Genomic DNA, 45,311 nt, shown 5'->3' with positions numbered 1-45,311 from the left:
GGTTTCGAGCAAGACAACAGATGGTTAGAGTTTCGCTCAAGTTTGTGTGCGTCGAAACAATTGTCAGAAAAGATGAGGTTCTTTTTAATTTGTATATTGTATCCTTTGATATTTATTGACAACCATGTAAATTTAAAGCTAAACTTTAAATATGCATAGTTACTTTTCCCGTATAAAAAAAAATAAGATAATAAATCATTTGGAAGTTTTTCCTTGTGTTGTGTTGCTGGGGGCTCGTCAGGTGGGAAAATCAACCTTGGCGAAACATATTTTGCAGGATTTGGATTCTATTTATCTTGATTTGGAAGATCCCAGGGATTTTGCAAAACTTCAGGAACCTCTGGCATTTTTGGAAGCTAACAGTGATAAGTTGATTTGTATAGATGAGGTACAGAGGAAGCCTGAAATCTTTCAGGTATTCAGAACGTATCTTGACCAGAGCAATAAACCGGGACAATTGCTATTACTTGGTTCGGCATCAAGAGACTTGATTAAACAAAGCTCAGAATCCCTTGCAGGAAGAATATCCTATATTGAAATCAGCCCCTTTACTGCCAGTGAAGTTAAAGATTTAACGAAACTATGGGTTCAGGGTGGTTATCCGGTAAGTTATCAGCTTGATGAAGACAATAGTTTTGACTGGAGAATAAACTATACCCGCACTTTTCTGGAAAGGGATATCCCTCAGCTCGGAATAAATATTCCGGCAGAAACACTGAGGCGTTTCTGGGTCATGCTGGCACACCTGAATGGTGAATTGCTGAATGCTTCCAAGCTGGCATCATCAATGGGGGTCAGTGTGCCGACAATAAAAAACTACATTGATATTCTGGAAGGCACATTTATCATCAGACAATTAAGGGCTTATCACAGCAATACAGGAAAAAGATTAATTAAATCTCCGAAGGTTTATATCAGGGACTCCGGATTGGTGCATAGTTTGTTAGGAATAGAGAGCTACAATGACTTATTAGGTCATCCTGCTTTGGGAAACTCATATGAAACATGTGTTATCAGCAGTATATTAGAAGTGTTTGACAGATATGAGGCGTGTTTTTATCGCTCTGCCGCAGGAGCTGAAGTTGATTTGATTCTGCAAAAAGGGAATAAGAAAATTGCCATAGAAATTAAGTCTTCACAATCTCCCTCGCTAAGCAAAGGTTTTTTTGAAAGCCTGAAGGATATCAAGCCTGATAGAGCATTTGTTATTGCTCAGGTTGATGAGCCTTATCCTATAAAAGATGATGTTTGGGTTTATGATTTAGTTAGTTTTTTGAAACTGAAGTTTTAAATCAGGAACAAACTTAATAACTTTTTGATAAAATACCACCAAACTTAATAAACTTAATTTAAATGCCAAAAGCCACATCATTTGAAAAATCAGTTCAGGAGTTGGATTCCATTGTTGAAAAAATGGAGTCCGGAGAGTTAAATTTGGAGCAGTCATTGGAATTATTTGAGAGAGGCGTGAAGTTAACTCGTGAATGCCGAAAGATTCTCGACGATGCTGAGAAGAAGATTGAAATACTGCTTGAAAGCACTAAAGATTTAGATTCCTGAATTCAAACTCTTATATGAATAAGTCTCAATTTGAAGCCAAAACATTGTTCTTTCAGCAACGGATAAATATTTTCCTGAAAGAATATTTACAGAAAAACTACTCTGAAGACACTCGTTTATTACAAGCATTGTCGTACTCACTTTTATCCGGAGGAAAAAGAATCAGACCATTACTAAGCTATGCCACTGCTGATGCTTTGGGTGTGGATTTTGCCAAAGCCGATTACGTCGCAGCCAGTGTGGAAATGATTCACGCATATTCGTTAATTCATGATGATTTGCCGGCAATGGACGATGATGACTTGCGGCGCGGAAAGCCGACATGCCATGTTAAGTTTGACGAAGCGACAGCCATACTCGCGGGTGATGCCTTACAGGCAATGGCTTTTGAGGTGCTAACAGAACTTGATGCAAGCCCACAGCAAATTGTTCAAATGGTAAGAAAGTTGAGCCAATCTTGCGGTGCTTCAGGAATGGCCGGCGGGCAATCTCTGGATCTGGAGTCCGAAAATAAAACCCTGAACCGTGAACAAATGGAACAAATTCATCAATTAAAAACCGGCGCACTCATATCCGCATCCGTCGAAATGGTTGGGTTTCTATACACCCATTCAAACACATCAAAAATATTGGAGTTATATGATGTTTTACGAGGATATGGTTCGGGGTTCGGCATGGCTTTTCAAATCATTGACGATGTATTAGACATTATTGGTGATGAAAATGAAATTGGCAAACCCGTCGGTTCTGATGAGTCCAACAACAAATCTACTTATCCCTCTCTTATTGGACTAGACGCATCGAAACAAGAAGCAGTAAGATTTTCGCAATTTGCAGTTTCGCAACTCTCCAAACTACCAAAAGGTGACAGTAGTTATCTGAAGTATTTAGCTGAATATCTGGTTTCACGTCAGAAGTGATAAATGCAATTAGTAATTAATAATGAACAATTATTGGTTTTGTTTTGAGCTTCGGATGATTGAGTACAAGATTCTTAATATTTCCTCACAATCTTTTGCTAGAGGCTCATATTGAGAAGTGTTCATGTATCCAGTATCTTTTAAAAGTCTGAGTCAGTAGTGAGTCTCTCTTGCTTCTTTGTATGAAATTGTGAGTTTTGATATGAAGTCTTTTTTGAAATTCCACCGATTGCTTCTTCAACATTAGCACCTATGGACGTTCCTGAACGGAGTATTTGTTTAGATAAAGTGTACTCTTTTTGGTTTGAAACCATGTATTTATAAAGTTTAACAATTCGAATGCTAAAATTGTAGGTTTTCTCTAGGATAATGTTATTGTTACTCATGATGAAAAATTTCCTATTTTAGCGGCTGAAAGAATTAATGACTTTTCTGTAGTTGATTTTGCATTAAATTGTTTCAATTGTTAATCATTTATTATTAATTACTCATTACTAATTACTAATTCCACACTTGACTTCGGTTATAATATTCGGTCTGGTAATAATTATTTCTTAAAATGAGTTCTTACACATTGTTGGATAGAGTAAACACTCCGAGTGACTTGAGACAGCTTCCTGAGTCACAGTTAAAGCAATTTTCTGATGAGTTGAGGGAGTTTTTAATTGATTCTGTATCAAATTCCGGTGGTCATTTTGGTTCCGGTTTGGGAACAGTTGAATTAACTGTTGCGTTGCATTATGTGTTTGATACTCCTCACGACCGAATTGTTTGGGACGTTGGACATCAGGCTTATCCGCACAAAATATTGACCGGCCGTAAAGATCGAATTGAAACCATCAAGAAAAAAGACGGTCTTGCCCCTTTTCCAAAGCGCTTTGAAAGTGAGTATGACACGTTTGGCGTTGGTCATTCGTCCACTTCGATTGGCGCAGCTTTAGGAATGGCTTTAGCATCCAAACAACAAGGGGTTGACCGTAAAACCGTAGCAGTAATCGGTGATGGTGCAATGACTGCCGGGATGGCGTTTGAAGCATTAAATCATGGCGGTGATTTAGAGCCTGATATGTTGGTTGTTTTGAACGAAAATGAAATGTCAATTTCTCCTAATGTTGGCGCTTTTGCCAGAATGTTGATAAAAATTGTCAGTGGACGTTTTTATAACAAGATGAGGGAGAAATCCAAACGCATCATGAAAAGGGATTCATGGCTGTGGAAATTCATGTCACGCTGGGAAGAACACACTAAAGGAATGTTGATTCCATCGACACTATTTGAAGAACTCGGATTTTTGTATTTCGGACCTATTGATGGTCATGATGTCAATCAACTGGTAAAAACCTTGAGTATCATCAAAGAAACCAAAGGCCCCAAATTTCTGCATATCATCACTAAAAAAGGCAAGGGCTATAAACCCGCTGAAAGCGATCCAATCAAATACCATGCTGTTTCTCCATTTGATCGTAACATTGGTGTACAACCGGCTAACAAGCCGAGCTTGCCATCATACACACAGGTTTTTGGACAATGGCTTTGTGACATGGCACGCGATGATAATCGTCTGGTCGGAATTACTCCGGCGATGCGTGAAGGCTCGGGCTTGGTTGAGTTCTCTAAATTATTTCCCAAAAGGTATTATGATGTCGGAATTGCCGAGCAACATGCTGTTACTTTAGCCGCAGGAATGGCTTGTGAAGGCGTTGTTCCTGTGGTTGCTATCTATTCCAGTTTCCTGCAAAGAGCTTATGACCAATTAATACATGACGTAGCGATTCAAAACCTTGGGGTTTTATTTGCTATTGATCGTGGTGGCGTGGTCGGACCTGATGGTGCCACTCATGCCGGAAACATGGATTTGAGTTTTTTACGTTGTGTTCCAAACATGACAATTATGGCACCGTCTGATGAAAACGAATGCCGCCAAATGCTTTATACCGGTTTCACATTGGGAACACCGGCAGCAGTGCGTTACCCTCGTGGCTCAGGAATTGGAGTTGCAATTCAGCCCAAAATGGAGAAATTGCCAATTGGAAAAGGGACTATTGTCAGAAAAGGTTCCAAAATTGCAATTTTGGCATTTGGTACAACTTTGGAAGCTGCCAATGTAGCTGCTGAAACATTAGATGCAACCGTAGTCAATATGCGGTTTGTAAAACCACTGGATGAAGAGTTAATTACTGAAATTCAAGCAAAACACAGTTTAATCGTGACGGTTGAAGACAATGTTATCAAAGGTGGAGCCGGAAGTGGCGTGAACGAATACCTCAACAGCATTCAGTCGAAAGCAAAAGTATTGAACCTCGGCTTACCTGATTTCTATCAGGATCATGGTAGCAGAGATGATCTTTTACAAGAAGCCGGAATTGATGCCCAGGGAATTCTGCGACAAGTCAAATCATTCAGCAACTTTAAGAAAAACACATTTTCTGAATCGAAAATTGTAGAGTTTAAAAAGTAGTTTTATCGAGCTTGTTTATAGACTCGAATAATGTACCGTGTCATTGGATGTGCCGGATGAAAATCAACCAGATATTGAACATACTGAGTTGATTTTTGCTTTTGTTGGTTATCAATGTAATAGTTGACCAATGAGATAATGGCATCAACTAACCCTTCCGGTTTAGCGTTTTTGCGAATCATACGATTTATCAGATAAACGGCATCATTAATAAATCCATAACCGGCAAAAATTCCGGCTAAATTCACCAGTAATTCATCACTCAAGGCAATCCGACCCTGAGTTGTACTCATATAAACTGAATAATGATCGTGGATTACATTCCCGGATGCTTGCCTGGAAAGCAGGTCATTAAAAAAATCTTCAGCAGCTTCGTGATAGAGTTTATCGAAAGGAATGAATTGCCCGTACTCAAAACGAATGCGATAAAGACGATGATCGTCAGGATCATTCTTTATACATTTTGTCATTAGTTTTACAGCGCGTTTATACTTGCCTTTTTCAACAAGAAATGCCGCTTTTTCTTCGTAATTCATTCAAGATTTTGAAGTTGTTTCGATAGCTACTCTTGAACGCAGTTTAATACACTCCAGTTACAAAATACAGAACAACAATCACAAATTTTACAATATATTACATAAAACCTTGCTGAGCCATTGAAAGAGTTTGGTTTTTCCCAATGATAAAATGATCCAAAACTCTGACATCAATTAATTTCAATGACTCTTTCAGTTTTTCTGTGATTTGTTGGTCAGAATCACTTGGTGTTAAATCTCCGGAAGGGTGATTGTGTGCAAAAATTATTGCTGCTGCATTTTTCTTTAAGCAAATTTGAGCCACCACTCGAGGATAAACCTGAGTTTGATTAATTGTGCCTTTAAATAAAACTTCAAACTCGATAAGCCGGTGCTTATTATCCAGCAATATACAAGCAAAAACTTCATTTTCTGTTTGTGGAAACTGACTAAGGAGATAGGTTTCAACGAGCTCAGGATTAGTGAACGACGCACTCTCTTCAACTTTGCATTGGAAATGTCGTTTCATTATCTCTAATGTGGCTTTTAATTGACAATATTTGGCAATTCCCAGACCTTTAATTTTTGCAAATGACTCAAAATCAGCCTCAATAATTCGACCAATATCACCAAATTCTGATAATAAATCTCGAGCTAAATCCAATGCTGTTTTCCCTTCAATTCCTGTTCTTAAAAAAATCGCCAGTAATTCCGCATTGCTCAAATGCGAAGCTCCGTATTTAATCAATCTTTCACGAGGTCTTTCTGTTTCCGGCCAGTTACGAATACTCATTGAATCTCTTCCAAAAACGCGTATTCTATTAATAACAATCATGTTATGTCATTGGCTGTTTTCCTAAAGTCTTGTAAGAATTTTCCTATCAGATGTGGTTAATGTTATGAGGATAAGTTAAAATTCTGAATGTTTTTTTATGAGTGTTTTAGTGAAGAAAATTGAACTCAAAGTATTAAATAAGGACTTCAATAAAGAATTCGGTCTCCCTCAATATGCAACAGATGGCTCTGCGGGATTGGATTTGCGCGCTTGTATAGAAGAACCTCTAAAGGTCGCATCAAGAGAAACTGTATTGATTCCTACAGGACTAGCAATCCATATCAAAGATAATAATATGGCAGCCACAATATTGCCACGTTCCGGCTTGGGTCATAAGCATGGATTGGTTTTAGGCAATCTGGTCGGCTTAATCGACTCAGACTATCAAGGACAATTGTTTGTCTCCTGCTGGAATCGTTCCGATAAAGATTATACAATCAATCGCGGAGACCGAATTGCTCAAATGGTTTTTGTACCAATTATACAAGCTCAGTTTGAGGTAGTTGAAGAATTTAATGATTCCGAAAGAGGCGAAGGTGGATTTGGTCACTCAGGTGTTGCATAAATAGAAAGAATAATAAAAATGATCAGCAAGAAAACATCATTCAAGAAACTACCACTCGATTTAAATATCACACTTATCTGGGGTTTATTGCTTGTTGTTTCGATAATTGCAATCATTGTATTTGGTAAAACCGTTTTAGATATTAATGAAGAGTCCTCATTAAAAAAACAAATGAGCGATCACTCCAGTGCCATTGCATCTCAAGTCAAAACCAATTATCAAGCGACGACACAAAAAGTTAATAATACAATTTCATCAGTACTTGCTGAGCAATCCGAAGAAAATGATGATTTAATCATTCAGTCGATTAAAGAAAAGCTCCCAAATGCTTTACGAGTTCTGATTAACAATCAAAATCTTGTCGATATTACCCCTGAAGCATTTCCGGGTATTAATTATGCAACATTGGATATGTTGAAAATTGCCAAAAAGGACAATAAAAATCCGGTTGCGGAAATTCATCTTTATGGACAAAAAGACCAATATTTGAATTTTATTCACATTTTGGACAATCAATCAGACCGTTACCTGATAATCAGTCTTCCTGTCGATGAGATTTTAAGAAGTCTCCCTCAACTCAATGTTACGAATGGTTATATTGTCCTCAAGCAAACATCCAGTCAATTCGTCACTGTCAGGTTGAAATCATGGGGAAATCTTTCCAATGCGGAGAATCAAGTCTCAAATTCATACAAGGTTGAGAATAGCTATTTCAGCATTGACAGTTCATTTCCTGAACCAAGTTATTTACTCAAAGGAATGACAATGATGTCAGCTATTATTGGCATGTTGTCGTCAATTTTGCTCCTTGTCGCAGTCGTTCTGAATATTCTGAAGAAGCTGAAAGAATTGAAACAGAAACAATCTCAACCACAACCCGTCTATATTCCTAAGGCCAGAAACGAAATTACAGATTCAGGCAGTGGCGAAAACAATTCGGATTCTACAAAATCTATTAATAAACCGGAAAATATCCCTGCAATACCAGATATGAAAGAAACCAATCAAATTGATAAAAGTATATTCAGAGCTTATGACATCCGAGGCATCGTTGATGAAGTTTTAACGACAGATGCTGTCAGACTCATCGGTCAGGCTATCGGAACTGAGAACCTGAATCGTGGAAAAAACAGCATTGTTGTTGCTCGTGATGGTCGTTTATCCGGTAAAAAATTACTAGAAGCCCTGGTTGAAGGTTTGTTAAAAAGTGGTTGTAATGTAATCAATATTGGAGCTGTACCAACAGGTGTCCTTTACTTTGCCACTCATCATTTGGAAGTGGGTTCCGGTGTGATGCTGACAGGAAGTCACAATCCGCCAAATTATAACGGTTTGAAAATAATGCTCAACGGTGAAACTTTATCCGGTGAGTTGATTATGGATTTGTATTATTCAATTATTAATAATGATTTAGCGACTGGTGATGCCAGTGAACAAAAGATGGATATTGCTGATGATTATGTTGATTACATCTCTTCTGACATTCAGCTTGATGATGAATTGAAAGTGGTCGTTGATTGTGGAAACGGAATTGGCGGTGAGGTTGGCCCGCAAGTTCTTGAAGAAATTGGTTGCGAAGTCATTCCATTACATTGCGAAATTGATGGTAGCTTCCCGAATCACCATCCTGATCCAAGCGTCCCAGAAAACTTACAAGATTTGATTACAGCGGTCAAATCCACCGATGCTGACATCGGGATTGCATTTGACGGTGATGCCGATCGACTGGGTGTGGTGACAAAATCCGGTGAAATTATTTATCCGGATCGATTGCTCATGCTTTTCGCCAAAGATGTACTTATTCGTCAGCCGGGTGCAAGCATCATCTTCGATGTGAAATGCACCGGACATTTGCCCAAAGAAATTGTTAAAAATGGTGGTTTACCAATTATTTGGAAAACCGGGCACTCCTTTATCAAAGCAAAAATCAAAGAAACCAATGCCGCATTAGCCGGTGAAATGAGCGGGCATTTCTTCTTCAATGAACGCTGGTATGGTTTCGATGACGGTATTTATGCTGCTGCTAGGCTGCTTGAAATCCTCGATCAGGAAGGTCGTCCGGCTCAGGACGTTTTTGATGAGTTACCAAATAGTGTCAGCACTCCGGAACTCAAATGTCATACCCAAGAAGGCGAAAACTATGCCTTTATGGAAAAGTTCCAGAAATCTGCCAGCTTTCCGGATGCCCATCTCACTACAATTGACGGAATTCGTGCCGATTTTGCCGATGGTTGGGGTTTGGTCAGATGTTCCAACACCACACCGTGTTTGGTCCTACGCTTCGATGCCGATAATGAAGAGGCTTTGAACCGTATCAAAGAAGAATTCAGAGAGCAAATATTGAAAGTGGATAATTCTTTGAAGTTGCCTTTTTGATAAGTGAGAAATATAAAAACAACTGAGGAAAAAATTTTCATAGAAACCTTTCGACAAATAGGTGTCCCTATAGAAATATTAGCCTTTCCTGATGAGGTTGATAGAACTAATAAAGCAGTAGATATTCATGCTAAATATAAGAATCAAAATGTTTGGGTAGAAATAACACAGGTTGAAAGTTTTTCAAATCAAATAGCTCAATCTCATAAATTAAAATTTTTATGGGATGGGCTAGAGAAAGAGCTTAAAGAAATATTGCCATCAAGCCCTAAACTAAATTTGTTAATCAATATTGATGCAGATACTTATGTAAAAAAATCTAAACAAGAACAAATAAAAGCTCAGTTAAAGAACTGGATAATTGAAAGTGCAAAACTTATAGTCAAAAAATGCCAAAATGGTGATAAAATTCCAATATCAATAGTCGGCTCCAAAAAAGACATACCGTTTAAATATTCATTGCATTTATACAGGAATGTACCTCCATCAAGTAACAACTTCTCAGTAATGTTCTCCACTCCTTCTGATATGAAGGAAGAAAGAGTAAAAAGATTAACTCAGGCATTAAATAATAAACTTCCAAAATTATCAAAATCAAAAACTAATTTAAATGATATAACTGTCTTGATTCTATATATAGATGATATACAGCTCTCCGAAAATTACACAGTTTTAGATTCGCTAAAACAATGTATTTCAACTGTTGACAAAAAACTTGTTCCCAATGAGATTTTTATCGTTGATGCATCGATGAGTCCTTACATTGTTACTCCATTTTTTAACTTTTTTAAAAGTGTTTATAAATAATAAAGGCAACTCAATGAGCTGCCTTTATTATTAATGATTATCTGAGTGCTTATTTCTTGTTGTTATTAACCGATAAATCCAATGCTAAGTCTTTTGCTGTTTTTACGCTGAGCATTTCAATCAGTGCCATGGCGGCATCACCACCACCTTCGGAGCCATTGCTACTCATTTGAATTTCAGGAACCCACTTCTGGCTTTCTACAGCTTTGGCAAAATAGCCCATGACTCTTTGATAGGTTTCGAGTTTTTGTTGGAGGGCTCCATCGGCTTCCATTACCAATTTCTTATATTCGGCATCACCTTCACCACGAAGAATTTGTTCTTGCTTGTATTCAGCGGCTGCCAGTTTTTTCTGTTCAGCTTCCAGTTTTAATTGTCTGGCGACTTCAACTTGTCGTTCGGCGGCAATCACAGCGATTTCTTTTTCTCTTTGTGCATCAACAATCGCCTGAGCTTTTACCACTTCTTTTTCATATTTAGCAGTCATCACATTAGCTTTACCTTGTTCTTCTGAAGTAATAGCATCTTGTTTCGCTCTTTCGGCATTCGCCTTAGCTGTGATAATTGCCATGGTTGCTTCCCTTTTGGTGGCAATTTGTTGCAATGTTTTTGGCTCAAAGTCCCAATCGGTGATTTGAAAACCGGTAACGCTGATTTCGTACTTTTCCATGTCACTGGCAACATGTATCGGTAGTCCGTTTTCACCATAACTAATAACCGGAATATTCTTAGTCACAGTTTTTCCGGTACCTTCATCAACCGTGGTGATTTTTTCCAGTTTAGTTTGAAACTTACCTTTGGAAATCTGTTGATTCGCCCATTGGGTGAAAATACTTCTTTTTTCAGCATAAGCCTCTTCTGAGCTCATTAAACCAGCCGTCAGATTCATACCTTCTTCTGTGATTGATTTTATGAGTTTTTGAGCAACACCTCGGTTAGAACGAAAATCCTTGTGCAAGTGCAACATGGTTTCTTCATCCGATGGTAAGGTGAACCGTGCTTTTCCATAGACTGTTCCTGTACCACCGTCCTGATAACGAACCGAAATACCTTGCTGGTCAATGGATGAATCAGCTTCTGCGATGGTTTTGTCATAATCAAACGTTATAACATCATTATAAACCTCTGTCGTTCCGAACCAGATTGGATAAATACCCGGTGAGAATTTCACATAAAGTTTACCTGTTGGATATTGGACAACCGTTCGGTGTCCGGCATTGTTGATTCCAAATGCCATAAAAAGCATAGCTATAGCTCCAAAGATAACTGCTAAAACAACAAAAACCTTGATTTTACTGCTTCCCATTTTATTTCCCCTGTTTAATTCTGAGCTACTATTCTAACCAGTATAAAGTTTTAGTAAATGGTATTTTTGGAATATAAAACAAAAAAGGCAACTCAATGAGCTGCCTTTTTTAAATTCACAATGTGAAATTTTATGACTGAGCTAATTGTCTTAGCACATATTGCAGAATACCGCCGTGTTGCATGTATTCAACTTCTTTTGGAGTATCAATTCTGACTATCACTTCAAAATGTGTCTTTTTGCCGTCATTGGTTTTTGCAGTAACCTGAGCGACTTTAGAAGCTCCGTTTTCCAAACCTGTGATTGAATATGTTTCATGACCGGTTAAACCTAATGAGTCGGCACTTTCACCATCTTTAAATTGCAATGGTAAAACGCCCATTCCAACAAGGTTGGAGCGATGAATTCTTTCAAAACTTTCAACAATAACTGCTTTAACACCAAGTAAGTTTGTTCCTTTCGCCGCCCAATCTCTTGACGAACCTGTTCCGTATTCTTTACCGGCAACAACAACCAAAGGAGTTCCCTCTTCAGCATAAATACGGGAAGCATCGTAAATCGACATTTCTTTATCAGTTGGCTGATGACGTGTCCATCCACCTTCAGTACCTGGAGCCAATTGATTGCGAAGTCTGATGTTGGCAAATGTACCACGCATCATCACTTCGTGATTACCACGACGAGAACCATAAGAGTTAAAATCTTTGCGTTCTACACCTTTCTCATTAAGGTATTTACCGGCCGGTGAGTCAACCGCTATCGCTCCTGCCGGAGAAATATGGTCTGTTGTCACACTATCACCCAATTTTGCTAAACATCTTGCACCGGAAATATCTTCAATGCTACCTGCTTGCAGTGTCATACCATCAAAGTATGGAGGGTTTTTAATGTATGTGGAATCATCTTGCCATTCGAAGATTTCTGACTCTGAGGTTTTAACTGCTTTCCAGTTATCATCACCCTCAAACACGCCGGCATAACCCTTGTTGAACATATCAGCATTGATGTTCTCAGCAATCGCTTGCGCCACATCATGAGTGCTTGGCCAGATGTCTTTCAGATAAACAGGATTGCCATCTTTGTCATTTCCAAGTGAATCATTATACAAATCAAAATCAACCGTTCCTGCCAACGCATAAGCGACAACCAAAGGAGGAGATGCAAGGAAATTCATTTTAATATCGGCATGAATACGACCTTCAAAATTACGATTACCTGATAAAACCGATGTAGCCACCAGACCATTATCTTGTATGGCTTTAGAAATTGCCGGATCTAAAGGACCTGAGTTTCCGATACATGTTGTACAACCGTAACCAACGACGAAGAAATTCAATTTTTCCAAATCGTCCAGAACTCCTGCACTTTCCAAATATTGTGTCACCACACGTGAGCCCGGTGCTAATGATGTTTTAACCCAAGGTTTTACTTTCAAACCTTTTTCAGCAGCATTTTTCGCTAACAAACCGGCTCCAATCATGACTGCCGGATTGGATGTATTGGTACAAGAAGTAATTGCAGCAACTGTAATATCACCATCTTTAAGATCAAAACTACCATGTTCTGTCGTCACTGCTACCGATTTTTTCTCTCTGCCCTTTTCCATATCGGCAAAAAGGGTTTGGAATTTCGCTTTGGACTCTGAAAGAGCAATTCGATCCTGAGGGCGTTTTGGTCCGGAAATACTCGGTACAACCGTACTCATATCCAATTCCAAAGTGGATGAGTATTCTGCATCAACAGAGTCCGCTGTATGCCACATTCCTTGAGCCTTTGCATAAGCTTCGACTAATTCAACTTCTTCATCAGATCTCCCTGATAGTCTCAGGTATTTAACTGCTTCCGCATCTACCGGGAAAATTCCGCACGTTGCACCATATTCCGGAGCCATATTAGCAATGGTTGCCCGATCTGCCAAAGGTAAGTTTTGCAAACCATCACCGTAAAACTCTACGAACTTCCCAACCACTCCGTGTTTTCTCAGCATTTCCACTATTGTCAGAACCAAATCCGTTGCTGTTGTACCTTCTGGTAATTTTCCGGTCAGTTTGAATCCGACAACTTGAGGAATCAACATAGAAATAGCCTGACCCAACATCGCTGCTTCGGCTTCAATTCCTCCAACTCCCCAGCCCAGAACTCCAATTCCGTTAATCATAGTTGTGTGAGAATCAGTTCCCACAACTGTATCCGGATAGGCTTGTAAAACACCGTCTTTTTCAACTCCAAATGTGACACGAGCAAGTTTTTCCAAATTCACCTGATGCACAATTCCATTGCCGGGAGGAACAACCTTGAAAGTATCAAAGGCTTTTTGACCCCATTTCAAAAACGCATAGCGCTCCATGTTTCTTTGATATTCAATATCTTCATTGGCAGATTGTGCCGATTGGTTTCCGTACTTATCCACTTGTACCGAGTGATCAATAACTAACTCAGCCGGCGATAGAGGATTAATTTTTTGAACATCACCACCCAAATTCTTCATCGCATCGCGCATCGCTGCCAAATCAACAACTGCCGGAACACCTGTAAAATCCTGTAAAACCACTCTTGATGGCGTGAAAGCGATTTCTGTCGAAGGCTGTGCTTTTGCATCCCAGTTACATAGTGCCTCAATGTCTTCTTTGGTGACATCGACACCATTTTCATGCCTTAATAAATTCTCAAGTAAAATTTTCAGACTGTAAGGTAAACGATTGATATTGTGCTTTTTGCCTAATTCGACCAGGCTGTGGATTTGATAGTTTTTGCCATTACTTGAAACTGTAGTGGCAGTATTGAATGAATTGCTCATGAAATAACCCCTTTGATTGTTGTGTTTGGACGGCTGATTATCACTCCGTCGAAAAAATCGTGCGTATTATCCTATTTTTCGATCTTAAAGTCATTAGCCAAAAGTATTATATTGAAGATATATTGGGCCGAGGATTGTTCTATTTATTAAAACTTTGTTATTTTTCTTTGAAATACTTCAAATTTGCAAACGAAACTGTATATAATTAAGTTGAGAATTAATCAATTACCTTTATGGGAGGAATTTTTTGTGCGTATATTTGTTTTATTTATTTTATTTTTAAGTGTCGGGGCTTTTGCTCAAGAGACGAAGACTGGTGGTGAGTCTATTGATTTATTACCTCGTGGTGGTTGTACTATCATTCCGGATGATGGATATGATGGTAGTATAGCATCAATGGCTTGCATTACAATAGCAGGACCTGGTGGAGTTATTACCGATTTAAATGCTGAGATTACCATGGAGCATACTTGGATTGGAGATTTAACCTATAAAGTAGTTGCTCCTGACAACACAACATTAACTCTAATGAGCAGACCCGGATTTGCAGAGCCAGCTGATGATGGTTCTGATTGTTGTGGTGACTCTTCAGATCTCCAACTTGCTGATACATTAACTTTCCGTGATGGTGGTGCAACTTCTGCAGAACTTATGGGTAGCACTATTATTGGCACACAGTTTGTGTGTGGGGATGACGGTTTATGCGAATATGCACCTGCACCTGATACAGGTCCTGGCACGAGCTTTGCAGACTTTGTTGGTCTTCAAGCTGCTGGTAACTGGCAGGTTTGCGTTGGTGATGGTGGCTTAGGTGACTCGGGAAATTTATGCAGTGCAAATTTAAACTTCACAATTGCCATTGGTGCTATTGCAACATCGACACCATCAGATGGATCTACTTTAAATTTTGGAATGGGTGCAGCTTATAACCTAACAATTGGTAATGATGCTGGAGCTGATACAGATTTGGCAAATATTAGTTGTTCATTTGCCGGTGGCGATGCGGCTGAGTTTTCTGTGACTTCTGGCAATCCGGCCGGTCCTGTTGCACCTGGAGGATCAACTGTTGTCTCATTGGCTGCCAATACACCTCCTGACAATGGTAGCTTTTCAAGCACTTTAACTTGTACTTTCGAAAATGATAACACAACAGGCTCATTCTCATGGCCTGTGACAGTTGCCGGTGCTTATGTTCCTCCTGTGATTCCATCAACTAATTTCTATGGCTTGATGTTATTACTATTGGCAACATTATCAGCTGCTGTAGTTGTATATAGAAAAAAGTTTATTTAAATTAAGTTTTTAAGTAACAAAAAAAGCCTGTTGCTTTTGCAACAGGCTTTTTTTATAGGGTTTTAAAACTTTACCTTGTCTTACCTTAAACAGGTCAATCACAACGAATGTCGTTATATTGATTCTTATTTAATTCAGAAATATTTATAGAACTCTTTTGTCCTGATAACCATTGCACTTCAACAACATCGTTATCTTTAGGGTTATAAAATTGTACCCTAGGGTCGATAGATGAAGCATAGCTTCCATCGGTATGAATTGATTTGTATATGACTTCATTATTGCTTTTGTTATAAATTAGTTTAGCACCATAATCGAATCGATTATTACAAATCAGTTCGATTCCTATCCAAGAATCAGGATTCGAACTATTCTTAAGAATCGTTGGCTCACCATTATTGTTATTAATCAATATGTCAACATCCCCATCATTATCTATATCCGCTGAAACTAATCCTCTTCCAACATTGTTATTGAGTTGTGTTGCCCATTGCTGGTAGATAAATTCATTCTTTCCTTGCAACCAAATTTGAACAGGCTCGCCAGATAAACGATTATCGTTTGTGCTATCTGCGTCTACAAGTATTGAACCATTAGTAGTTATAATGTCCAAAATATTATCACTATTTAAATCAGCGAAGACTGTTCCAAACCCTGTCAGACTCCGAACGTGCTTTGTTAACTGAAAGTTCGCAGTTTTATCAAAAAAATACCCCTTCTCATTAAGATATAGTGTGTTTGTCTCCCCTGTAAAGTGAGTGATATAAATATCTGGAAAAGAGTCATTATTTAAGTCACCGATTGCAATCCCCATGCTCGCCTCACTTTCTCCCATTAAGTTGACAGCCACTCCTCTGGACATTCCAACTTCTTTAAACTTACCATCACTGTACAAATAAAGTTGATTCGTTTGCCCATCGTTTGCGATATATATATCTTGTGAGCCATTATTATCAAAATCTGCAGCTACAACTCCTAATGCCGGCATATTTAGAATATTCATTGTTTCTAAACTTATAGATGAGAAAATTTGTCCATGATTGTTTTTATAGAATAAGTCTTTAAGAAACTTATATGCCTTTGGTGAGCAATAGTCTTGCATGCCATTTGATAACAAACACTTTTGCCCATTCCTATCATCGACGTAATTGATAACCCATACATCCAGATAACCATCCTTGTCATAATCAAACCAGGTTGCACCTGTAAAAAACTGTTTTCCTGCTGGTGACTTTATTTTATCACTCAGTTTAAAACCTTGCCCCTTATTATTTTCCCAAAGCTGTAAGATATCTTCACCACCAACCAACAAATCCTGCCAGCCATCATTATTGAAATCAGCAACTGAGGCAAATACCAAGTCAGTAATACCTGAAAGACCTAAGCTCTGGGTTACATCAACAAATTTAAATCCATTGTTAGAGTACAACTTCGACTCGTTCGATTTTCTTCCATACTGAGCAAAAAAGATGTCCATATCACCGTCATTATCATAATCGATAACGGCTAACCCCGAACCTAACGGTTCATAGATTGAATACTCATCTGAAAATCCTGAATCATGTTTAAAGTTGATTCCAATATCTCTATTATTTATTTGTTGTAACAAGGATTGATTCTTGGCTTGTGTATTAGTTTGATTATTCTGATCAGTACCTGGATTGTTCTGAGAACATGATGCCAGCAAAATACTGAGATAAAGAATATTATGCTTTAATTTCATTGAAGTAAGTTAAAGTCGAGTTTCTGATTATTTTTTAAATTATTTAAAAGTTTAATAAAACTATTAACCATTTCGGATGATTTCTCCGAGTCAATAGCAGCAACAAATTTATCGATAATTTCATCTGATTTAATCTGCGGAGAAAACTTAGCTTTTACAAGTAATGCTAATCCGACATTTTGTATGTCACTAGATTCGGTAGCTAATAAAACATCGGCTAGTTTCTGATAATTGGTGATATGAACTTCAGGGTTATTTAAAATTATTTTTGCATAGAAAACATAATCTTTTTTATCGGCTGATAATATCCATTCATCCAACAATTCAGATAAGCCTGTGTATTGTGTCTGAGTCAGTAACACTTTGACTAAACTCGACTTTATGGCAAAATCTTGTGGCTCTCTTCGAATCAACTCAGACATCAGCTGAAAATAGTGCTCATAATCATTTAAATAATACTCAACACTTGCATAATTCCTAAGGATTTTAGAATGATTTGGATTGATTTGATATGCCATTGAGAAGTACTCTCTAGCTTTTAAGTAACTTTTTAGCTGTAATTGTATATTTCCTAAGTTTATCAATGGCTTAATGTTTTGCTTATCTAGCTCATGAGCTTTGAGGAATTGAGCCTGAGCATTATCGAAATCACTTTTACGATAATACATACTTCCCAGATTGAGATAGTTATCGGATAGTTCAGGTTCTAGTAAAACAACCTTTTTCATCACTTGAATCGCAGAATCATTATCATTTCTAGCATTAAACAATTTAAATTGATTCTTCAAATGAGATAGCGGATTTCCTAATTCCAACTTGGTTTTAGAAAAGCGATTTTGAAATTCGAAGTTTTCTTGTGAATGGCTTTCTGTCAGCTTCTCTGCCATTTCTTTACGATCACACATTCTGTAAGCAGAAGCTAGTGGCGTATTGACTTGAGTCAATTCAGGCATTATTTTCAAAACATACTTGAAATTTTCGATAGAAGATTCGCAATCTCCGCTAATTAAACTTGTCTGACCTTTGTAATAAGTGGCAGCAGCATTATTGGGAGAGAGTTTATCTATAGCATTGAGAGTATTGTTTGCTCCTTCAATATTTCCCTGCTCAATAAATATTTGAGCCCTCAGTAAATAAAATTGCACTTTATCTGTATTACTGGCTGTTGCCACTCCATCCAGTATCAGTTTATGAGCTGCTGAATAATTTCCCTCTTCAAACTCAATTTTTGCAAGGTGATAGTGAATATCGACATCAGCATCAGTTTTGAGCAAATGAATGAGAATTTCTTTGGCTTTTTGCTGCTCAAAATGGGTCAACAGTATATAGGATATTTGTTTTAAATCTTCTTTCTTGCTTTTTCCAAGAGAGTCAGTCAATTTTTGATAAATTTTTCTTGAATGAGAGTCCCAAGAAGAAGTTTTTACCTGTTTGAGCTTATCAGAAAGCTCAGAACTCATTTGTGTTTGTTTGCAGGAAATAAGGCATAAAAATACTATCAGAGTTAAGGTCAGTTTATGCTTCATAGATTTGTATTTTTTTCCAGCCACAAATTATGAATCTTACAAAACAGTTCCGCGGTTTTTTCAGTATCGTACATCGCTGAGTGAGCTCGTTGCTCATCCCATTCAATTTTAGCCGCCTTAATTGCTCGAGCTAAAACAGTTTGACCATAGGCTAACGCGGATAATGTTACAGTATCCAAACAACTAAACGGATGGAAAGGATTTCTCTTAATTCCTGTTCGCTCAACTGCCGCATTGACAAAACTCAGATCAAAATGGGCATTGTGACCAACTAAAATAGCCCGGTTACATTCAGTTTCTTTAATCTCTTTCCTAATCGGGGTAAATATTTTACCCAATGCCGAAGTTTCATTTTGCGAAAGTCTTAATGGATGATCCAAATCAATACCTGTGACTTCTAATGATTTCGGATCAATTTTTGAACCCTCAAAAGGAGTAACATAGGCCGTATTAACCTCATCATAATACAACCGCCCCTCATCGTCTTGTTTAATGATGACAGCCGCTATTTCTAGTAATGCGTGAACTTTAGGATCAAATCCCCCGGTTTCGACATCGACAACGACCGGAAGAAAACCTCTAAATCTGTTTTTAATTGATTTCATGACGCAATTTTAGCCGATTTTTAATCAAAAAACAGGAATGAAATGAAATCCCTAAAGCAAATGTAAGGAATTATTAAATGTTGCAAATTTATAAGAATAATATGATACAATTCGCACGTTTCTATAATTAAATTTTTGGAGTAAGAAATGAAAAGAGCATTTTTTGGAGCAGGATTAGCATTATTGGCAAATGCTTCTTTTGCAGAAAACAATTTTGATGATCGTTGGTATGTCACGCCTGGTGTTAACTATGTAATCCCAGATAGCGACAAAAACGCCAGTTCAGCATTGGCAGCCGGCATTGGTCTTGGTAAATTTTTAACAGATAAAATCTCACTGGATTTTGAATTAGACAGAACAACTTTAGACTTGTCTAATGAAGATGAACTTGAGCAAAATACTTTTGGTTTCATGGGTAGATACCATTTTAATGAAAACTCAGGTTTCAGACCTTACGTTGGTTTGGGACTGGGCTGGATGACTAGCAAAATGACTGGTTACGATAAAGATCGTAATGGAATTGGCAGCGTTGCACTTGGTATTAACAAAGCATTGTCTGACAATTTCAAGCTCAGAACTGAAGCGAAATACAGATATGAAAAATCAGATAAGAACATTACCGGTGAAGACAGCTACGGCGATATCGTTTTAGGAGCGGGTATCACCTATTTAATGGGAGAGTCAAACGCTCCTTCAACAAAAACCCAATTAGTTGAGCAACAACCTCAGGTTGACAGCGATGGTGATGGCGTTAGTGATGCAAATGACAAATGTCCAAATACTCCTGCAGGAACTGAAGTTGACGCAAACGGTTGTGGAAAAGTTGATGGCGATGACGATAATGACGGCGTTGCAAACTCAATGGATGCATGTCCAAACTCAAAACCGGGTGCTGTCGTAGGTAAAGATGGTTGTGAAGTTCAAGTAGTTATTGAGTTACAAGGTGTTCATTTCGATACTGACAAAGCCACTTTGAAACCGGAATCAGTTGCTATCTTAAACGCTGCTGTGAAAACATTAGGCGAGCACGGTACAATCATGGTTGAAGTTGCCGGTCATACTGACTCAACTGCAAGCGAAGCCTACAACCAAGACTTGTCAGAAAGACGTGCAAAAGTTGTGTTTGACTACCTTGTTAATCATGGTGTTAGTGCAGACCGCATGACTTGGAAAGGTTATGGTGAATTGCAACCAATCGCAACAAACGATACAGAAGAAGGTAAAGCCAGAAACAGAAGAACAGAACTCAATGTTAAATAATTGATTCTGACTTTGTATCTACGAGAAAGCCTGCACCATGCAGGCTTTTTCATTTGCTAATTATGAACCCTTTCACTCAAGAAGTTATTTCTATCATTCGCTCGATTCCAAAGGGAAAAGTGATGAGTTATAAGCAAATAGCTATTTATGCCGGCAACCATCGCGCCGCTCGACAAGTATCCCGAATTCTGCATTCATGCACTCAAAAATATAACCTTCCCTGGCATCGAGTAGTGAATTCACAGGGAAAAATTTCACTACAAGGTGATGCCTACTTTCTACAACTGGAATTACTTCAATCCGAAGGCATCGAATTTGGAGTTGGAGACCGGATTGATTTGCAGAGGTTTGGAGTTACTTTTACAAAGTAACAGTTTTGTCTTGTTACTTTGTTGCCACCCAACAAAGTAACCAAAAAAGGGTGCCCCAAACTCTCAGCCGTTGGCTTCCCTCAATATTTCCGAAAATTTGGCGTTTGCAAAAACTCACATTGCAAGCAATGTTCAAACACTTGCAAACTTATTTCCAAATTTACGAAAATTTTTCGATGAGAGTTAAGGGGAATTATCAAACCATTAAAAAATGAGGTAGTTTACAACCGTTGATTTACTACTACGTCGCCTATTTTGTAATTTATTGTTGTTGGGCGTTATTACTCTATTTTCAAATTTAACTTATATTTCTGTCCATTCAATTCAAACTCAACCAAGTCCTTATTTTGATTTAGAATTTTCCTCAACCCATAATCAAATTCTTTATGATGGTTTGGACATAAAATCAAAATATTTTCAGGTGTCTCTCTACCTTTCTCTCTTTTAGGCTTTATATGCGCTGCTTCAATATAAAACTCTCCATTTGCTTTTTTTATATTCTTACCGCAAATCTGACATTTGAAATCTCTCAGAATTTTTATCTGTGCAATTGTCTTATTATCTCTCTTATAAGTTTTTTGTTTTATCGTTATAGTTTCTGCATCATCTTCTTTATTATCAAGATTTTTAAGGTCAGTGATAATTTGATTTTTATCAGTTTTGAATATTTCAACTAATTCATCTTGTTGAACTAAATCAATATCAATTGAATTCTCGTTAAATTCTGTACCAGTTGCATAAACAAATATGTCTTTAAGCTTTTTATATTCATTCTGTTGAACACCGCTAATGCTTATTTCATATAATTCATCTCTAATAATTCTTTCAACAATGTCTATGTTGTAATAGGAATAACCAATTTGCCCAACAAGTCTCTTACCTTGAGATTCTTTATATTTTGCAGCGTCTAAAGGAATAGGGAATAACATTGAAAGATTTTTATCTGCCATTAAGTTAAATCTGGTTTCGTTATTTTCAAAACCATTCCAACTTACTGTCTTTTTTTCTGTAAGAACTTTAACATTACAATAAACACCAACAATTTCACCTTGTCCAGTATCTGTATTTCTAGAGTAAAAAAGAACAATTCCACCATCAATGAAATTCTTAGGAGCAGCCGTCCACTGAACATATCCATAAATATCCTTTGGTGTATCAACGTTCTTTTTGTCAAAATTGAAGTTTAAGGATTCATGTCCAGGAAATTCTGCCGCATAACTATGGCTCGCCTTTGGATTTAAATACAATTCCCTCCAACCTGTCGGGTTATAACTTAAATTCGCAATTATTACAGTTTTATTCATAGTGATGAGTTTTTTGTTAATGTGATACTACATCCTCAAAACACACAATTGTGCATAGCAAGAATTACAAACATACATATATTACCAATTGACTAGTGATATATGCTCTTTTGCCCTAACCTGACTTTTGAATTGAAACTGGAAAGCGTGGTTGGGATAGTTTTATTCTAGTTTAGAATTGAAAAAAACTCTATAGAAAATTTTCTAATTTTTTAATCATTCAGTTCCGCTGGAGTAGAAGTCATGGATTTTGATGTTACTAACACACCCCTGCCCCTCTCTAGAGGGGAAATGGAAGAGAGTTTTAATTTAATATCACGAAATATTTCATTGATGCTTAAATAAATTCAGCATGACGAATTTTTGAGATTATCTCTTCGCTCCTGCCACGAACCCTCCGGGTCGCTTCGCGTGGCAAAACGGCTATCCTTGCCGTTTGGTCTTACGACTTCGTGGACTTCGTCCACTTCGCTCAGTATGACGGTGTTCTTTTTAAACTCCTTACATTTCGCTGAGGAACGGAATAAAATTTGATATTAGCGAAACAAGTGTTTGAGCGTAGCGAGTTTTTGTTGAGCATCAAATTTTATGAGTACTGAAGGAAACCGTAGGTCGGAATGTCGGGGCGTGCTTTCTTTTACTCATATCATCCGTGATATTCGCCTTACAGGTTTGCATGAAAATTCTTTCCAGAAGAATTTTTGGTTACTTTGCTTTACACGAGTAAAGAAAAGTAACATAAAACTCCGAACGAAAAGCAGGCGAATTAATGAGGTTATATCATTGATTATTTAGACATTGAAGCGGAAATGCAAAACATCACCCTCTTTCACGAGATATTCCTTTCCTTCCAGTCTCAATTTCCCGGCTTCTTTACACCCGGCTTCGCCTTTGTATTGAATGAAATCGTCATAAGCCATGGTTTCTGCACGGATGAAGCCTTTTTCAAAATCGGTGTGAATCACTCCGGCACATTGGGGTGCTGTTGAGCCGTTTTTATAAGTCCAGGCTCGGACTTCTTTGACTCCGGCGGTGAAGTAGGTTTGTAGTCCCAGAAGCTCATATCCGGCACGAATCACTCGGTCGAGTCCGGCTTCTTCCAAGCCCATTTCTTCCATAAACATTTCCTTGTCTTCGTCTTCTAAAACGGCAATTTCAGATTCAATAACGGCACAAACAGGAACAACTGATGCGTTCTCTTTCTCTGCCATTTCACGCAGTTGATTGAGGAAAGGATTGTTTTCAAAACCATCTTCGGCAACATTGGCAATAAACATGACCGGCTTGGCTGTGATAAAACTGAATTCTTTAATAACGGCTTTTTCTTCTTTTGCCAGTTCCAATGCACGAATTGGCAAACCGTCTGAAAGTTGAGCCACAATTTTTTCCAGAACTTTGGCTCTGGCGATAGCATCTTTGTTGCCTGACTTGCTTTGTTTTTGAGCTTTGAGCAGGCCGCGTTCAGCAGATTCCAAATCAGCAAGAGCCAGTTCGGTATTGATGGTTTCAACATCACTGAGCGGATTGATTTTTCCATCGACATGAACCACGTCGGCATCTTCAAAACAGCGAACCACATGAGCAATGGCATCGGTTTCACGGATATTCGATAAAAACTGGTTTCCTAAACCTTCGCCTTTAGATGCTCCTGCAACCAGTCCTGCAATATCAACAAATTCCATAACTGTTGGTAGAACACGTTCCGGTTTAACAATTTCTGCCAGTTTCTGCAATCTTGGGTCAGGAACTTCAACCACACCGACATTGGGTTCAATGGTGCAAAAAGGATAGTTTGCCGCGTCAATTCCTGCTTTTGTCAAAGCATTAAAAAGCGTTGATTTCCCGACATTCGGAAGCCCGACAATTCCACATTTAAAGCCCATAGTCTTTTACCGTTCTAAAAAAAGCTGGATTTTATCAAATTGTTGCAATAAAAGATATGTGAAATTATTATTCCTTGCGTATATTCTTCGGCTCATTGGATTGCAGAAATGCGATTTCTTCATCAGTTAGTTCAACTTTATCAAATCCGGTAATCATAGGTTTAACATGTACCACAAATCCATGACCCGTTGTCAGCAAGTAAACATGAATAATCACAAATGCAACAATAGCGAAAGCGGCTGCGGTGTGAATGATAGCAACAAACATCAACATTGATGTGGAGCTCATCACTTCCTCACCCCAAAATCCATAAGTGAGATAGATTAATCCACTCATCCAAATCGCCGGAAATAGAAATATTTTTAATGCCAAATATGATAATGCCTGTAGTGGATTATGTTTACGAAGATAGGTTTTTTTATACGGATGCGCTTCATTTTTAAAAATTCCGTAAGCATAATATCGCGCAACGCGGAACAACCCTTTTTTAGTCGGCAGATATTGTTTCCAGTCTCCAGTTGTAAACAACCAAAAAACAGCAAACATCCAGATAACCAACAACGCAAGAGCAGCAAATGTATGAAGTTTTACCGCCAAATCAAAACTGATTACTTGGTAAAATCCGTGAATTCTAAAACCTGAAAAAATCAAAGTCATTATCAAAACCATTTGTGACCAATGCCAGAATCGTTCAAAACGGCTGAATATTTTTACTGCATAATTTGACATTAGACTTCCTCCTTAGATTTCGATTTTGTAAACATACGAATCAAGCCGTGAACAAGCACTCCACCCAATGTTCCGGCGACTAAAAACAGACCCAAAATATCAAGCCATTGGAATTTTGTATGTCCCGGAATATAAACAGCCGTCAATCCAGCAAGCCTGCTTTGTTGAGAATGACAATCTTTACATTCTAACGCCTTTTCTTCCGGTGCAACCATGTGGTTGATTGGCCAGTAGGAATAGGTTTCAATGAAATCATATTCACCACTGTATGGAATATCATACTCACTCATTCCATGTTCAATTGCTTTTGCGAAGTCGTAATTTCCCCAAAACGAATCCGGATCGTCACCCCAAAGATGCATATACACCAAGGTGTTATTTCCTTTATCATAGGGCTGAATGGTTTGCATACGTTTGAATGGTGTGATTCTTGAATCTTTACCTCCGGGTGTTCCTTCAACGTTATTGATTTCAACAGGTTTTGTCGGATCAAACTTGGTATCAATTGTGGTGTAATGTGATCTTCCGTTAAACCAATAATACTCCGGAATGATATTTTCGCCGTAAGTGAAATCTCCTTTGATGGATTTATAGGTATAACGATGCTCGCCATTTCCTTGAGTGTATTTGGACTCTTTGAATCCCACTCCATCTTTAGTTTTCCCTGCCGTTCTCCAATCCCAACCAATCTTAGTTGCTACTCCACCACGAGCAAACTCAGGGATATGACAGGTCTCACAAGCGACTTTTTCAGTGTGGTCATTGAGCTTCAAACCAATAAGCGATGTGGAATGATGCGGTTTATCACTATGACAAGATGCACAACTGGCAGTCGGATTTTCTTCACCGGGTTTACCCGGATGTCTTTCATCCACAGGAACCATTTGATAGCGGCTTCCTGACCATTGGTGTTTTTCTCCCACATGACAGTCAGTACAAGCGAAATTGTTGCCATTGGCATCCATGTGGACATCGAGATTTTTATCGGGATGAACCAAAGCCGATGATAAATCACCATGTTTGACGTTATCACCGCCACCTCCGTAGAAGTGACAAGTTCCACAATTGCTTCTTTGTGGATTCACTACACTTTTCGCTGATAAAGCAAAATCAATTGGATTTTTACCTTCAAACAACTCTTCACAGGCTTCATTACCTGTTGTCGGCGGAGTTTTATAATACTGTCCGGATGATTCATGGCAAACTAAACAATCAATATTGTTTTGGTTAGAAAAATCAAAATTACTGTCTGTCATGTTATATCCGGCATGACATTGTGCACACATACCCTCATTTCCACGAGCATTGGTACAGAAATTATTGACAAGAACACTCTTACCTAATTGCTGTCCAGTGTCCGGGTCAGTGTATTTCCACGTCCAATGTTTATTTTGCATAAAAGCATGTCCGGCTTCATTATGACATTCCAAACACGCTTTCGTGACCGCAGGTCCGTCTTCAAATGGACCCTGCAATGCTTTAAACTTTGAGTGATCAGTCATTGAAGATGATACAGCCTTAACAAGCTGCTTGTCTTTAACTTTGTGGATTGTTGTATATTCATCAATTCCAACTTTAGTGACGGTCTGACTATCAGAACCAGTCGCCTGACTAACAACTGAGAAAAAAACGAACCCGATGAAAGTGATTCTTTTTATAACTGAACGAGCTGCCTGCATTCTAACTGACCGATTTTTCATATATTTCTCTGTAAATTTAATGCACGAATAACCACAATAAATCTACCATATAAATTTTAAATGTATATTAGAATTTGCTAATATACAAAACTGAATTCAAAAAACTTGTCACTTATCAAGTTTTCTAAAGAGATGAAATAACCCGGCAGAAATTTATTAATTTATCTATCTTGACAACAATCAATTGAAAATTTGATAAACTGCCTTAATATGACATTCCAATTGATTTGAGAAAAAACATGTACAACAAAACTGAGAAAAAATTAAAAAAACTCAAAAAAGAACTAAAAGCGCGATTAGCAGAAATCAAAGAAACTCTGACTGGCACTCGCAGTAAAGACTGGGAAGAAGCCGCTGTTGAAGCTGAAAATGATGAAGTTCTTGAGGGAATCTATAAAGAAACTTCCAATGAATTAGCCCAAGTCAAGTTTGCATTAAAACGAATCAAACAAGACGAATATGGCGAATGCGCCGAATGCGGAGCAGAGATCAATAAAAAACGATTGAAAATTATGCCTTATACCACACTGTGCATTCAATGTGCTCAACAACTGGAAATGCAACACCGTCGTTAAATAGAAACCCATGAAGAAAATTACTGTCCTTGGTTCCGGTTTTGCAGCTTTAACGGCTGTCAGAAGTTTAAGAAAAAAAGATAATAGCTGTGAAATCACATTGGTATCAGCCAGCGACAGCTTTGTCTATCTACCAAGTTTGATTTGGTTTCCAAATGGTAAAAGAAATGCGCATGACATTACAGTCCCACTTGCTAATTTTTTCAAAAAATACAATGTCCTCCATCATAAAGGGCATGTCACAGGACTTGAGAACGGCGGGCGTACCGTAATGACTACCGCTGGAAAAGTTGAAAACGACGGTTTGATCATTGCAACCGGTGGTCGATTTATCAAAAAACTACCGGGAATCGAAAATATAATCACGCCTTGTGAAGGAATTGCCATCGGAGAAAAAATCAAAGAAAAACTGGATGCATTGAAATCAGGCACAATTGCTATAGGTTTTGCTTCCAATCCCAAAGAACCATCGGCCATGCGTGGTGGTCCGATGTTTGAGTTTTTATTCGGCATTGATCAGTTGCTTCGAAAACAAAAACGTCGCGAACAATTCAAAATCATTTTCTTCTGCCCTGCTCCGAAACCCGGAATTCGCATGGGTGAAAAAGCAGTTGAGGGTTTATTGAAACGCATGAAGAAATGCAATATTGAGACTCACTTGGGACATAAGATGGTCGGATTTGAAGCCAATAAAGTGAAAACCGAAGGTGGTGAATTTGATGCGGATTTAATTTTATTTATGCCGGGAATGACGGGAAACATGTGGTTTAAAGACTCACCTCTTCCACTTTCAGAGGGCGGACTGATTCGTGCCAATAGCAATTGTAAAGTCGAAGAAATGTCTGCGGTTTATGTTGCCGGAGACAGTGGCAGTTTCAGCGGCCCTGACTGGATGCCTAAACAAGCACACATGGCAGATTTACAAGCGCAAGCCGCTTCAGAAAATTTACTCAACGAGCTTCAGAAAAAACCCGCGAATGCCACTTTCAAACCGGAACTGATGTGTATTGTTGATAGTAATGACAAAGGCGTTCTGACAGTCCGAACACCGAAAAGAAATTTCGCCACACCTCCTTTGCGTATATTCCATTGGGCAAAAGTTTTATTTGAATGGTGGTATTTGAGAAAGCTTCGGTAGTACTATTTCACCTTAATTTCTGATACCAATTCAACCAAAGTTTCATTGCGCCACTGGCACCGCTGAGAGATGTTGGTGAATTGTTGTCTTTGCCAACCCAAAAAACAGCCAAATATTCTTCGTCAAAACCAGCATACCAACTGTTTCGTCCGTCATTTGTTGTTCCTGTTTTTCCATAAACTTCTGTAAACCCGAACTCTTTTGAAACTTTTGATGCTGTTCCCCGGATTGTTACTTCATGCAGAGCTTCTCGAATTTCAAGCAAAGATTGTCTGCCCACATTTTGCTTTGCTGATTGTTTCTGTGTACCAATTTTAGTTTTCTTCAAGTCAATGATGGATTTGATAAAGATGGTGTTTTTCTGTTCAGTATTTGATGAAAACAACAAATACAAATTAAGCACCTCCAGCGGAGTTAATTCAGTCGCTCCCAAAAATATTGACGGATGGTTGCTATGATTGATATTCAGACCGATTCGCTTTAAAAATCGGATAAATTGATTGAGCCCAATTTTTAACCCTAAATTCACTGTTGCCTGATTTCTGGAAAAGACCAAAGCATCAAGTGCTTTAATTTTGCCTAAACTTTTATGATCCCAGTTTTTCGGATTCCAAATTTCACCGGATTGAGTTTTTAGCGAGACCGGTTTGTCGTTGATTTTATCCGATAAATCGAATCCTTTGAGCTCTTCTAATGCAGCGAGATAAACAAAAGGTTTAATGAGCGAACCAATCTGACGCTTGGACAGTAAAGCCCGATTGTAATCTCCAAAAATTTCCTTTGAACCTTTAATCGCCAGAATTTCCCCATTCTGCGAATTGGCAATAACGGATGCCGATTGTAAGTTATCACCTAAGGAATTTGTATGCCAACGCAAAGTATTGACTAACTGTTCATGAGTATAAGGATTCAGCGTTGTGAATATTTTTAAACCTTTCTGCTTGAGTTCTTTATCGGAAATATGTCGGTCAATTTGGTTTTCAACCAAGTCAATCGCATCCCGGTATTTTTGATTTTTAAAAGAATTGTTAATCCTCAATTCAATCCTTGACTGTTTGGCATGTTGCCATTGAGTTTGGCTAATCACTCCGGTTTCATACCATGAGTTCAATACGGTATTTCTACGTTTCAATGCTCTTTCGTGGTTATTGATCGGGTTGTACCAGGATGGTCCTTTTACCAACCCAATCAGCAATGCTTGCTCAGCAATATTTAATTGCTTGGGTTTCTTGGAAAAATAATACTGAGATGCTTGCAAAACTCCATGAATCGAGACTTTTCCTGCCTGTCCCCAATAGATTTCGTTGAAATAATTCTCCAAAATTTCTCCTTTGCTCAATTTCCTTTCCAACAATATCGACGAAAAGGCTTCATTGGCTTTTCTAAACCAGCTTTTCTTGCCGTAGTTCCAACGACTTTTAATCAATTGTTGTGTGATGGTACTGCCACCTTGAACCACTTTGCCGGCAAACAGATTCTTGACCATTGCTCGCAGAATCCCTAAAAAATCAACACCAATGTGCTGATTAAAACTTCTATCCTCAACCGCTTGTAAACCCATAACCATGGTATTCGGAACATGTTCAATCGGAATCGGCTCGCGATTTTTAAAGTCGGCATTGTAGAACTGTCCGATTACCAGCGGCTCCAACCGGGCAAATTGATGATTTAAGTTTTGAATCTTGTTGTTTACAACTTCAAATTTAATAACCTTTGGTGATTCCGGTTCATCGAAATAATAAAAGCCTTTAGAGTGAATTTCATAACTGTTTGATTGGACTGAATATTCACCAATGAACTGTGGTTTGTCTCTTTTCAGATACCCTAAAACATCTAGTTCAAAGTCCAATTCTTTGACATTGATTTTCTTGCCTTCATAAAACTCAAACTCTCTGGCATAAATTGAAGTCGGGATATTCCAGCTATATTGCACGAATGTGGAATTGATCAGAGACTGAAGATAAAAATACCAGGGAACTCCTAAACCTATTGAGAATCCAAATCCAAACCAGAAAAGAAACCTCAACAATCCAAAATCAGATTTTTTTCTATTATTTATTTTTTTTGTCACTTAAATATGAAAATGAACGTATTTATCACAAACGGTCGGATATACTAACATGATATCTGACTTAGATTAAAATTTACTTTTATATCCGGAGAACACAAATGAAATTTCTTAAAGTATGTTTATTAACAGCAACTGCATCTTCTGCTTTTGCTGATACAACATTAACATATTCTACAACTGATGGTGATGTAACAATGAGAATGCAGTTCGCCAATGGCATGATGCGTGCTGACTCTTTCGGCAGAGAAGCTGATTCCTACATGGTTTACAATTCTAACAACACCACTTTCACAATGATTATGAAAGATAACCAACAATACTTTGTATTGGATAAAGAACAGCTAGAGTCGCTCGGTGACATGAGTGCAATGATGGATAAAATGCTGGAGAAACAAATGGCTCAAATTCCTGAGTCTCAAAGAGCAATGATGCGAGGCATGATGGAGCAAGCTTTAAAAGCTCAAATGCCGAAGAAAAAACCGAAAGCAGAATATAGCCTGACCGGAGAAAGTGACTCGGTCAATGGTTTCGATTGTGAAGTTGTTGTCAAAAAAGGTGCCGGTGGTAAATCTGATTTCTGTGTTGCTGATTATTCTGAAGTTGGGATGAGCAGTAGTGAATATGCAGTAATATCATCTTTTCAAAAAACAATTGAAGCGATGGCAGAGCAATTTGGTGAAGATAACAGCATGGATTTTTCTGGTTTGGGAGATTTTATTCCGGTTCGTTACAACCAAAGCTCCGAATCAGGCGTCTTGAGTGATGTCAATCATGACAGTATATCTCCTGAAAATTTCAGCATCCCTCAAGGCTATAAAAAGGTCGAAATGCCATTTTAAAAAATTTAATTCTCAGAAAAGAAAAAGGCTGCGTGTGCGCGCAGCCTTTTTTGTTTGAAACTGATGAAATTGGATAGGGAATGGGGACATCAATTTCTAAACAATTGAGTTCATTATAAGTTTCATACTCCTAAATACCGTGACAGCTGTCACATTTTTGAAATATCTAAAACTAAGGCTATTTCTTAAACTTTACAATGTTTATTTTATACTATTGAAGTTTCTTAAAACTTACTAAAATCCATGAATAGACAATTGAAATTTAGAATCACAAGTTTAATTCATATTTTTTAATTACAGCCCTTGTTTTTTATTTTATATCAACCATAATCACCCCTAGAAGTTGATTAAGGTAATCGCGGTATTGATTTCAATATCGAGGAAAGTCCGGGCTCCACAGGATGCAGTGCCAGATAACGTCTGGGAGGCGTGAGCCTACGGCCAGTGCAACAGAGAGCAGACCGCCAGTTTAGACTGGTAAGGGTGAAAGGGTGTGGTAAGAGCGCACCGCATGACCGGTAACGGTTCATGGCATGGTAAACCCCACTGGGAGCAAGACCAAATAGGAAAACATTTGTGTGATCCGCACAGTTTTCGGGTAGGTTGCTTGAGACATGCAGCGATGTATGATCCAGATGAATGATTACCCTATCATTAAGATATGACAGAACCCGGCTTATCAATCAACTTCTACTTTCAATTGAAAACAATGAGCAGATAAAGCTCAAAATAATATTTCCAATGAATCAAACTGACGTACAAATCTGGTGGCAAAACCTGAAATTGAAGTTTCCTGAAAAAAAACTGGAAAATCTCAATAATGCGTTTGATTTAATTAAAGAGAAATCAACAGATTTAAATCTCAATGGCAACATTTCAAAAAACCATCTGAGATTTCTTATTGAGGTTTTAAACAATCTCCAGGCTGATGATGAAGTCATCACAGCGGCTTTGTTGTTTCATCTGGTAAGAAACGGTGAAGATTTAAGCGATGAAATTCGTTCCGCTTTTTCTGATAAAGTTCTTTTCATTCTCGACGAAATCACCAAAGTCACTCAATTTGAGTGGATGAATGATGCTGAGGCACTGAGAAATAATGGTGAGGCTCTCAGACGTTTACTCTTTGCCATGATAAAAGATGTCCGCTTGGTTTTAATTCTATTAGCTGACCAACTTGTTATTCTTCGAGCAGCTGTCCATTTTCCCGAAGCGGAACAAAAAAGGCTCGCTCAACTTTCACAAACTCTTCACGCTCCTTTAGCCAACCGTTTAGGTATTTGGCAGGTTAAGTGGGAAATTGAAGATTTGGCGTTTCGTTATTTAAAACCTGAAGAATACAAAGAAATTGCTAAATTATTATCCGAAAGGCGAAGTGACAGAGAAGAGTTTATTAGTCACTCTATCCAACAACTTGAGTCCAAACTCGATGAGATGGGCGTTAAAGCTGAAATTGCCGGAAGACCCAAACATATTTTCAGCATTTATAAAAAAATGCAGAAGAAAAACCTGACATTTGATGGCTTGTTTGATATTCGAGCTATTAGAGTATTGGTTGACAACCTTTCCGACTGTTATGCTGTGCTAGGAATTGTTCATTCACTTTGGAAACATATTCCCAAAGAGTTTGACGACTACATTGCTATGCCTAAAGGAAATAATTATCAATCTCTGCATACTGTTGTAATTGGCAAAGGTGGAAAAACCATGGAAGTCCAGATTCGGACTTATCAAATGCACGAACATGCTGAACTTGGAGTTGCAGCTCATTGGCGTTATAAAGACGGCTCCAAACAGGATGTCAGTTTTGATAATAAAGTGAACTGGATGCGACAATTATTATCATCCGACGATGCTGATAATGATGATTTATTGGCTCAATTTGAAAGCGAAACCGAAGAAGAACGAATTTATGTTTTTACCCCTGCCGGAGATGTAATAGACATGTCAGCAGGTTCAACCGTCGTGGATTTTGCCTATCAGGTGCATACCGAAGTGGGTCACCGCACTCGCGGAGCCAAAGTCAATGGCAACATTGTTCCTCTGACTACCACTCTGGAAACCGGCGATCGCATTGAAATTTTAACCTCCAAAATTGCCAAACCAAGCAGAGATTGGTTGAGTGAACAAGCCGGATATTTGAAATCTGCCCGTGCGAAAGCCAAAGTGAGACACTGGTTTCGTGCCAATGACTACGACCAAAATGTCATTGTTGGAAAAGAAACTCTCGACAAAGAATTAAAAAAATTCGCACTGGAAGAGGTTGATTTATCTCGGTTTCTGAAAAAATACAATCTCCACGAAGTCGATACACTCTATGCCAGAGTGGCAACCGGAGATATTTCAGTCAATCAGTTGTTGCGACTTGCAGAAGAACAACTCAGACCAAAAGAACCTGAATATTTCAAAGTCAGTAAACCGGTTCAGACCTCTCAAAACAACTCTAGCCCTTTTTTAATTGAGGGTTTAATGAATGTTATGGCAACCAAAGCCAATTGTTGTAATCCGGTTTTGGGTGACGTCATAGGAGGTTTTATCACACGTACCCGAGGCGTTAGTGTCCATCGTGCCGATTGTGAAAATTACACTCGAATGATTTCTGAAGAACCTGAGCGAATTATTCCGGTTTCCTGGAAAGAAGACACCAACATCAGCTTTCCGGTCAATATCAAAATAACCGCTCATGATCGTAAATCATTTATCAAAGATTTATCTTCAGTGTTGGCGAGTTTGAAAGCCAATATTGATGCATTATCGGCAAAACCCGATCCCACTCATGGAATCAATAATATTGAGCTAACCGTAAGAGTTCATAACTTTGAACATCTCAATCAGATTCTCAGCCGAATCAGTACTATTGAGTATCTGATCTCTGTTAGAAGAGTGGCTTAATTCGAATATTATTATGAAAAGCTTTTTCTTTCACGAAGCCTTATTCCCGTCCGGTTGGAGCAAAGACGTCAGAATTGATGTGGATGAAAACGGAACAGTCACAAGTTCAGTAGTCAATTCTATGCCAAATGCAAATGATGAAATAATAGATTGTGCGATTCCTGCCATGCCCAATTGCCACTCACATGTATTTCAAAGAACAATGGCTGGTCTGACTGAATACAAAACATCGGAAAACGACAGCTTTTGGTCATGGCGAAATCTGATGTACGAATATGCTAACAAAATAAACTCTGAACAACTTTATCACATTGCACGATATGTTTATCATGAAATGCTGTTGTGCGGATATTCATCAGTTTGTGAATTTCATTACATCCACCGTGAATTAAATAATCCTGAAGATACAAAGAGCATGTCACTTGCAATTATTCAAGCGGCTCATGATGCAGGTATCGAACTCACATTATTACCTGTTCTCTATCAGCAATCGCATGTTGATGGTACACCATTAACAAAATCCCAAGAGCGATTCTATCTCTCGAACAAGGATTATATCGAGTTATACCAAGCCCTAGAAAAACAACTTTATGAAAACCAAAAGTTGGGTATTTGCTTTCACTCTCTGCGAGCGGTTTCCATCGAAAACATGCAAATAGTTCTTGATGAATTAGGAAATAATCAACCAATACACATACACATATCAGAACAAGTTGCTGAAGTTGAGCAGTTGTTTGAACACACAAACATGAGGCCGGTTGAATATCTTTTTCATAATTTTGAGGTCAATTCTAATTGGAGTTTAATTCATGCTACGCATTTAAACGACAATGAAATTAATCTCATCGCAAAATCCGGAGCTATCGCCGGTTTGTGTCCAATGACAGAAGCTAATTTGGGTGATGGTGTTTTCCCATTACCTGTATATTTCAGGCAAAACGGAAAAATGGCCATTGGTTCTGACAGTCATATTGTCATCAACCCTTTTCAGGAACTTCAAATGTTGGAATACTCACAAAGATTACAACTCCGACAAAGGGTGGTTTCAAGCAATTCAAAGACGTCTCATGTTGGAACTTTTTTGTGGAATAATGCTGTCAGTGGTGGCAAACTTTCAGGGCAATTCTGCGGTAATGGTTTTAATGTCGGTGATAAGGCCAATTGGATTGAAATTGACACGCGCAACCCTCTTTTAACAAATCTAAACGGTGAGCAATGTTTAGATACTCTCGTATTTGTGGATAGCAATGCTATTGCTTCTATATACAGAAATGCTCAAAAAATCCAAAAACTGAATGATAAATTCACAGAAAACTACAAAAAAACACTCAAATCATTGAGATAGTTATTATTTTTATTTTTTTTTGCTAAAATATGCGGTCGCATTTATTAAACAGGAAATAGAAAAATGGCAAGAGTTACAGTTGAAGATTGTTTAGAGCATGTTGATAATCGTTTTGAATTGGTACAACTGGCTGCTAAACGCGCACGTTTGATTGCAAACGGTCAAGCGCCATTAGTTGATGAAGAAAATGACAAACCAACTGTTTTGGCTTTGCGTGAAATTGCCGAAGGCTTGATGACTGAAGAAAAGCTCAAGGAGCTGGAGCTCGAAGAAAAACGTGCCAGAGAGCTTGAAGAATGGAATGCTGCAGCAGAGGAACAAGATTCGCAAATTCTATAATTATTCAGAATATATGAAAGAATCGGTTCCACTTAACCATCTAATGAAAAAGTCGTGACAGCATCAGATGTCACGACCATTTTAAATCACCCGGCTGTTGTTACAGCTTATAATTCGCTTGCTGGACTCACTCGGAGTTATCTTTCATCAAGCGAACAGAAACTTCTAAAAAAAGCCTTCCATTACGGAGCGGAAGCTCACCGTAAACAATTCAGGAAATCCGGTGAACCTTATATCACTCACCCATTAACTGTTGCCAGTATTCTTGCTGAGCTCAATTTCGACATCAATACGCTTTGTGCTGCCATTCTGCACGATACGATTGAGGATACTGAAGTTACAGAAGAAGATTTGGTAAAAACATTCAACAAAACCGTCGCTTATCTGGTTCAAGCGGTCACCAAACTTGATAAACTCAAGTTTCGAAACCTGAAAGAAGCACAAGCCGAAAGTTTTGTCAAAATGCTATTTGTAATGGCTGACGACTTACGAGTTATTATTATCAAACTTGCGGACAGATTGCATAACATGCGCACCATCAGCGCCATGAGTGAATCAAGCCGGAAAAGAATTTCCCGAGAAACTCTGGAAGTCTTTGCCCCGATTGCAGAAAGATTGGGACTAAAAAAAATACAAAATGAAATTCAAGAGCTGGCATTCTGGGCTTTGCTACCAAATATTGCTGAGAAACTTTCCTTAAAAGTTAAAGAGCTGTCAGGCAATCGCAAGGAAGCTATCAAAAAAATTCAAAAAAAGATATCCAAGTCCTTATTACATTCCAGCCTCAATGCAGAAGTCGAAGGACGGCAAAAAACACTTTATAGTATCTACAAAAAACAACAGGAAAAAAATCTGGAATTCGACCAAATTCATGATGTGTTTGGTGTACGAGTGATTGTTAAATCTGTTCAAGATTGTTATATCGCACTAGGAGTTATTCACGGACTTTATGCCCCTCGAGAAAACAGCTTCAAAGATTATATTGCAGTGCCAAAAACCAATGGCTACCAGTCCATCCATACACTAGTGACCGGCCCTTACGGTTTGGCAATTGAAGTCCAAATAAGGACCGGCGAGATGGATAAAGTTTGTGAATCAGGCGTTGCGGCTCATTGGATGTATAAGAATAAAAGCTCGGACAGCACATCACGTTTAACATTGGCACGAAACTGGTTGGGTGATTTACTCAATTTACAAAAAGAAACCGGAAGTTCTCTGGAGTTTTATGAGAACATGAAAAAAGATTTAATCATGGATGAAATCTATGTTTTCACTCCTCGCGGAAAAATTATACAATTGCCATTACAATCTACAGCGCTGGATTTTGCTTATGCAATTCACACCTCTGTTGGAAATACAGCCACTTCAGCTGAAATCAATAATAAGCCGGCATCATTAAAACAAAAATTACAAACCGGACAAACAGTCAAAATCAATACCAGTGAGACAAGCGCTCCTAAGGCAGAATGGTTAAACATTGTTACTACAAGCAAGGCAAGAACAGCGATTCGACATGAACTCAAACAAATAACTGACCAGGATGCCGTGCAAGTGGGACATAAAATGCTCGATCGAGCTTTAGACACCTACGGCTTATCCTTTGATAAATTGGATGACAAAACCATTCAAAAAGCTCTCAAATATTATAAAAAAGACAGCATGGATGACTTGTTAAAGTCTTTTGCATTTGCTGAATTATTGCCTTCAATTGCTGCAAAAAAAATGCTCCCATTATATAAACAAAGAGGTTTAGCTAAAGAATATTTACCTAAAGAGGCATTTTCAATTACCGGTAAAGAAGGATCTATTTTAAGCTATCCACAATGTTGTGAACCTCTGCCTGATGATGAAATCGTCGGGTACATGAGTCCAATAAAAGGAATTGTCGTTCATAGAAAGAACTGTCCGAATTTGGAAGAAATGGAGAAAAATCCAGAGCGCATGATTGTCATGAAATGGGATTTGGAGCAAGAAGTCTTATTCCGCACAACTATTCAAATGGATGTCATCAATAAACAAGGTGTATTGGCAAAATTAGCGAGTATTGTTGCTGAGAATCATGGTAACATAGAAAGGTTTGATCAGGTTGACAGAGATGGGAATTACTCAGGTTTGGAGTTTCACCTTAGTATCGCAAACAAAATGAACTTGAAAAACATTTTATATAAATTAAGGCAACTTCCGGAGGTTCTAAAAGCTTCCAGAAAAGAAATTGGATAGATATCATGAAGAAAATTATCGAAACACAAGATGCACCTGCAGCAATTGGAACATATTCGCAAGCAGTGACTCACAATAATGTTTTGTATGTTTCAGGACAAATACCGATTAATCCAAAAAATGGTGAGATGCGAGAAGAAGATTTTTCCAAGCAAACTCATCAGGTATTCAGAAACTTACAAGCAATTGCAATCGCGGCAGGAACAAGCCTGCAAAATACCTTAAAATTAAATATTTTCGTTCAAGATTTATCGCATTTTGCAACGCTCAATGACATAATGTCCCAGTATTTTGAGGAACCCTATCCGGCTCGTGCGGCAATAGAGGTTGCCGGATTACCAAAAAACGCAATGATAGAAATGGATGCGATTATTGCAATTCAATAAAAGAGGAGATATCAAATGAAATTATTATCTGTATTTTTTACTAGTTTGTTCGTAACTATAGTGCATTCTCAACAAGCTGAACTTGTCAATGCCGCAACAAACACTTACATTATTCAACTCAACCACCAAAGTTTGGTTCATTATAATGGTGGATATGAAAACTTTAGCGCAACTTCACCAAGTGCAACAGGTACCAGAAAACTGGACACAAAATCTGAAGCGGCACAAGCCTATTTACAATTCCTAAAAGCTGAACTTAATCAAACCGTTGATGTAATCTCTTCAACCTTAGGGCGCAGAGTTAATGCCAAGTTTGAATATTATTATGCGAATTATGGAATGGCTATGAATTTGACTGCTGACGAAGCAAATTTAATCCGCTCAATAAATGGTGTAGCTAGTGTAGACAAAGAAAAAATTTATGAATTGGACACAGATGTTGGTCCAACATTCATCGGTGCGAATACGATATGGGATGGAACTTCGGTTCCAGGTAATGTTCCTAATCAGGGTGAGGGAATGATAGTTGGTGTATTGGATACTGGTATCAACATGGATCATCCATCCTTTTCTGATGCTCCTGAAGACATGTATGATTTTGCAGCAGCAAACCCATTAGGTGCTGGTAATACGGTTGCCGGTTCAGACTGTAGTCCAACAAATGTTTGTAACAACAAACTCATTGGTGTTTGGGACTTTGCCGATGGCCCTGATGACACTAACGGTCACGGATCTCATACAGCAAGTACCGCAGCAGGGAACAGAATAACAGCGGCCTCTATTCCAGGTGGTTTTGTGACAACTACAGGAACTCCGTTAGCGGCTCCAAGCATCTCGGGTGTAGCTCCACATGCTCATATCATTGCTTACGATGTATGTATCAGTTCCTGTGCCGGCTCTGCCATTACTGCAGGTATTAATCAGGCAATTGCCGATGGAGTTGATGTTATTTCCTATTCAATCAGTGGCGGTACATCTCCATGGACTGATTCAGATAGATTGTATCTTGATGCAATGAATGCCGGTATCGTTGTATCTGCTTCAGCAGGTAACACCAGTACTAGCGTTCCAGATCCGGTAGGAAATGTAAACCACAGAGGACCATGGTTACTTTCTGTTGCGAATTCCTCACACAGTCGTGCTTTGAATAACAGAGTTGATATTACTCAGCCAACTCCGATACCTTCACATTTGATCGATATGTATGGCTTATTGGGAGTTGCTAATAATTTCAGCGGTGATGTTGATGCCGGTTTGTTATATGCAGGTAATGTTGCTCCAGGCAACCAAGAAGGATGTAGCGCTTTTCCTGCCAATTCTTTTAATGGCAAAATTGCTCTCATAAGCAGGGGTTCATGTAATTTTTCATCCAAAATAGATAATGCTGAAGCAGCAGGAGCTGTTGCTGCCATTATCTATAATAATCAAGCCGATATTCCAATAGTTATGGGTGGAATTGAGTCAACAAATATTCCAGCTGTAATGATTGGACAGGCGGATGGTGATGCAATCGTTGCTTTTATTGATTCAGTTGTAGCTTCAACCGTTGAAGGCTTTATATCGGGAACCGCTGCATATACCATGATAGACTCATTAGGCAATATTTTAAATGCTGGTAGTTTACAGGGGCCAAATAATTCATTTGATGTAACCAAGCCGGATATTAATGGCCCCGGTACTAATATTTTTGCTGCATATAAAGATGGAACAACTGCTCCTCAATTTGAGTTTCTTTCAGGAACTTCTATGTCAGCCCCACACGTTTCCGGGTCAGCATTGTTAGTCATGAAGGTACACCCGGATTGGAGTCCTTCTGAAATTAAATCAGCAATGATGATGACAGCAGATAGTGTAGTAACAACAGGTACAGGCGCTCCGGCTACTCCTGACCAAGTTGGAAGCGGAACGATAGATTTAACAAAGGCAGCTAAAGCTGCATTGGTTATGGATGAAACATTTGCTAATTATTTAGCTGCGAATCCATCTGCAGGTGGCGATCCTGCAACATTAAATATCCCTAGTGTAAGAGATACCAATTGTTCTAGTAATTGTAGTTGGACAAGAACAGTAAAAAACAGATCCTCATCAACTTATACATGGTCTACTGCGGATGTTAAAATGAGAGATGGCGGCGTAATTACAGTGTCCCCATCAAGTTTTGAGTTAGCACCTAATGCCACTCAATCAGTAGAAATTACATACACTGTATGTTCTGGAACCTTATCTGAATTGAGATTTAATGATGTTATTTTAGCGGCAAATAGCGGAGATGTTCCAGACTCAAGAATTACATTAGCTGTACTGCCTACTGCAATTGGCGACTGTTCTCCATTTGATCTTATTTTTGAGAACGGATTTGAACAACTACCTTAATCATTAAACATAGCTAAACAAGCAAAAAAGCCCTTAGTTGAAAAACATAAGGGCTTTTTTATCAAAGTGAAAATTTTTGATAATTTCTAAATTAGTTCAATACTTCAATCACGGTATTTGAAGATATTCTTCTTCCTTTAATCGGCTTATTTATTTTTTCAACATTAGGAGTTGGCTCATCTTCTCCTCTGACCCATTCAACAGTATCAATTCCTATAAAGTTAGAGTTTGTACCATAAAATCCGGCATCTTCGACATAATACAAAAATGCCACTCGCCCGGCTCCATTGACTTCAACTTCAAATTGAGTCCATTCCGTTAAAGGATAGCCTTCAGGATATTTCAGCTCAGTCGTTAAATCCGGATTCACCGACATAAGTATATGAGAAAAATCACCAAGATCATCGGTGCAGTTTCCCGTTTCAACACCACCTGTTGGACTATATATCACATACAAACGATCCGGATAGACATTAAAGTTATTGCTCGCTTTAACACTTCGAGTATAAAAAGAAACAGATTCCAAGTTACCTAAATCCGGCATAATCAGATAATTACAAATTGTGTTAGGCACATCATCATTATCAACATCAGTATTTCGGTAGTTTGCAGCGATATAAGAAGTCGTGGCGCCTTCATGTGATGAAACGATAGTTTCAACACCTTGAAACCAGCCGGTCTCTCCCAATGGTTCAGAGCGATTATCAAATATCCAGCCGGGGATATCATCTATATCATCAAAACCTTGTTCAGTAGGAGCTTCCTGTGAATACAATTGTCCGGAAAACAATATACTTGACACGATTAAACCTAATTGCTTCTTCATAGTTTCAAAATATTTAAAATTGTTTGAGATTTTATAATTAATGCCTTTGTATAGCAATAAATTGCCTGATATTGGATTAAGATAAATTTTTACAAAAATTTGAGAAGGGCATATCAACTTCAATCCTGAAGTGTGATATTTTCCGTATTTATTTCCGGTTTTGCTATTTGCTTTTTCTCAACCAAAACACTTCCTACATCATCCAACGATAAATTGCTTAAATCAAAATGAGGCTCACTCACAATGTTTTTTTTAGAAAAAATAGCTCCAACCTCATCAACTGTCAGACCAGAAACATCGATATCAGGATGAGGAATATGTTTTTTTTGAATAATTTCAACACCAACTTCATCCAAACTCAAGTCATGTAAGTCATATTCCGGTTCTGGTACTTCAACTTTATGAACAATTTCAACACCCACTTCGTCGAGCTTTAATTTCGAGGTATCAAAGTGTTTTGGAGGAACAAATGGTTTGTTTACAATCACCACCCCAACATTAGACATAGTCAAGGCTTGTTTCTTGTCAGTGGTTGTACTTTGTTCAGATTCTTGTTTGACTAATGTGACACGCAAGCCGGCTTTTTTCAGCACCTCTCTCATGTTACTGGCCTTGTCCATAGTCAGTGATTTTTTTAAGGTTCTCGGCTTCCCGTCGAAGAATAATCTGGCTTTCTCAATTGGTAATTTAAAAAGTTTTGAAAAATGTAATTCTGCTTTTTGCTGATCAATCGAACCAGCAAATTTACCTTTAAAAACGATATCGAATAAAACTTCACTCATGACAATTTCTTATCTTGTTTAAACCACAATTCATTCAGCCAGCTTTGCAAATCTTGCTTAAACGCAGAATCAGTTAAGTAATTCTTATTCTTTAAATTATCAGGAATTTTAATTTTTTCAACCAAAACTTGTACTTTTGCAAATTTACCACACATGTATTCCCACGGACTTGGTGGATGTGGTAAATATTTGATACTCGTTAAAATTAAATAACTGATTCTGTCACCCATTGATCCGAGCACAAACCCTATGCCGCCGGATTTAGGTTTTAATAAATGCGTAAATGGTGACTGTTGTTTATCATGCTTAACTTGAGTAAAACGTGTTCCTTCAACATAATTAATCACTGTGATTGGATAATCTCTAAATTTTTCGCAGGCTTTACGAGTAATTTCCAAATCTTTACCTTTCATGTGAGGATTTTTTTGCAGATACTCTTTTGTAAAACGTCTCATAAACGGAAAATCAAGCGCCCACCAAGCCAAACCAAGAAATGGCATCCAGATTAATTCTTTTTTTAAGAAGAACTTTAAAAAAGGAATTTTTTTATGAAATACGCTTTGCAATACAGGGATATCAGCAGCAGCAACATGATTACTTATCAGCAAATACCAATCATCTTTTTGTAAATCATTCAATCCTGAAACTTCCAGTTTTTTTCCATGTAATATTCGATGTGAATGAGTGTTTAATGCAACCCATGTTTCTGCAATCCACACCAATAAACGTGATACTGCTCGGCGAAAAGCGTGAATGGGTACAATCAATTTTATCAAAGCAAAAACCAATAAAATTGGAACCCAAAACAATGTATTGATAACAACTAATATAAGAAAAACACTTCCTTTTAAGAAACTCATTCTGCTGCGCACTTGTTAATAAGAGTAATGAATTTTAGCTTTTTTTGAGTTTTTTCACTATCAAACACGATTATTTAACTAAAGTTATTACCAATTTCCAAAACTTACGGATAGAATATATCTCTTTATTCGCACAAAGAGATATATTAATTATGAGCAATAGAACAACCGATTATCTTTTCACCTCAGAATCAGTTTCTGAAGGACATCCGGATAAGCTGGCTGACCAAATATCAGATGCTGTGTTAGATGCTATTTTGGCACAAGATAAATCTGCCAGAGTTGCCTGTGAAACATTAGTGAAAACAGGAACAGCTATCATCGCCGGTGAAATCACAACTTCAGCTTGGGTGGATTTAGATGACATCGTTAGAAAAGTGATAACTGATGTTGGATATGATAATTCTAATGTCGGATTTGATGGACACACATGTGCTGTGATGTCTTTGATTGGTAAACAGTCAGGCGACATCAACCAAGGCGTTGACAGACAAAGTCCTGAGGAACAAGGAGCCGGAGACCAAGGTTTAATGTTTGGTTACGCTTCCAATGAAACCGATGTATTAATGCCTGCTCCAATCACCTATGCTCATCGTTTGGTCGAAAGACAATCGTTTGTTCGTAGAAGCGGTAAATTATCATGGTTGCGTCCGGATGCAAAAAGTCAGCTAACTTTCCGCTATGTCGATGACAAACCGATTTCAATTGACGCTGTTGTTTTATCAACCCAGCATGATGAAGACATCTCGTTGAAAGACTTGCGCGAAGCGGTTATGGAAGAAATTATCAAGCCGGTATTGCCTGAAAACTGGTTAACAAAAGACACCTTATTTCATATCAACCCCACCGGAAAATTCGTTATCGGCGGACCTGTAGGCGATTGTGGACTGACAGGAAGAAAAATCATTGTTGATACTTACGGTGGTATGGCGCGTCACGGTGGTGGCGCCTTCTCAGGAAAAGATCCGTCTAAAGTGGATCGTTCAGCAGCTTATGCCGGTCGTTATGTCGCAAAAAATGTGGTTGCAGCCGGTCTGGCTGATCGTTGTGAAGTTCAGGTTTCTTATGCCATTGGCGTTGCTAAACCGACTTCTATCAGCGTAACCACTTTTGGAACAAATAAAATTTCGGAAGAAACAATCGAACAATTAATCCGTGAACATTTCAATCTAACTCCATACGGAATTATTACTGAACTGGATTTGATTCGTCCGATATACCAAAAAACCGCAGCTTATGGACACATGGGGCGTGAAGATGAAGATTTCACTTGGGAAAAAACCGATAAAGCAGAAATACTGAGACAAGCAGCGAAAATATAACTAAAGAATTGAGAGAAAAATGACACAACAGATTAACAAAGAAAAATTAGAAGACTTCGCACCCGATTATATCGTTGCCGACATTGGTCTGGCAGAATGGGGTTATAAAGAATTCAGAATTGCCGAGACGGAAATGCCCGGACTCATGTCAATTCGTGAAGAATACAAAGACAAACAACCGTTAAAAGGAGCCCGCATTGCCGGTTCTTTACACATGACGGTTCAAACCGCTATTCTGATTGAGACATTGGTTGCTTTAGGAGCAGAAGTGCGTTGGGCATCTTGTAATATTTATTCCACTCAAGATCACGCAGCGGCCGCAATTGCTGATCAAGGAATTCCTGTATTTGCAGTCAAAGGGGAAACCCTGGATGAATACTGGGAATACACACATCGAATAATGCAATGGCACGATGGCGGAACTCCGAATATGATTCTGGATGATGGTGGTGATGCAACTATGCTACTCATGTTAGGTGCAAAAGCAGAAAAAGATCCATCGGTATTGGATAATCCACAATCAGCAGAAGAGAAATGCTTATTCAATTCTATTAAAAAGCGTTTACCAACGAGCAATGGATGGTACACCAAAGCATTGGCAAATATTCAAGGTGTGACTGAAGAAACAACAACCGGTGTGCATCGTTTGTACGAAATTGCAAAAGCCGGTGATTTACCATTCCCTGCAATCAATGTGAATGACTCTGTGACTAAATCTAAATTTGATAATTTATATGGATGTCGTGAGTCTTTGGTTGACGGCATCAAACGTGCCACAGATGTTATGATTGCCGGTAAAGTTGCGGTCGTTT

General features: G+C 38.3%; 36 protein-coding genes, 1 other RNA gene and 1 pseudogene (1 of these 38 running past the window's edge). 22 read left to right on the top strand and 16 right to left on the bottom strand.

What is annotated here, in order from left to right; all coding sequences use genetic code 11:
• Positions 1-151 precede the first annotated feature (151 nt).
• The 3 genes from R3F25_11205 (at position 152) to R3F25_11195 (ending at position 2,480) form a co-directional block, all read left to right on the top strand.
• Positions 152-1,291, top strand: a complete 1,140-nt coding sequence (locus R3F25_11205; protein MEZ5497372.1) for an ATP-binding protein — start codon at positions 152-154, stop codon at positions 1,289-1,291.
• A gap of 62 nt (positions 1,292-1,353) precedes the next feature.
• Entirely contained in the window at positions 1,354-1,560 is a 207-nt protein-coding gene (locus R3F25_11200; protein ID MEZ5497371.1) for an exodeoxyribonuclease VII small subunit, read from the top strand.
• 14 nt (positions 1,561-1,574) lie between these two features.
• Positions 1,575-2,480, top strand: a complete 906-nt coding sequence (locus R3F25_11195) for a polyprenyl synthetase family protein (protein ID MEZ5497370.1) — start codon at positions 1,575-1,577, stop codon at positions 2,478-2,480.
• 30 nt (positions 2,481-2,510) lie between these two features.
• Here R3F25_11195 and R3F25_11190 read toward each other — a convergent pair.
• Positions 2,511-2,866, bottom strand: a pseudogene (locus R3F25_11190) (four helix bundle protein).
• Between the two features lie 173 nt (positions 2,867-3,039).
• Between R3F25_11190 and dxs the strand changes: the two are divergent.
• Positions 3,040-4,938, top strand: coding sequence for a 1-deoxy-D-xylulose-5-phosphate synthase (gene dxs, locus R3F25_11185; GenBank protein ID MEZ5497369.1), 1,899 nt, complete (start codon positions 3,040-3,042; stop codon positions 4,936-4,938).
• A gap of 2 nt (positions 4,939-4,940) precedes the next feature.
• Here dxs and R3F25_11180 read toward each other — a convergent pair whose 3' ends face one another.
• Both R3F25_11180 and radC read right to left on the bottom strand, forming a co-directional pair.
• Positions 4,941-5,474 (bottom strand): hypothetical protein, encoded by a 534-nt coding sequence (locus R3F25_11180; protein ID MEZ5497368.1) that lies wholly within the window; start codon positions 5,472-5,474, stop codon positions 4,941-4,943.
• A gap of 97 nt (positions 5,475-5,571) precedes the next feature.
• Positions 5,572-6,246 carry a DNA repair protein RadC gene (radC, locus tag R3F25_11175; protein MEZ5497367.1) on the bottom strand — a complete coding sequence of 225 codons (675 nt, stop codon included), beginning with the start codon at positions 6,244-6,246 and terminating at the stop codon, positions 5,572-5,574.
• Positions 6,247-6,385: 139 nt separating this feature from the next.
• On the opposite strand from radC, the gene dut reads away from it, so the two are divergent.
• Genes dut through R3F25_11160 form a run of 3 tightly spaced genes read left to right on the top strand, consistent with a single transcriptional unit; the run spans position 6,386 to position 10,036 of the window.
• Positions 6,386-6,853 (top strand): dUTP diphosphatase, encoded by a 468-nt coding sequence (gene dut / locus R3F25_11170; GenBank protein ID MEZ5497366.1) that lies wholly within the window; start codon positions 6,386-6,388, stop codon positions 6,851-6,853.
• 18 nt (positions 6,854-6,871) lie between these two features.
• Positions 6,872-9,229: a phosphomannomutase/phosphoglucomutase gene (locus R3F25_11165; GenBank protein ID MEZ5497365.1), complete on the top strand. Its 2,358-nt coding sequence runs from the start codon at positions 6,872-6,874 to the stop codon at positions 9,227-9,229.
• 3 nt (positions 9,230-9,232) lie between these two features.
• Positions 9,233-10,036 (top strand): hypothetical protein, encoded by an 804-nt coding sequence (locus R3F25_11160; protein ID MEZ5497364.1) that lies wholly within the window; start codon positions 9,233-9,235, stop codon positions 10,034-10,036.
• 49 nt (positions 10,037-10,085) lie between these two features.
• On the opposite strand, the gene R3F25_11155 is transcribed toward R3F25_11160, so the two are convergent.
• Together R3F25_11155 and acnA are read right to left on the bottom strand one after the other, a co-directional pair.
• A complete protein-coding gene (locus R3F25_11155) occupies positions 10,086-11,342 on the bottom strand; it encodes an SPFH domain-containing protein (protein ID MEZ5497363.1) in 1,257 nt (418 codons plus the stop codon).
• Between the two features lie 130 nt (positions 11,343-11,472).
• Positions 11,473-14,139, bottom strand: a complete 2,667-nt coding sequence (acnA, locus tag R3F25_11150; GenBank protein ID MEZ5497362.1) for an aconitate hydratase AcnA — start codon at positions 14,137-14,139, stop codon at positions 11,473-11,475.
• 249 nt (positions 14,140-14,388) lie between these two features.
• On the opposite strand from acnA, the gene R3F25_11145 reads away from it, so the two are divergent.
• A complete protein-coding gene (locus tag R3F25_11145) occupies positions 14,389-15,432 on the top strand; it encodes a hypothetical protein (GenBank protein ID MEZ5497361.1) in 1,044 nt (347 codons plus the stop codon).
• 94 nt (positions 15,433-15,526) lie between these two features.
• Here R3F25_11145 and R3F25_11140 read toward each other — a convergent pair whose 3' ends face one another.
• The 3 genes from R3F25_11140 to rnt form a co-directional block, all read right to left on the bottom strand.
• Positions 15,527-17,155: a VCBS repeat-containing protein gene (locus R3F25_11140; protein MEZ5497360.1), complete on the bottom strand. Its 1,629-nt coding sequence runs from the start codon at positions 17,153-17,155 to the stop codon at positions 15,527-15,529.
• Positions 17,152-18,615: a hypothetical protein gene (locus R3F25_11135; protein ID MEZ5497359.1), complete on the bottom strand. Its 1,464-nt coding sequence runs from the start codon at positions 18,613-18,615 to the stop codon at positions 17,152-17,154. The genes R3F25_11140 and R3F25_11135 overlap by 4 nt, the downstream gene beginning before the upstream one ends.
• A gap of 62 nt (positions 18,616-18,677) precedes the next feature.
• Positions 18,678-19,286 carry a ribonuclease T gene (gene rnt, locus R3F25_11130; protein ID MEZ5497358.1) on the bottom strand — a complete coding sequence of 203 codons (609 nt, stop codon included), beginning with the start codon at positions 19,284-19,286 and terminating at the stop codon, positions 18,678-18,680.
• A gap of 147 nt (positions 19,287-19,433) precedes the next feature.
• Between rnt and R3F25_11125 the strand changes: the two genes are divergently transcribed.
• The gene (locus tag R3F25_11125) at positions 19,434-20,546 is read left to right on the top strand and encodes an OmpA family protein (protein MEZ5497357.1); all 1,113 of its coding nucleotides are present in this window, start codon (positions 19,434-19,436) and stop codon (positions 20,544-20,546) included.
• A 62-nt stretch (positions 20,547-20,608) separates the two neighbouring features.
• On the top strand, positions 20,609-20,917 hold the full coding sequence (locus R3F25_11120) for an MGMT family protein (GenBank protein MEZ5497356.1): 309 nt from the start codon (positions 20,609-20,611) through the stop codon (positions 20,915-20,917).
• A gap of 281 nt (positions 20,918-21,198) precedes the next feature.
• Here the strand turns inward: R3F25_11120 and R3F25_11115 are convergent, their stop codons facing one another.
• From R3F25_11115 to R3F25_11100, 4 genes are all read right to left on the bottom strand, one after another.
• Positions 21,199-22,221, bottom strand: a complete 1,023-nt coding sequence (locus tag R3F25_11115; protein ID MEZ5497355.1) for an HNH endonuclease — start codon at positions 22,219-22,221, stop codon at positions 21,199-21,201.
• 791 nt (positions 22,222-23,012) lie between these two features.
• Positions 23,013-24,104: a redox-regulated ATPase YchF gene (gene ychF / locus R3F25_11110; protein MEZ5497354.1), complete on the bottom strand. Its 1,092-nt coding sequence runs from the start codon at positions 24,102-24,104 to the stop codon at positions 23,013-23,015.
• A gap of 67 nt (positions 24,105-24,171) precedes the next feature.
• Positions 24,172-24,834, bottom strand: a complete 663-nt coding sequence (locus R3F25_11105) for a cytochrome b/b6 domain-containing protein (protein MEZ5497353.1) — start codon at positions 24,832-24,834, stop codon at positions 24,172-24,174.
• On the bottom strand, positions 24,834-26,534 hold the full coding sequence (locus R3F25_11100) for a tetrathionate reductase family octaheme c-type cytochrome (protein ID MEZ5497352.1): 1,701 nt from the start codon (positions 26,532-26,534) through the stop codon (positions 24,834-24,836). The genes R3F25_11105 and R3F25_11100 overlap by 1 nt, the downstream gene beginning before the upstream one ends.
• A 239-nt stretch (positions 26,535-26,773) precedes the next feature.
• On the opposite strand from R3F25_11100, the gene R3F25_11095 reads away from it, so the two are divergent.
• Together R3F25_11095 and R3F25_11090 are read left to right on the top strand one after the other, a co-directional pair.
• Positions 26,774-27,109 carry a TraR/DksA family transcriptional regulator gene (locus tag R3F25_11095; GenBank protein ID MEZ5497351.1) on the top strand — a complete coding sequence of 112 codons (336 nt, stop codon included), beginning with the start codon at positions 26,774-26,776 and terminating at the stop codon, positions 27,107-27,109.
• 10 nt (positions 27,110-27,119) lie between these two features.
• Positions 27,120-28,247, top strand: coding sequence for an FAD-dependent oxidoreductase (locus R3F25_11090; GenBank protein ID MEZ5497350.1), 1,128 nt, complete (start codon positions 27,120-27,122; stop codon positions 28,245-28,247).
• 7 nt (positions 28,248-28,254) lie between these two features.
• On the opposite strand, the gene R3F25_11085 is transcribed toward R3F25_11090, so the two are convergent.
• The gene (locus R3F25_11085) at positions 28,255-30,318 is read right to left on the bottom strand and encodes a transglycosylase domain-containing protein (GenBank protein ID MEZ5497349.1); all 2,064 of its coding nucleotides are present in this window, start codon (positions 30,316-30,318) and stop codon (positions 28,255-28,257) included.
• A 98-nt stretch (positions 30,319-30,416) separates the two neighbouring features.
• On the opposite strand from R3F25_11085, the gene R3F25_11080 reads away from it, so the two are divergent.
• The 8 genes from R3F25_11080 to R3F25_11045 all read left to right on the top strand — a co-directional run bounded on the left by R3F25_11080 (position 30,417) and on the right by R3F25_11045 (position 40,709).
• Positions 30,417-31,157, top strand: a complete 741-nt coding sequence (locus R3F25_11080) for a DUF4412 domain-containing protein (protein MEZ5497348.1) — start codon at positions 30,417-30,419, stop codon at positions 31,155-31,157.
• Between the two features lie 339 nt (positions 31,158-31,496).
• Positions 31,497-31,852: RNase P RNA component class A (rnpB, locus tag R3F25_11075), an RNA gene on the top strand.
• Between the two features lie 46 nt (positions 31,853-31,898).
• Positions 31,899-34,046: a bifunctional (p)ppGpp synthetase/guanosine-3',5'-bis(diphosphate) 3'-pyrophosphohydrolase gene (locus R3F25_11070; GenBank protein MEZ5497347.1), complete on the top strand. Its 2,148-nt coding sequence runs from the start codon at positions 31,899-31,901 to the stop codon at positions 34,044-34,046.
• 13 nt (positions 34,047-34,059) lie between these two features.
• Positions 34,060-35,391, top strand: a complete 1,332-nt coding sequence (hutF, locus tag R3F25_11065) for a formimidoylglutamate deiminase (protein ID MEZ5497346.1) — start codon at positions 34,060-34,062, stop codon at positions 35,389-35,391.
• A gap of 63 nt (positions 35,392-35,454) precedes the next feature.
• Positions 35,455-35,730 (top strand): DNA-directed RNA polymerase subunit omega, encoded by a 276-nt coding sequence (gene rpoZ / locus R3F25_11060; protein ID MEZ5497345.1) that lies wholly within the window; start codon positions 35,455-35,457, stop codon positions 35,728-35,730.
• A gap of 54 nt (positions 35,731-35,784) precedes the next feature.
• On the top strand, positions 35,785-37,950 hold the full coding sequence (locus tag R3F25_11055; protein MEZ5497344.1) for a bifunctional (p)ppGpp synthetase/guanosine-3',5'-bis(diphosphate) 3'-pyrophosphohydrolase: 2,166 nt from the start codon (positions 35,785-35,787) through the stop codon (positions 37,948-37,950).
• A gap of 2 nt (positions 37,951-37,952) precedes the next feature.
• A complete protein-coding gene (locus R3F25_11050; protein MEZ5497343.1) occupies positions 37,953-38,336 on the top strand; it encodes a RidA family protein in 384 nt (127 codons plus the stop codon).
• A gap of 15 nt (positions 38,337-38,351) precedes the next feature.
• Positions 38,352-40,709 (top strand): S8 family serine peptidase, encoded by a 2,358-nt coding sequence (locus tag R3F25_11045; GenBank protein ID MEZ5497342.1) that lies wholly within the window; start codon positions 38,352-38,354, stop codon positions 40,707-40,709.
• A gap of 91 nt (positions 40,710-40,800) precedes the next feature.
• Here R3F25_11045 and R3F25_11040 read toward each other — a convergent pair whose 3' ends face one another.
• The 3 genes from R3F25_11040 to R3F25_11030 all read right to left on the bottom strand — a co-directional run bounded on the left by R3F25_11040 (position 40,801) and on the right by R3F25_11030 (position 43,177).
• The gene (locus R3F25_11040) at positions 40,801-41,535 is read right to left on the bottom strand and encodes a choice-of-anchor J domain-containing protein (protein MEZ5497341.1); all 735 of its coding nucleotides are present in this window, start codon (positions 41,533-41,535) and stop codon (positions 40,801-40,803) included.
• 119 nt (positions 41,536-41,654) lie between these two features.
• Positions 41,655-42,317, bottom strand: coding sequence for a hypothetical protein (locus R3F25_11035; GenBank protein ID MEZ5497340.1), 663 nt, complete (start codon positions 42,315-42,317; stop codon positions 41,655-41,657).
• Complete coding sequence (locus tag R3F25_11030; GenBank protein ID MEZ5497339.1) at positions 42,314-43,177, bottom strand: acyltransferase; 864 nt, start codon at positions 43,175-43,177, stop codon at positions 42,314-42,316. Before R3F25_11030 ends, R3F25_11035 begins: the two co-directional genes overlap by 4 nt.
• A 152-nt stretch (positions 43,178-43,329) precedes the next feature.
• Here R3F25_11030 and metK point away from each other — a divergent pair, with 152 nt between their 5' ends.
• Both metK and ahcY read left to right on the top strand, forming a co-directional pair.
• A complete protein-coding gene (gene metK / locus R3F25_11025; protein MEZ5497338.1) occupies positions 43,330-44,499 on the top strand; it encodes a methionine adenosyltransferase in 1,170 nt (389 codons plus the stop codon).
• Positions 44,500-44,518: 19 nt separating this feature from the next.
• Positions 44,519-45,311 carry the 5' portion of an adenosylhomocysteinase gene (ahcY, locus tag R3F25_11020; GenBank protein ID MEZ5497337.1) on the top strand. 641 nt of this gene lie beyond the right edge of the window, so only the first 793 of its 1,434 coding nucleotides appear in the window; it begins with the start codon at positions 44,519-44,521; its stop codon lies off the right edge, out of view.

It is taken from the genome of Gammaproteobacteria bacterium, assembly GCA_041395445.1.
In the GTDB taxonomy this organism is placed as follows: domain Bacteria; phylum Pseudomonadota; class Gammaproteobacteria; order Xanthomonadales; family Marinicellaceae; genus NORP309.
This window is presented reverse-complemented; position numbering and strand designations above follow the sequence as displayed.

Excerpts from the sequence above, each read along its gene's own strand:
- R3F25_11080 (MEZ5497348.1), top strand. The coding sequence starts at position 30,417 with ATGAAATTTCTTAAAGTATGTTTATTAACAGCAACTGCATCTTCTGCT.
- rpoZ (MEZ5497345.1), top strand. The coding sequence starts at position 35,455 with ATGGCAAGAGTTACAGTTGAAGATTGTTTAGAGCATGTTGATAATCGT.
- R3F25_11045 (MEZ5497342.1), top strand. The coding sequence starts at position 38,352 with ATGAAATTATTATCTGTATTTTTTACTAGTTTGTTCGTAACTATAGTG.
- R3F25_11070 (MEZ5497347.1), top strand. The coding sequence starts at position 31,899 with ATGAATCAAACTGACGTACAAATCTGGTGGCAAAACCTGAAATTGAAG.
- R3F25_11095 (MEZ5497351.1), top strand. The coding sequence starts at position 26,774 with ATGTACAACAAAACTGAGAAAAAATTAAAAAAACTCAAAAAAGAACTA.
- acnA (MEZ5497362.1), bottom strand. The coding sequence starts at position 14,139 with ATGAGCAATTCATTCAATACTGCCACTACAGTTTCAAGTAATGGCAAA.
- dxs (MEZ5497369.1), top strand. The coding sequence starts at position 3,040 with ATGAGTTCTTACACATTGTTGGATAGAGTAAACACTCCGAGTGACTTG.
- R3F25_11120 (MEZ5497356.1), top strand. The coding sequence starts at position 20,609 with ATGAACCCTTTCACTCAAGAAGTTATTTCTATCATTCGCTCGATTCCA.
- R3F25_11180 (MEZ5497368.1), bottom strand. The coding sequence starts at position 5,474 with ATGAATTACGAAGAAAAAGCGGCATTTCTTGTTGAAAAAGGCAAGTAT.
- R3F25_11140 (MEZ5497360.1), bottom strand. The coding sequence starts at position 17,155 with ATGAAATTAAAGCATAATATTCTTTATCTCAGTATTTTGCTGGCATCA.
- rnt (MEZ5497358.1), bottom strand. The coding sequence starts at position 19,286 with ATGAAATCAATTAAAAACAGATTTAGAGGTTTTCTTCCGGTCGTTGTC.
- R3F25_11195 (MEZ5497370.1), top strand. The coding sequence starts at position 1,575 with ATGAATAAGTCTCAATTTGAAGCCAAAACATTGTTCTTTCAGCAACGG.
- radC (MEZ5497367.1), bottom strand. The coding sequence starts at position 6,246 with ATGAGTATTCGTAACTGGCCGGAAACAGAAAGACCTCGTGAAAGATTG.
- R3F25_11125 (MEZ5497357.1), top strand. The coding sequence starts at position 19,434 with ATGAAAAGAGCATTTTTTGGAGCAGGATTAGCATTATTGGCAAATGCT.
- R3F25_11115 (MEZ5497355.1), bottom strand. The coding sequence starts at position 22,221 with ATGAATAAAACTGTAATAATTGCGAATTTAAGTTATAACCCGACAGGT.
- metK (MEZ5497338.1), top strand. The coding sequence starts at position 43,330 with ATGAGCAATAGAACAACCGATTATCTTTTCACCTCAGAATCAGTTTCT.
- dut (MEZ5497366.1), top strand. The coding sequence starts at position 6,386 with ATGAGTGTTTTAGTGAAGAAAATTGAACTCAAAGTATTAAATAAGGAC.
- ychF (MEZ5497354.1), bottom strand. The coding sequence starts at position 24,104 with ATGGGCTTTAAATGTGGAATTGTCGGGCTTCCGAATGTCGGGAAATCA.
- R3F25_11090 (MEZ5497350.1), top strand. The coding sequence starts at position 27,120 with ATGAAGAAAATTACTGTCCTTGGTTCCGGTTTTGCAGCTTTAACGGCT.
- R3F25_11165 (MEZ5497365.1), top strand. The coding sequence starts at position 6,872 with ATGATCAGCAAGAAAACATCATTCAAGAAACTACCACTCGATTTAAAT.
- R3F25_11205 (MEZ5497372.1), top strand. The coding sequence starts at position 152 with ATGCATAGTTACTTTTCCCGTATAAAAAAAAATAAGATAATAAATCAT.
- R3F25_11030 (MEZ5497339.1), bottom strand. The coding sequence starts at position 43,177 with ATGAGTTTCTTAAAAGGAAGTGTTTTTCTTATATTAGTTGTTATCAAT.
- R3F25_11200 (MEZ5497371.1), top strand. The coding sequence starts at position 1,354 with ATGCCAAAAGCCACATCATTTGAAAAATCAGTTCAGGAGTTGGATTCC.
- hutF (MEZ5497346.1), top strand. The coding sequence starts at position 34,060 with ATGAAAAGCTTTTTCTTTCACGAAGCCTTATTCCCGTCCGGTTGGAGC.
- R3F25_11100 (MEZ5497352.1), bottom strand. The coding sequence starts at position 26,534 with ATGAAAAATCGGTCAGTTAGAATGCAGGCAGCTCGTTCAGTTATAAAA.
- R3F25_11105 (MEZ5497353.1), bottom strand. The coding sequence starts at position 24,834 with ATGTCAAATTATGCAGTAAAAATATTCAGCCGTTTTGAACGATTCTGG.
- R3F25_11040 (MEZ5497341.1), bottom strand. The coding sequence starts at position 41,535 with ATGAAGAAGCAATTAGGTTTAATCGTGTCAAGTATATTGTTTTCCGGA.
- R3F25_11135 (MEZ5497359.1), bottom strand. The coding sequence starts at position 18,615 with ATGAGTTCTGAGCTTTCTGATAAGCTCAAACAGGTAAAAACTTCTTCT.
- R3F25_11035 (MEZ5497340.1), bottom strand. The coding sequence starts at position 42,317 with ATGAGTGAAGTTTTATTCGATATCGTTTTTAAAGGTAAATTTGCTGGT.
- R3F25_11155 (MEZ5497363.1), bottom strand. The coding sequence starts at position 11,342 with ATGGGAAGCAGTAAAATCAAGGTTTTTGTTGTTTTAGCAGTTATCTTT.